This is a genomic window from Microbispora sp. NBC_01389 (genome assembly GCF_045040095.1).
GTDB lineage: Bacteria > Actinomycetota > Actinomycetes > Streptosporangiales > Streptosporangiaceae > Microbispora.
The window spans coordinates 2,127,660-2,183,928 of the sequence record NZ_CP109552.1 but is presented as its reverse complement, the minus strand read 5'-3'; the positions used below and the strand labels follow the sequence as shown (position 1 = coordinate 2,183,928).

Annotated in this window: 53 protein-coding genes, 2 tRNA genes and 1 riboswitch (2 of these 56 only partly in view); of the genes, 32 read left to right on the top strand and 23 right to left on the bottom strand. The window is 72.3% G+C overall.

The genetic code is table 11. The features are described 5' to 3' along the window. Positions 1 to 43, top strand: the 3' end of a protein-coding gene (locus OG344_RS09775; RefSeq protein WP_327048909.1) for an HD domain-containing protein. It extends 596 nt beyond the left edge of the window; the window shows 43 of its 639 coding nt (coding positions 597–639); its start codon lies off the left edge, out of view; it ends in the stop codon at positions 41 to 43. Between the two features lie 369 nt (positions 44 to 412). Here the strand turns inward: OG344_RS09775 and OG344_RS09770 are convergent. Both OG344_RS09770 and OG344_RS09765 read right to left on the bottom strand, forming a co-directional pair. Next, a tRNA-Ser gene (locus OG344_RS09770) sits at positions 413 to 501 on the bottom strand. A gap of 93 nt (positions 502 to 594) precedes the next feature. Then, positions 595 to 3,111: an AAA family ATPase gene (locus OG344_RS09765; RefSeq protein ID WP_405087937.1), complete on the bottom strand. Its 2,517-nt coding sequence runs from the start codon at positions 3,109 to 3,111 to the stop codon at positions 595 to 597. 114 nt (positions 3,112 to 3,225) lie between these two features. Here OG344_RS09765 and OG344_RS09760 point away from each other — a divergent pair, with 114 nt between their 5' ends. After that, positions 3,226 to 4,188: an NAD(P)H-quinone oxidoreductase gene (locus tag OG344_RS09760; protein WP_405087936.1), complete on the top strand. Its 963-nt coding sequence runs from the start codon at positions 3,226 to 3,228 to the stop codon at positions 4,186 to 4,188. A 65-nt stretch (positions 4,189 to 4,253) separates the two neighbouring features. Further along, on the top strand, positions 4,254 to 4,778 hold the full coding sequence (locus OG344_RS09755) for a bacterial proteasome activator family protein (RefSeq protein ID WP_327048906.1): 525 nt from the start codon (positions 4,254 to 4,256) through the stop codon (positions 4,776 to 4,778). A gap of 21 nt (positions 4,779 to 4,799) precedes the next feature. On the opposite strand, the gene OG344_RS09750 is transcribed toward OG344_RS09755, so the two are convergent. Further along, a complete protein-coding gene (locus OG344_RS09750) occupies positions 4,800 to 5,597 on the bottom strand; it encodes a Cof-type HAD-IIB family hydrolase (RefSeq protein WP_327048905.1) in 798 nt (265 codons plus the stop codon). A gap of 239 nt (positions 5,598 to 5,836) precedes the next feature. On the opposite strand from OG344_RS09750, the gene OG344_RS09745 reads away from it, so the two are divergent. Further along, positions 5,837 to 6,040 (top strand): cold-shock protein, encoded by a 204-nt coding sequence (locus OG344_RS09745; protein ID WP_041952879.1) that lies wholly within the window; start codon positions 5,837 to 5,839, stop codon positions 6,038 to 6,040. A 259-nt stretch (positions 6,041 to 6,299) separates the two neighbouring features. On the opposite strand, the gene serS is transcribed toward OG344_RS09745, so the two are convergent. The 3 genes from serS to OG344_RS09730 all read right to left on the bottom strand — a co-directional run bounded on the left by serS (position 6,300) and on the right by OG344_RS09730 (position 9,906). Beyond that, a complete protein-coding gene (serS, locus tag OG344_RS09740) occupies positions 6,300 to 7,565 on the bottom strand; it encodes a serine--tRNA ligase (protein ID WP_405087935.1) in 1,266 nt (421 codons plus the stop codon). A 38-nt stretch (positions 7,566 to 7,603) separates the two neighbouring features. Continuing rightward, on the bottom strand, positions 7,604 to 8,524 hold the full coding sequence (pheA, locus tag OG344_RS09735) for a prephenate dehydratase (protein ID WP_405087934.1): 921 nt from the start codon (positions 8,522 to 8,524) through the stop codon (positions 7,604 to 7,606). An 80-nt stretch (positions 8,525 to 8,604) separates the two neighbouring features. Then, positions 8,605 to 9,906 (bottom strand): glycosyltransferase 87 family protein, encoded by a 1,302-nt coding sequence (locus tag OG344_RS09730; RefSeq protein WP_405087933.1) that lies wholly within the window; start codon positions 9,904 to 9,906, stop codon positions 8,605 to 8,607. A gap of 194 nt (positions 9,907 to 10,100) precedes the next feature. Here OG344_RS09730 and OG344_RS09725 point away from each other — a divergent pair, with 194 nt between their 5' ends. Then, positions 10,101 to 12,416: a hypothetical protein gene (locus tag OG344_RS09725; RefSeq protein WP_405087932.1), complete on the top strand. Its 2,316-nt coding sequence runs from the start codon at positions 10,101 to 10,103 to the stop codon at positions 12,414 to 12,416. Between the two features lie 1,449 nt (positions 12,417 to 13,865). On the opposite strand, the gene OG344_RS09720 is transcribed toward OG344_RS09725, so the two are convergent. After that, complete coding sequence (locus tag OG344_RS09720; RefSeq protein ID WP_327048900.1) at positions 13,866 to 14,603, bottom strand: glycosyltransferase; 738 nt, start codon at positions 14,601 to 14,603, stop codon at positions 13,866 to 13,868. Positions 14,604 to 14,616: 13 nt separating this feature from the next. Beyond that, complete coding sequence (locus OG344_RS09715) at positions 14,617 to 14,967, bottom strand: STAS domain-containing protein (RefSeq protein ID WP_117409882.1); 351 nt, start codon at positions 14,965 to 14,967, stop codon at positions 14,617 to 14,619. A gap of 277 nt (positions 14,968 to 15,244) precedes the next feature. On the opposite strand from OG344_RS09715, the gene OG344_RS09710 reads away from it, so the two are divergent. The 6 genes from OG344_RS09710 (at position 15,245) to OG344_RS09685 (ending at position 20,020) form a co-directional block, all read left to right on the top strand. Further along, on the top strand, positions 15,245 to 15,691 hold the full coding sequence (locus tag OG344_RS09710) for a hypothetical protein (protein WP_327048899.1): 447 nt from the start codon (positions 15,245 to 15,247) through the stop codon (positions 15,689 to 15,691). 438 nt (positions 15,692 to 16,129) lie between these two features. Further along, positions 16,130 to 16,327, top strand: a complete 198-nt coding sequence (locus OG344_RS09705) for a hypothetical protein (protein WP_327048898.1) — start codon at positions 16,130 to 16,132, stop codon at positions 16,325 to 16,327. A gap of 109 nt (positions 16,328 to 16,436) precedes the next feature. After that, positions 16,437 to 17,069: a MauE/DoxX family redox-associated membrane protein gene (locus tag OG344_RS09700; protein WP_405087931.1), complete on the top strand. Its 633-nt coding sequence runs from the start codon at positions 16,437 to 16,439 to the stop codon at positions 17,067 to 17,069. A gap of 28 nt (positions 17,070 to 17,097) precedes the next feature. Further along, entirely contained in the window at positions 17,098 to 17,640 is a 543-nt protein-coding gene (locus OG344_RS09695; RefSeq protein WP_405087930.1) for a S26 family signal peptidase, read from the top strand. A gap of 77 nt (positions 17,641 to 17,717) precedes the next feature. Then, on the top strand, positions 17,718 to 18,242 hold the full coding sequence (locus OG344_RS09690) for a hypothetical protein (RefSeq protein WP_327048895.1): 525 nt from the start codon (positions 17,718 to 17,720) through the stop codon (positions 18,240 to 18,242). Next, the gene (locus tag OG344_RS09685) at positions 18,239 to 20,020 is read left to right on the top strand and encodes an ABC transporter ATP-binding protein (protein WP_405087929.1); all 1,782 of its coding nucleotides are present in this window, start codon (positions 18,239 to 18,241) and stop codon (positions 20,018 to 20,020) included. Before OG344_RS09690 ends, OG344_RS09685 begins: the two co-directional genes overlap by 4 nt. An 87-nt stretch (positions 20,021 to 20,107) precedes the next feature. Here OG344_RS09685 and OG344_RS09680 read toward each other — a convergent pair whose 3' ends face one another. After that, positions 20,108 to 21,253, bottom strand: a complete 1,146-nt coding sequence (locus OG344_RS09680) for a sensor histidine kinase (RefSeq protein WP_405087928.1) — start codon at positions 21,251 to 21,253, stop codon at positions 20,108 to 20,110. Further along, a complete protein-coding gene (locus OG344_RS09675; RefSeq protein WP_327048892.1) occupies positions 21,250 to 21,951 on the bottom strand; it encodes a response regulator transcription factor in 702 nt (233 codons plus the stop codon). The genes OG344_RS09680 and OG344_RS09675 overlap by 4 nt, the downstream gene beginning before the upstream one ends. Before the next feature lie 248 nt (positions 21,952 to 22,199). Between OG344_RS09675 and OG344_RS09670 the strand changes: the two genes are divergently transcribed. The 3 genes from OG344_RS09670 (at position 22,200) to OG344_RS09660 (ending at position 23,406) form a co-directional block, all read left to right on the top strand. After that, a complete protein-coding gene (locus tag OG344_RS09670; RefSeq protein WP_327048891.1) occupies positions 22,200 to 22,367 on the top strand; it encodes a hypothetical protein in 168 nt (55 codons plus the stop codon). Between the two features lies 1 nt (position 22,368). Further along, on the top strand, positions 22,369 to 22,650 hold the full coding sequence (locus tag OG344_RS09665) for a DUF6412 domain-containing protein (protein ID WP_327048890.1): 282 nt from the start codon (positions 22,369 to 22,371) through the stop codon (positions 22,648 to 22,650). A 93-nt stretch (positions 22,651 to 22,743) separates the two neighbouring features. After that, entirely contained in the window at positions 22,744 to 23,406 is a 663-nt protein-coding gene (locus OG344_RS09660; protein ID WP_405087927.1) for a YidC/Oxa1 family membrane protein insertase, read from the top strand. A gap of 91 nt (positions 23,407 to 23,497) precedes the next feature. Here OG344_RS09660 and OG344_RS09655 read toward each other — a convergent pair whose 3' ends face one another. Together OG344_RS09655 and OG344_RS09650 are read right to left on the bottom strand one after the other, a co-directional pair. After that, complete coding sequence (locus tag OG344_RS09655) at positions 23,498 to 23,950, bottom strand: ATP-binding protein (RefSeq protein ID WP_327048888.1); 453 nt, start codon at positions 23,948 to 23,950, stop codon at positions 23,498 to 23,500. 189 nt (positions 23,951 to 24,139) lie between these two features. Continuing rightward, positions 24,140 to 24,655, bottom strand: coding sequence for an RNA-guided endonuclease InsQ/TnpB family protein (locus tag OG344_RS09650; protein WP_405087926.1), 516 nt, complete (start codon positions 24,653 to 24,655; stop codon positions 24,140 to 24,142). Between the two features lie 136 nt (positions 24,656 to 24,791). Here OG344_RS09650 and OG344_RS09645 point away from each other — a divergent pair, with 136 nt between their 5' ends. From OG344_RS09645 to OG344_RS09620, 6 genes are all read left to right on the top strand, one after another. Next, complete coding sequence (locus OG344_RS09645) at positions 24,792 to 25,352, top strand: methylated-DNA--[protein]-cysteine S-methyltransferase (RefSeq protein WP_327048887.1); 561 nt, start codon at positions 24,792 to 24,794, stop codon at positions 25,350 to 25,352. A gap of 174 nt (positions 25,353 to 25,526) precedes the next feature. Continuing rightward, a complete protein-coding gene (locus OG344_RS09640) occupies positions 25,527 to 25,688 on the top strand; it encodes a hypothetical protein (protein WP_327048886.1) in 162 nt (53 codons plus the stop codon). 67 nt (positions 25,689 to 25,755) lie between these two features. Beyond that, positions 25,756 to 26,757, top strand: coding sequence for an MvdC/MvdD family ATP grasp protein (locus OG344_RS09635; RefSeq protein WP_405087925.1), 1,002 nt, complete (start codon positions 25,756 to 25,758; stop codon positions 26,755 to 26,757). Beyond that, positions 26,754 to 27,767, top strand: coding sequence for a TIGR04500 family putative peptide maturation system protein (locus tag OG344_RS09630; RefSeq protein WP_405087924.1), 1,014 nt, complete (start codon positions 26,754 to 26,756; stop codon positions 27,765 to 27,767). Before OG344_RS09635 ends, OG344_RS09630 begins: the two co-directional genes overlap by 4 nt. 19 nt (positions 27,768 to 27,786) lie before the next feature. Next, on the top strand, positions 27,787 to 28,107 hold the full coding sequence (locus OG344_RS09625; protein ID WP_405087923.1) for a hypothetical protein: 321 nt from the start codon (positions 27,787 to 27,789) through the stop codon (positions 28,105 to 28,107). After that, positions 28,104 to 30,239: a peptidase domain-containing ABC transporter gene (locus OG344_RS09620; protein WP_327048882.1), complete on the top strand. Its 2,136-nt coding sequence runs from the start codon at positions 28,104 to 28,106 to the stop codon at positions 30,237 to 30,239. The genes OG344_RS09625 and OG344_RS09620 overlap by 4 nt, the downstream gene beginning before the upstream one ends. Before the next feature lie 3 nt (positions 30,240 to 30,242). Here OG344_RS09620 and OG344_RS09615 read toward each other — a convergent pair whose 3' ends face one another. From OG344_RS09615 to OG344_RS09595, 5 genes are all read right to left on the bottom strand, one after another. Next, complete coding sequence (locus tag OG344_RS09615) at positions 30,243 to 33,605, bottom strand: BTAD domain-containing putative transcriptional regulator (RefSeq protein WP_405087922.1); 3,363 nt, start codon at positions 33,603 to 33,605, stop codon at positions 30,243 to 30,245. A gap of 101 nt (positions 33,606 to 33,706) precedes the next feature. Next, positions 33,707 to 35,047 carry a purine-cytosine permease family protein gene (locus OG344_RS09610; protein WP_405087921.1) on the bottom strand — a complete coding sequence of 447 codons (1,341 nt, stop codon included), beginning with the start codon at positions 35,045 to 35,047 and terminating at the stop codon, positions 33,707 to 33,709. Next, positions 35,038 to 35,154, bottom strand: a riboswitch (TPP riboswitch). (Overlaps the previous gene by 10 nt.) 38 nt (positions 35,155 to 35,192) lie before the next feature. Continuing rightward, a complete protein-coding gene (locus OG344_RS09605; RefSeq protein ID WP_405087920.1) occupies positions 35,193 to 35,516 on the bottom strand; it encodes a rhodanese-like domain-containing protein in 324 nt (107 codons plus the stop codon). Positions 35,517 to 35,635: 119 nt separating this feature from the next. Continuing rightward, positions 35,636 to 36,514 carry an Fpg/Nei family DNA glycosylase gene (locus OG344_RS09600; protein WP_405087919.1) on the bottom strand — a complete coding sequence of 293 codons (879 nt, stop codon included), beginning with the start codon at positions 36,512 to 36,514 and terminating at the stop codon, positions 35,636 to 35,638. A gap of 22 nt (positions 36,515 to 36,536) precedes the next feature. Next, on the bottom strand, positions 36,537 to 37,142 hold the full coding sequence (locus tag OG344_RS09595; RefSeq protein ID WP_405087918.1) for a TenA family protein: 606 nt from the start codon (positions 37,140 to 37,142) through the stop codon (positions 36,537 to 36,539). A 43-nt stretch (positions 37,143 to 37,185) separates the two neighbouring features. Between OG344_RS09595 and OG344_RS09590 the strand changes: the two genes are divergently transcribed. Next, positions 37,186 to 37,833: a GPP34 family phosphoprotein gene (locus OG344_RS09590; protein ID WP_405087917.1), complete on the top strand. Its 648-nt coding sequence runs from the start codon at positions 37,186 to 37,188 to the stop codon at positions 37,831 to 37,833. Positions 37,834 to 37,900: 67 nt separating this feature from the next. Here the strand turns inward: OG344_RS09590 and OG344_RS09585 are convergent, their stop codons facing one another. Next, the gene (locus OG344_RS09585) at positions 37,901 to 39,226 is read right to left on the bottom strand and encodes an LCP family protein (protein WP_405087916.1); all 1,326 of its coding nucleotides are present in this window, start codon (positions 39,224 to 39,226) and stop codon (positions 37,901 to 37,903) included. Positions 39,227 to 39,482: 256 nt separating this feature from the next. Between OG344_RS09585 and OG344_RS09580 the strand changes: the two genes are divergently transcribed. Together OG344_RS09580 and OG344_RS09575 are read left to right on the top strand one after the other, a co-directional pair. Next, entirely contained in the window at positions 39,483 to 40,928 is a 1,446-nt protein-coding gene (locus tag OG344_RS09580; RefSeq protein WP_405087915.1) for a hemolysin family protein, read from the top strand. Next, positions 40,925 to 41,929: a hemolysin family protein gene (locus OG344_RS09575; RefSeq protein ID WP_327048873.1), complete on the top strand. Its 1,005-nt coding sequence runs from the start codon at positions 40,925 to 40,927 to the stop codon at positions 41,927 to 41,929. Before OG344_RS09580 ends, OG344_RS09575 begins: the two co-directional genes overlap by 4 nt. A 361-nt stretch (positions 41,930 to 42,290) precedes the next feature. On the opposite strand, the gene OG344_RS09570 is transcribed toward OG344_RS09575, so the two are convergent. Continuing rightward, positions 42,291 to 42,373, bottom strand: a tRNA-Leu gene (locus OG344_RS09570). A gap of 158 nt (positions 42,374 to 42,531) precedes the next feature. Between OG344_RS09570 and OG344_RS09565 the strand changes: the two genes are divergently transcribed. The 7 genes from OG344_RS09565 (at position 42,532) to pknB (ending at position 51,249) form a co-directional block, all read left to right on the top strand. Then, positions 42,532 to 43,272, top strand: coding sequence for an FhaA domain-containing protein (locus OG344_RS09565; RefSeq protein ID WP_405087914.1), 741 nt, complete (start codon positions 42,532 to 42,534; stop codon positions 43,270 to 43,272). 16 nt (positions 43,273 to 43,288) lie between these two features. Further along, entirely contained in the window at positions 43,289 to 43,753 is a 465-nt protein-coding gene (locus tag OG344_RS09560) for an FHA domain-containing protein (RefSeq protein ID WP_327048871.1), read from the top strand. Beyond that, positions 43,750 to 45,030, top strand: coding sequence for a Stp1/IreP family PP2C-type Ser/Thr phosphatase (locus OG344_RS09555; protein ID WP_327048870.1), 1,281 nt, complete (start codon positions 43,750 to 43,752; stop codon positions 45,028 to 45,030). The genes OG344_RS09560 and OG344_RS09555 overlap by 4 nt, the downstream gene beginning before the upstream one ends. Positions 45,031 to 45,056: 26 nt before the next feature. Further along, the gene (locus OG344_RS09550; protein WP_405089064.1) at positions 45,057 to 46,406 is read left to right on the top strand and encodes an FtsW/RodA/SpoVE family cell cycle protein; all 1,350 of its coding nucleotides are present in this window, start codon (positions 45,057 to 45,059) and stop codon (positions 46,404 to 46,406) included. Further along, a complete protein-coding gene (locus OG344_RS09545; protein ID WP_405087913.1) occupies positions 46,403 to 47,860 on the top strand; it encodes a peptidoglycan D,D-transpeptidase FtsI family protein in 1,458 nt (485 codons plus the stop codon). The genes OG344_RS09550 and OG344_RS09545 overlap by 4 nt, the downstream gene beginning before the upstream one ends. Beyond that, positions 47,857 to 49,338 (top strand): protein kinase domain-containing protein, encoded by a 1,482-nt coding sequence (locus OG344_RS09540; protein WP_405087912.1) that lies wholly within the window; start codon positions 47,857 to 47,859, stop codon positions 49,336 to 49,338. The genes OG344_RS09545 and OG344_RS09540 overlap by 4 nt, the downstream gene beginning before the upstream one ends. A gap of 66 nt (positions 49,339 to 49,404) precedes the next feature. Next, on the top strand, positions 49,405 to 51,249 hold the full coding sequence (pknB, locus tag OG344_RS09535; RefSeq protein ID WP_405087911.1) for a Stk1 family PASTA domain-containing Ser/Thr kinase: 1,845 nt from the start codon (positions 49,405 to 49,407) through the stop codon (positions 51,247 to 51,249). 85 nt (positions 51,250 to 51,334) lie between these two features. On the opposite strand, the gene OG344_RS09530 is transcribed toward pknB, so the two are convergent. Next, positions 51,335 to 51,934, bottom strand: coding sequence for an anthranilate synthase component II (locus tag OG344_RS09530; RefSeq protein ID WP_405087910.1), 600 nt, complete (start codon positions 51,932 to 51,934; stop codon positions 51,335 to 51,337). Positions 51,935 to 52,177: 243 nt separating this feature from the next. Here OG344_RS09530 and OG344_RS09525 point away from each other — a divergent pair, with 243 nt between their 5' ends. Further along, complete coding sequence (locus OG344_RS09525; protein ID WP_405087909.1) at positions 52,178 to 52,423, top strand: cell division protein CrgA; 246 nt, start codon at positions 52,178 to 52,180, stop codon at positions 52,421 to 52,423. 172 nt (positions 52,424 to 52,595) lie between these two features. Here OG344_RS09525 and OG344_RS09520 read toward each other — a convergent pair whose 3' ends face one another. Beyond that, entirely contained in the window at positions 52,596 to 53,462 is an 867-nt protein-coding gene (locus tag OG344_RS09520; RefSeq protein WP_405087908.1) for a rhomboid family intramembrane serine protease, read from the bottom strand. 162 nt (positions 53,463 to 53,624) lie between these two features. Beyond that, positions 53,625 to 54,155: a peptidylprolyl isomerase gene (locus OG344_RS09515; protein WP_327048864.1), complete on the bottom strand. Its 531-nt coding sequence runs from the start codon at positions 54,153 to 54,155 to the stop codon at positions 53,625 to 53,627. Between the two features lie 153 nt (positions 54,156 to 54,308). On the opposite strand from OG344_RS09515, the gene OG344_RS09510 reads away from it, so the two are divergent. After that, positions 54,309 to 54,797 (top strand): hypothetical protein, encoded by a 489-nt coding sequence (locus OG344_RS09510; RefSeq protein WP_405087907.1) that lies wholly within the window; start codon positions 54,309 to 54,311, stop codon positions 54,795 to 54,797. A gap of 196 nt (positions 54,798 to 54,993) precedes the next feature. Here OG344_RS09510 and OG344_RS09505 read toward each other — a convergent pair whose 3' ends face one another. Next, positions 54,994 to 56,269, bottom strand: the 3' portion of a protein-coding gene (locus OG344_RS09505; RefSeq protein WP_405087906.1) for a HelD family protein. It continues 1,034 nt past the right edge of the window; only the last 1,276 of its 2,310 coding nucleotides appear in the window; its start codon lies off the right edge, out of view; its stop codon occupies positions 54,994 to 54,996.

The window sequence follows — 56,269 nt, the reverse complement described above, 5'->3', positions numbered from 1 at the left end:
CGACTTCGTCGAGGTGATCGAGAGCTCCGCCTGGCCCGAGTAACCGCCTGCCATCGATCTTTCGCGCCTACGGCATAGGTTGTCTGGTGTCGTCCCCCGGTGCGAAGGCAGGTCCTTGTGACTCACGAACTCAGCCACGAGCGGTTCGAGACCCGGTGATCATAAGGAGCTGGTTCAGACTCCGATGACTTGAACGGGAGGCAAGCGAACACGAGGTCTGCGAAGAGCTTCGAGAGGCCCTACCGTCAGCAGCGTCCGGAGCTGCGAGAACAGGTCGAGATCATTCCGCGTATATTCCGCGAGCAGCGGCCGAGGGCTGCTCAGGGTGGCGTACGGCTGCACACGGCCGGAACGATCAACGGCGTCTGAACCGAGCGAATCCGCTGGTCAGACGCCGTTTTGGCTGGCTGAGCGGAGAGCGTGGGATTCGAACCCACGAGACCGGTCACCCGGCCTAGCGGTTTTCAAGACCGCCGCCATCGTCCACTAGGCGAGCTCTCCCTGGCGGCGCCTCATTCGAGGCGCCACGCCGCAGACTAGTCTCTCACCGCCCCGGACGTGACCGCGACCGGTGAAAAAGATCAGCCGGTGCTCCTACAGATGGTCCGGGATCTCGGAGAACTTGCGCTCCGCGAGTGCCTGCGGGCCGGCGAAGCCGTCGCCGACGGAGGCGGCCAGGCGGAGGTAGGCGTCCTGGGTGGCCTGCTGCAGCCGGTCCAGGTCGATCTCCGCACCCTCCTCCAGGTGCGGGTCGTACGGCACGCGGACGACCGTACGGCAGCGGGCGGCGAAGTGGGCCTCCAGCTTGTCGAGGTCGACCGTCGACTTCGACCGCGGCCGTACGCTGCAGAGCACCACGGTGGCGGACCGGACGAGGTCGCCGTAGTGATGTGCCTCCAGCCAGTCCAATGTGGCCGAGGCCGCGCGGGCGCCGTCCACCGAGGGCGAGCTGACCAGAACGATCTGGTCGGCCATGCCCAGCACGCCCGACATGGCCGAGTGCAGGAGCCCCGTGCCGCAGTCGGTGATGCAGATGGAGTAGAAGTTCTCCAGCACCTGCGCCACCGAGTGGTAGTCCTTGGCGCTGAAGGCCTCCGACACCGACGGGTCGCGGTCGGACGCCAGGATCTCCAGCCGCGAGGTGGTCTGCGAGGTGAAGGCCCGGATGTCCACGTACCGCTTGATCTGGGCCCGCTCGTTCAGCAGGTCGCGTACGGTCGCCGACGTTTCCAGCTCCACCTTGTCGGAGAGCGTTCCACGGTCCGGGTTGGCGTCGACGGCGATGACGCGGTCACCGCGCACCTGCGCGAGCGTGGCGCCCAGGCCGACGGTCGTCGTGGTCTTGCCCACCCCGCCCTTGAGGCTGAGCACCGCGACCCGGTGATGCCCCGTGGCGACGGGCGTGCGGGCGCGCTGGACGAGCTCGCGGCGGCGCCGCACCTCCGGGGCCTCGCCCGGCTTGATCAGTCCGGCGGAAGCCTTGTAGACCAGCCGCCGCCAGCCCGCCGCGGGAGCGTTCCTACGTCCGCGCAGAAGGACGACCGGGTCGAGGCTGTCGGCGTTCGGCTTGGATCCCGCCGTCCTGGGCCCCGTGGCGCGCGCCGGCGAGCTGAACGCGGAGACGGGCGGAGCGGGCCGCCGCGGCGACTGGTACGCCTCCCGCTCCGCGAAGGCGTCCCTCTCCGGAACAGCCGGAGCAACCGGGCCATCCGGGATTACCGGAGCGGACTCGGCCGTAGAGCGAGGCGGAGCGGCGGGACGAGCGGAGGCGGGGGGATAGGAGGAGGCGGCGGGACGCTCCGGTGCCGGGTCGGGGGCCACAACGGGCTCCGGCGCCGCGGCCTGCTCGGGCGCGGGGGCCGCCACCGGGCCCGGCTCGTACGGCTTGCGCTCCTCGGCCGCCAGGTCGTCCCGCAGCGAGCCGGTGAAGCGGTCATCCGTACGCTCGGACCGCAGCGAGCCGGTGAAACGATCATCCGTACGCTCAGACCGCAGCGAGCCGGTGAAACGATCATCCGTACGCTCAGACCGTAACGAGCCGGTGAGACGTTCGTCCACACGCTCGGACCGTGCGAACGACGACGAGGCCTCCGGCGGCGCGGGAGACTCCTTCGGCGACTCCTCCGGCTCGGCGACGGCGACGTCCTCCTGCCTGACAACCTCCACCGGCACCGCCGGCTCCAGCCAGCCCCGCAGCGGCTCCTCCGACGCGGACGGCAGGTCCGGCGTGTGACGCTCGCGGGTCTCGGTGTCGGAGAACGCCCCGATGTTGTAGGAATCAGTGTCCACGGGCGACGAGAACGCGCCACGCCCTAAGGCGCCTTCAGAGTGGTCGTCGTCCTCGTCGTCCCGGCTCGCGGCGGGAGACTCCGGCGTCGGCGCGTCGGCCGCGGAGCCCGCCGCGCTGCCGAACGACGGAGCGCTGACGGGCCCGGTCGACGTTCCCGGAGGCGTGCCGAACGCGGCCGTCGGCGCCCCGAAGGAACCGTACGACTCCCCGCTCTCCGTCTCGGACGTCGTGCTCCCGAACGAGGAGAACCGAACCGGCCCGGCGGAGGACTCCACCGACCGGCTTTCCTCCCGCTCCTCACTTACGGCCGGGGATTCGTCGGAGCGTTCCGGCCTGACGGGTTCCGGCGGCGTGACGAAGGCCGTCTCGCCATATCCCGAGTCGGTGCTGTATCCCGAGCCGGTTCCATATCCCGAATCGGTGCCGTAGCCGTAGTCGTACGCGGAGGTCGCGGCGCTGTCGCCCTGGTCACCGGCGCCGTACGCGGCGGAGCCGGCGAAGCCGGACCCGCGGACCGGGCCGGTGGACGACGCCTCCCGGGCCTCGGCGTCCTCCTGGACCGGGGCGCCGTACGCCGACTCGGTCGTGGCGCGGAACAGCCCGCCGGACGCGGGCTCGGCCGGGACGAGGCTCCAGGGGTCGGCGGGGTACGGCGAGGCGGGCTCGGGCTCGGCGGCGGGCGAGGCCGGTGGAGAGGCGAGGGTCGCGGACGTGACCGCGCTCACCGCTATCTCGACCTCGTCGGGCATCTCCTTGATCGCGTCCAGCCACGCGAGCTGGTCCTCCAGAGAATGGGGATCCTCACGATCATGTCTCGCCACCGAGTACCCCCTCGGGATGGGCTTATGGGGTAGCAATCACATTGAAGATTAGCGCCACGTAATCCGGTGAATGCGGGCAACCGTCTGGTTCTCCGTCACGCTACTTTAGGTCACATGCGCGCGATGGTGATTTCGGAACCCGGCGGACCCGAGGTTCTGGACTGGCGGGAAGTGCCCGATCCGCGTCCCGGCCCAGGTGAGGTGGTCATCGAGGTCGCCGCCTCGGCCGTCAACCGGGCCGACCTCCTCCAGCGCCGCGGCCTCTACCCGCCGCCGCCCGGCGCCTCGGAGATCCCCGGCCTGGAGTGCTCGGGGGTGATCGCCGAGGTCGGCGGGAACGTTCCCCATCTCGCGCCCGGCGACCGGGTCTGCGCCCTGCTCGCGGGCGGCGGGTACGCGGAGCGGGTGGCCGTCCCGTGGCAGCAGGTCATGCCGGTGCCCGAAGGGCTCCCGCTCGACGAGGCGGCCGCGCTGCCCGAGGTCGCCTGCACGGTGTGGTCGAACGTCTTCATGACCGCCCGCCTGCGGAAGGGCGAGACCCTGCTCGTCCACGGCGGCGCGAGCGGCATCGGCACGATGGCGATCCAGCTCGCCAAGGCGTACGGCTCCCGGGTGCTGGTGACGGCGGGCTCCGCCGAGAAGATCGAACGGTGCTGGGCCCTCGGCGCGGACGAGGCGGTGAACTACCACGAGGAGGACTTCGCCGAGCGCTTCGAGGGCCGTGCCGACGTCATCCTCGACATCATCGGCGCGAAATACCTGGCCGGCAACCTCCGGGCCCTCGCCACTGGCGGCAGGCTGGCGGTCATCGGCATGCAGGGCGGCGCCAGGGGCGAGCTCGACCTCGGGGCGCTGCTCGCCAAGCGGGCGGCGATCCACGCGACCGGGCTGCGCCACCGCCCGGTGGACGACAAGGGCGTGATCTGCCGGGGGGTCACGGAGAGCGTCTGGCCGCTGGTCACCGCCGGGGCCGTACGGCCCGTGGTGCACGAGCGGATTCCGCTCGACCAGGCCGCGCGGGCGCACCGGGTGCTCGAAGAGGGGGCCCACGTCGGAAAGCTGCTGCTGGTCAGGTGAGCTAGGTTGGATCGGGTGAGCACCGGTGTGCCCCAGCGGAGTGAGTCAGGAGTTGTAAGCGATCGATGAACGCAGACGAGAGCACGCCGCAGATCGTGGTCGTGGGCCCGCAGGGCCTGTCGGTCTCCGGCGGCGACGGTGAGGGCGAGCACGAGGAGCGATCCGTCGCCGACCTGGTGGAGCAGCCCGCCAAGGTGATGCGGATCGGCAGCATGATCCGCCAGCTTCTGGAGGAGGTGCGCGCCGCTCCCCTCGACGACGCCAGCCGCAAGCGGCTCAAGGACATCCACCAGAGCTCGATCAAGGAGCTGGAGGAGGGTCTGGCCCCCGAGCTCGTGGAGGAGCTGGAACGGCTGTCGCTGCCGTTCAGCGACGACAGCCCCACCCCGCCCAGCGACGCCGAGCTGAGGGTCGCGCACGCCCAGCTCGTCGGCTGGCTGGAGGGCCTGTTCCACGGCATCCAGACCACCTTGTTCGCCCAGCAGATGGCCGCGCGGGCCCAGCTCGAACAGATGCGCCGCGCCCTCCCCGGCGGCCTGACCCAGGCCGCCGACGAGCAGGGTCACCGCGCCGGCGGCCCGTACCTGTAAGACCTGTAAGGGTCGCCGAGGTCAGAAGAAGGCCTCCAGCACCACCGCGACGCCGTCGTCGTTGTTGGCCGCCGTCACGTGATCGACGGCGGCCAGCACGTCCGGGTGGGCGTTCGCCACCGCGTACGACGTGCCGGCCCAGGTCAGCATCGGCAGGTCGTTCGGCATGTCGCCGAAGGCGACCACCTCCGCCGGCTTGATCCCCCGCTCCTCCGCCAGCGTGGCCAGCGCCGTCGCCTTCGTCACGCCGTACGCGCTGATCTCCAGCAGCGCCCGGCCGCTGGAGTGCGTCGGGGTCACGATGTCGCCCACGACCTCCAGGGCCACGCGGACCAGCTCGTCGGGGTCCATCGCGGGATGATGGGCGAGCAGCTTGGCGCACGGCAGGGAGGTCAGCGCGGCGGTCCCCACCTCACGTCCGCACGACACCTCCCGGGAGTCCCAGCCGCCGAGCGCGTACGCCTCCTCGTGCGCGAAGTCGCCCTCGTACTCGACCGAGAACGTCAGGCCCGGCACGTCCCGCCGGAGGCGGGCGACGCACTCCTCCAGGATGTCCGGGGCGATCAGGTGCGACTCGACGATCCTCTCGGTGTGCAGGTCGTACACGAGTGCGCCGTTCGCGCAGATCGCAAGCCCGCAGTGCCCGACGGTTCCCGCGACGCCGTGCATCCACCGGGGTGGCCGCCCGGTGACGAAGACGAGGGTGCCGCCGGACTTCTCCACCCGGGCGAAGGCGGCGGCCGTACGCGATGAGATCGTTCCGTCGGTACGCAGCGCGGTGCCGTCGAGATCCGTGGCGATGAGGCGGGGGCAGGTCATAGCAGGTTCCAGTGTGCACTGTGACGCGCCACGACCTGCCCCCGGCCACCCCTGGGGCGAGAAATCTGCTCCAGACATGGAACACCAAGGGGCTGCATAGTGTTAGATGTGAAGGCGTTGTATTAGCTGTTCCCGTAGCGAAAACCAGTTTGACTGTATGAGCCACCCGGGGAGCTGTGCGACACACCGGGGGCCACGAGGTGTGGTCCCCAAGATTCACTTCCTTAGGGAGAGCAGTAATGGCTCAGGGAACCGTCAAGTGGTTCAACGCTGAGAAGGGCTTCGGCTTCATCGCACCGGACGGCGGCGAGCCCGACGTGTTCGTGCACTTCTCCGCGATCACTGGCAGCGGCTACCGCAACCTCGAGGACGGCCAGCGGGTCGAGTTCGAGGTCATCGCCGGTCCGAAGGGTCCGCAGGCGTCGAACGTCCGTGGTCTCTGACCTGACGTGACGAAGGCGGGGCTCGCGCAAGCGAGCCCCGCCTTTCGTATATCCGGCCGATGACAGGGGCCAATCGCCGGCTCGGTCGCCGGGTGTGATATCGCTCACATGAGGAGGCCTCCGTGCGTGAAAGTTTCACGTACGGAGGCCTCTTTCGGGTCTGATCGCCGATCCGGCGAAGAGATTTACATCACTCCTGACGCCCGCCCTCACTCGCCCAATGACCCGGCATCGAGAAGGGCCGCCCGGCGGCGCGCCGTTAACGCGACGCCGGCTCCAGGACGTCGAGTCCGACGTACGGCCGCAGCGCCTTCGGCACCACGACCGATCCGTCCGCCTGCTGGTGGTTCTCCAGGATCGCCACGATCCACCGGGTGGTGGCGAGCGTGCCGTTGAGCGTGGCGACGTGCTGCGGCCGGCCGTCCTCGTCGCGGTAGCGCACCTTCAGGCGGCGGGCCTGGAAGTCGGTGCAGTTCGAGGTCGAGGTCAGCTCGCGGTAGCGGCCCTGGGTGGGCACCCAGCCCTCGCAGTCGTACTTGCGGGCCGCCGACGAGCCGAGGTCGCCGCCCGCCACGTCGATCACCCGGTAGGGGATCTCGACCTTCTCCAGCATCTCCTTCTCCCACGCGAGGAGCCGCAGGTGCTCCTCGTGCGCGTCCTCCGGACGGCAGTAGGAGAACATCTCCACCTTGTCGAACTGGTGGACGCGGATGATCCCCCGGGTGTCCTTGCCGTACGACCCCGCCTCGCGGCGGAAGCAGGACGACCACCCGGCGTAGCGCATCGGCAGCGCCGCCCGGTCGAGGATCTCGTCGGAGTGGTAGGCCGCCAGCGGCACCTCGCTGGTGCCGACCAGGTAGAGGTCGTCGGCCTCCAGCCGGTAGACCTCGCTCGCGTGGGCGCCGAGGAAGCCGGTGCCCTGCATCGACTCCGGCTTCACGAGCACAGGGGTGATCATCGGCGTGAAGCCGGCCTCGACCGCCTGCTGGATCGCCATGTTCAGCAGCCCGAGCTGGAGCCGCGCGCCGGCGCCCTTCAGGAAGAAGAACCGGGCGCCGGACACCTTGGCCCCGCGCTCGGTGTCGATCGCGCCGAGCAGCTCGCCCAGCTCGACGTGGTCGCGCGGCTCGAAGTCGAAGACCGGCTTCTCGCCGGCCTCCTCGATGACCACGAAGTCGTCCTCACCGCCGGGGGGCGCGCCCTCCTCGACGATGTTCGGCACGGTCATGAGCAGTTCGTCGAGCTCGCCCGCCAGCGCGGCGGCCTCGGCCTCGGCCGTCTTCACCTGCACGGACAGCTCCTTCGCGCGGTCGAGCAGCGCCTGGCGCTCGTCTCCGGACGCGCGGGACACCGACTTGCCGATGCTCTTCTGCTCGGCGCGCAGCGACTCGAAGTTGTTGAGCGCGGCACGGCGGCGCTCGTCGAGCGACAGCAGGGTCTCCACAACCGAGTCGTCCTCGCCGCGGACGCGCTGCGACGCCCGGAGCCGGTCCGGGTCCTCACGAAGGGTTCGCAGGTCAATCACGGCTCACAGGCTACCGGAGCCGGTGCGGCTCCCGCCCGTCAAGCGAGCCCGGCGCGGATCTTTCCGAGCCACTGCGCGGCCTCGTCGAAGTCGCCTTCCGCCGTGCCCGGCCTGACCTGCGTGGCGACCCGGTCGGCGCGGGGATAGCTGCCGAGGAAGCGCAGGTCGCCGCAGAGCCGGTGGAGCCCGGAGACGGCCTCGCCGACCCTGGCGTCCGCGATGTGACCCTCAAGGTCGAAGTGGAAGAAGTAGCGCCCGATGCCGTCGCCGGTGGGGCGCGACTCGATCCGGGTCAGGTTCACGCCGCGCACGGCGAACTCGCTCAGCATCTCCAGCAGGGCGCCCGGGTGGTCGTCGCGCAGGAAGGCGACGAGCGAGGTGCGGTCGGCCCCGGTCGGCTCGGGCAGCGGCCCCGGCCGGCTCACCTGAATGAAGCGCGTCACGGTGTCGGAGCGGTCGCCGATGTCCGAGGCGACGGCGTCGAGCCCGTAGTACTCCCCGGCGATGGCCGGGCTGATGGCCGCGTCGTACGGCGAGCCGGGAACGGAGACCTCCTGCGCGGCGGCGGCCGTGGAGGATCCGGCGATCACCACGGCGCCGGGCAGCTCACGCTCGATGAACCCGCGGCACTGCGTGTGCGCGGCGGGGTGCGTGATGATCCGCTTGATCTGCCTCAGCTCGGTGCCGGGCCGGACCAGCAGGGAGAACTCGACCGGCAGCAGCACCTCGCCGGTGATGTGCAGCGACCTGCCCTTGGCCAGCTCGTCGAGGGTCTGGGTGATCGCCCCCTCCACCGAGTTCTCCAGCGGGACGACCGCGCCGTCGGCGCTGCCGTCGCGGGCGGCGTCGAGCGCGGCTCCGACGTTGGCGCAGGGCAGGCGCTCGGCGTCGGGCGCCAGGAGTCGCAGTGCCGCTTCACAGAAGGTGCCCTGCGGTCCCAGGTACGCGAGCTTCGACATGTCGTCCAGAGTATCCGCAGGTATCGGCGGTGAGGATGCCGAATCTCGTTCTGTGGAAAACCATGAGCCGATCACACCGCTCACCCGGCGGCGGCCCGCCGTCGCGGCAGCCAGGACCCGAGCAGCCAGACCAGGCCGATCGCCCCGAGCCCGAAGGCGTTCTGCACGATCTTCCCGGCGACGGGGCTGAGTATCGGGATCTCCAGCGCCTTGATCGACACTCCCCACCAGGGGATGGGCAGCACGTAGTACAGCCACACGCCGGCCGCGACCAGCAGCCGGACCGGGTCGCGTCCCGACCCGGCGACGGCCGCGACCACCACCACGATCCAGGCGATGTGGTGGATCCACGCCACCGGCGACAACAGCACCGCCATCAGCCCGGTGAGCGCCACCGCCGTCATCGTGTCGCCGTCCAGGTGGGCCCGCCGGGCCTGGCGGAAGCCGTACCAGCCGATGGCCGCGACGGCGGCGAGCCAGACGGCCGAGGTCAGCGCGTCGGGCAGGTAGAGCCTCAGCAGCATGCCCCGCAGCGACTGGTTGGTGGTGGCGGCGTTCGCGCCCAGCCGCTCCGAGTCGAGCAGCGCCCCGAACCAGAAGTCCCGCGCGTCGTCGGTGATCACCAGGAACGGCAGCAGCGTGAGCAGGGCCGCCGTGAACACCGCCACGAACAGGGCCCGCCGCTGCGCCGTGCCCCCGTGGCTCTGCGCTGTGCTTCCGTGGCCGGCGCCGCTGTGGCTTGGGGCGGTGTCGCGAGGGACGGTGTCGCGAGCGGCGAACGCGGTGACGGCCAGGTAGACGAGGAACACGCCGGGGGTCAGCTTCACCGCCGTCGCCAGCCCGATGAGCATCCCGCGCGGCCACCACGGGCGCCGCACCACGCAGTCGAGCAGGCACAGCGCGAGGAGGAACAGGTCCACCTGGCCGAACCTGACCTGGTCCCTGATCGGCATGAGGTACACGCACGCGGCGCACAGCACGGCGAACAGCGCGGGCGCGGCCAGTGCGCCGCGTACGCCGTCCAGGAAGGCCCGGAACGCGTGCCGGACCGTCACCGCGAGGACGGCGACGATCGCGATCGTCCACACCCACTGCGCGACCGGCCAGGACATCGCGGCGAGCGGCACCGCCAGCATCGCCGCGACCGGCGGGTAGGTGAACGGCAGCAACTGCGGTGCCGGTGTGATCACGTCATAGACGGGCAGGCCCCGCAGGAGTGCCCAGCCGCCCGTACGGTAGACGTCGAGGTCGACGAGGCGCTGGTCTTCGGGATTGGTGAGCCAGTAGGCGATCAGCGGGGACGCGGCGGCGGCCACCGCCACCAGGGCCAGCGCCCATGCCCACACGGGCCGGCGGGCCCCGGCGATGCGGCCAGTCGTCACAACCAGGCAGGTTACCGTGGACCCTGACCACACCATTGTCGATCATGAGGGAGCCTGGAACAGTGCCATCCGCACCAGCACCGGCGCCGGGCCGGGGAGGTTCCGCCGCCCCGCCGGGCCGCGGCGGCGTGCCGGTGACCCCAGGCCCGCGCCGGGTGCCGGTGGCCGCCCATCGTGGTCCGGGTGCTCGCGGGGTGCGGGTGCTCCTGGCGGCTGTGCTGACGCTTCTCGTCGCGGCCCTCGTCCTGCCCTTCTCTTCCGGCCCGGCCTCCGCCGAGAGCGTGCCGGCGGGGGGGACTGTGCCAGCGGGGGGGACCGTGCCGGCGGGCGCGACCACGCCGGTGGGGCGGGTGGTGGTGATCGGGGTGCCCGGGCTGCGCTGGGCGGATCTCGATCCGGAGCGGACGCCCACGTTGTGGGCCCTCGCGGACCGCGGCTCCACCGCGTCGCTGTCCACCCGGGCGGTGCCCCCGGAAGGCCTGCCCGTCACCTGTCCGGCCGCCGGATGGCTGACGGTCTCGGCGGGCCAGCGGGCGGCCTCCCCCGGCTCGGGTTGCGGCGCGATCCCCGCGCCGGTCGCCGCCGGCGACGGAACGGCGTCGGTGCCCGGCTGGCCCGCGCTGGTCGCCGCACAGCGGTCCAGTCCGTTCAGGGCACGGCTCGGGCTCCTCGCCGACGCCGTCAGCGCCGCCGGGGGGAAGGTCGCGGCGATCGGCCCGGGAGCCGCCCTCGCCGCCGCCGACGGATCCGGCCGGGTCGCGGCGTACGCCGCCACGCCCGCCGCGCTGCCCGACCTCGCGCCGTACGCACTGGTCGTCGCCGAAGCCGGCGAGATCACCCGGGCCTGGACCGGCGACCGGGAGGCGAGCCCTCAGCCCGCGAAATCCACACCGTCCACAGCGCTGCCGTCCACAGCGCCGACCCTGCCATCCACAACGTCCGCACCACCGGCCGCGCCGTCCACACTCCCGGCCGGGTCCGAGCGGGAACCGGCCGACCTGGACGGGGAGGCGCGGCGGGGGGCGGTGAGCGCGGCCGACCGGACGGTGGGCGAGGTGCTGGCCAGGGTCCCCCAGGGCGCGACCGTCCTGGTCGCCGGGATCTCCGACTCCGGCTCCGTCGCTCACCTCCATGTGGCGATCGCCTCGGGCGGGCCGTACGGGCGCGGATGGCTGACCGCCGCCTCGACCCGGCAGCGGGCGCTGGTCACGATCACCGACATCACGGCCACGGTCACCCACCTGCTCGGCATCCCTGCGCCCGAGGGCGTGGTCGGCAGGGCGTGGTCGGGGGGCGGCGCGGCTCCGGGCGCGGCCGGGGCGGTCCGCGGGCTGGCCGACGCCGACCTGGCGAGCCAGGTGCTGAGAGAGGTCCGGGAGCCGTTCTTCATCGCGCTGGTCAGCGCGCAACTGCTGTTCTACGGCCTCGCCGCGATCGTGGTCAGGCGTCACCGTCGCATGCTCACGGCCACCCGCGTGGTCGCCACGGTCAGCGCCGCGCTCCCGGTGTCGATCTTCCTGGCCCAGCTCGTGCCGTGGTGGAGCCTCCGGCACCCGATGCCCGCCCTGCTCGGCACGATCGTGGCCTTCGCCGCCTTCGTGGCGGGGCTCGCGTACGCGGGGCCGTGGCGCGGCCGGGTGCTCGGGCCGCCCGCCGTGGTCGCCGGGGTCAGCTCGCTCGCGCTCCTCGCCGACGTGGTCACCGGCTCGCGGCTGCAGGTGAACGCCGTGGCCGGGTACGAGCCCGTGACCGGCGGCCGGTTCTACGGCTTCGGCAACATGGCCTTCGCCGTCTACTCGACCGGCACCATCCTGCTGCTGGCCGCCGTCGCCCACGCGCTGCGCCGCCGGCCGAGGCTCGCCGTGACCGTCTGCGTCGCGTACGGCCTGCTCGCGATCGCCGGGGACGGCTGGCCGACCTGGGGGGCGGACTTCGGCGGCGTGCCGTCGTTCGTCATGGGTGTGGCGGTGTGCGTGCTCTTGGCCGCGGGCAGGCGGGTGTCGGTGCTCCGGCTCATAGTGATCGGGCTGGCGGGCGCGGCGCTCATCTCGCTGATCGCGGTGGCCGACTGGCTGCGCCCCGCCGATCAGCGCACCCATCTCGGGGCGTTCGTCCAGCAGATCATCGGGGGCGACGGCGGCTCGGTCGTCGGCCGCAAGCTCGGGGCGATGCTCCACACCCTGGGCAACCTGCCGCTGACGCTGCTGTCGGTGGTCGCGCTGGCGTTCCTGTTCCTCGTGCTGGCCCGGCCGTCGCGGTGGGGCGCGGCGGCGCTCAGCCTGGCCTACGCCAGGGCCCCCGAGCTGCGGGCGGGGCTGATCGGCGCGCTGACCGCGGCCTTCGCCGGGTTCCTGCTCAACGACTCGGGGATCGCGATTCCGGCGATGGCCCTGACGGTCGCGGTGCCGCTGACGCTGGCGGCCTCCGTACACGCCCTGCAGCTCGCGCCGCCCACCACAGCAGCACGATCGTCAGCGCCAGCAGAAGCGACGGCGCCGCCCACTGCCTGACCACGTCGACGAGCCACGTCAGGTCGCGGGGCTGGTGCGCCTGGCGCGCGGGCAGATAGGCCAGCGAGAGCACGGTGAGCCGGGCGACCAGGAACGCCTCCATGCCCGGCCAGGCGACCAGCGCCAGCAGCGCGAAGCCCAGCCCGTCATACCACGGCAGCGCGTACGGCGTGGCGAACAGCCAGGCCACCGCGACGGCGAGGGCGACGACCGGTCCCTCGCGCTCCGCCCCCTCACGCTCCGCCGCCGGACGGCCGCGCAGCAGCAGGACGGCGAGCGCGGCCAGCAGGAGCAGCGACCCCGCCTGGATCCAGGCGTGGTAGGCCCCGGACCCGAACACCGCCTGCAGGGCCTTCTTCCCGAGCGCCCACGGGGTGGCGAGCGAGACCGATTTGCTGGCGTTCAGCAGCTGGTCGAGCGAGTGGTGCCCGGCCAGCAGGTACGCCGCGACGACGGTGACCGTGGCGAGCCCGGCGACCAGGGCGAGCCGCCGCGGGTTGCCGCGCAGCTCCCACGCCGTGCCCAGCGCCACCACGCCGACGGTGGCCTTGACCGCGACGCCGAGGCCGAGCGGCACGCCCCGGCGGGCGACGAGCCCGGCCACGACGAGCGCGACCGCGAGGGTGTCGAGGTGCATGCCGGCCACGAGCTGATAGACGACCAGCGGGTTCGCCGTCCAGAGCAGGGCCGCCCGGCGCTGCCGCACGGAGTCGCCGGCCGTGCCCCGAGCAGCGGCGTGAGCAGCGGCGTGAGCAGCGGCGTGAGCAGTGGCGTGAGCAGTGGCGTGAGCAGTGGCACGGTGCAGCAGCAGGCCGGTGGCGGCGAAGGCGGCGGCGTTGACCAGGGCCATCACGAAGACCGTCAGGCGGACCGAGTCGCCGCCCACGTGGCTCGCCAGGGCCTGTACGGCCGTCGCGACCGGGCCGTACACGCTGGGGGTCCTCGCCCACTCCTCCACGTGGCCGATCACCGGATCCCCGGGCAGGTCGGCGGGCACGGTCAGGTAGGGGTCGTACCCGAGGGCCGCCATCCGGCCGTACGCCGCGTAGTTGAGGTGGTCGGCCGACCCGGAGGGCGGCAGGAACGCGAGCACCCCGGCGGCGGCGCATCCCACGAGAACGAGCGTGCGCGCCTTCGGCAGCCGGTCGGCGCACATCAGCCCGGCGGCCAGGCCGATCGCCCCGAGCACGACGGCCGCGGCGGCCATGGCGATGACGAGACGCCCGTCGGGGGCGAGGTTCGAAGACCAGGGGGGCTGCCACGACGCGGCCTGCCCGGGCGGCCCGGGCAGCTCCGGCACCATCGCGGACGGCCCGAGGACCCCGATCGCGATCGTGAGAAGGATCGACAGGCCGCCCGCCGCCACGGCCACGGCCGGCCCGGCGACGGTCCGCGCTTCCACCCGAGAATTCCACCACACGGCCGGGCCGGTCACGCCCGTACGGGCGGCTAACCGCGCGAGGGCCGGACCGTGGAGATGGTCTGCCGCACCACGGGTTCGCGGGCGGCGAGGGCCAGGCCGACGTCGCGAAGCTGCCGCGCCCGGTGCATCTGGGCACGCCAGTCGGTGCCGGTGGCCCGGTGCGACATCTCGACCTCGACCTCGGCCACCCGGAAGCCCTTCCTGAGGAGGTCGACGGTCATCCCGGTCTCGACGCCGAAGCCGTGCGCGAGCGGGCGGGCCGCCTCGAAGGCGTCCCGGGTGAGGCACCGCTGCCCGTTGAGCGGCTGGGTCGCCTCCCAGCCGGTCAGCCGTTTGATCCCGTCGCGCGCCAGCCGTACGACCATGCCGTGGCCGCCGAGCTTGACCCTGGTCGCGAACGTCGCGATGGTCATATCGGCCTCTCCCGCCCGCACGGGCGCGATCAGCGGGAGAGCCGCCGCCGCCGTCTCGCCGAGGTCGGCGTCGAGGAACAGCAGGTGACGCGCGTGGTCCGCGTCCAGGAGGCCCGCGGCCTCGGCCCCGCTCTCCATCGCCGCGGCCTTGCCCCGGTTGCGGCTGTGCCGTACGACCCGGGCGCCGGCCGCCCTGGCCACCCGGCCGGTCTCGTCGGACGAGCCGTCGTCGACCACGACCACGAGATCCACGCCGGGTAGCTTCAGGGCGGCGCTCACGGTGGCGCCGATCCGTTCGGCCTCGTCCTTCGCCGGGATCACCACCGCGGTGTCCGGCTCGGGCACTGCCATGTCCCTCATACGCCTAGCCCTGGTGTTCGGCGGTGAGCAGGTCGGCGGGCACCGCGTCGTACACGGTGAACACCGAGTCCAGGCCGGTGACCTGGAGGATCTTCCGTACCGCCGGTCTCGGCGCGGCCACCTCCAGCGTGCCGCCGCGTTCCCGCAGCCGCTTGAGCGCGGAGAGCAGCACGTTCATGCCCGTGGAGTCGCAGAACTCAACTCCGGACATGTCGATGACCACCCGGTCCGGCCCGGTGTCCAGCAGGCGGGTGAACTCCGTCTGCAACCGGGGCGCGGTATAAAGGTCGATTTCGCCGAATACGGCCATGACGGCCTGACCGGCGTGGGATTGCGTCGCGACTTTCAGCTCCACGACGCGCACACTAGCGTCGTCCCGGCCCCGGGTCACGTTCCACGGGTTTCGTCGAAGAGTCGTCCGCCCTTTGTCCCCGATTCCGGCCGCATGTAAACGCGGAGTGCGCGAAGCTTGACGCTGTGCGACACCGGCGTCGCCGGTTGGAGGGCCCCGGAACCTCCGCGTCCTGGTCGTCACTTCGCGAAAGGAGGACGGGCGCCTGGGAATGCCACGTGGATCCTCACCACTTGGGAGATCCACGGCCAGAACCCGGAACAGTGGGCCCGACAGCAATATGAACAGTGACATTCCCGAGGATTTCCAGCGGCGCGTGTTGCGGGAGCATCTGGAGACGGTCCAGGCGCGTACCGAGAAGGCCTCGTCGTGGCGTGCCTCCGCCGAGCCGCTGCGCGGCCTGCTGAACCGCGAGGGGTACGTCCGGATCAGCGCCCGCCTGGTCGGCGAGGACCTCGACTTCCTCGCCGAGGCCCGCGACGAGCTGCTGTGCTTCTCCGAACTCGGCATCCGGCTGCTCGACCTGCACCAGCCCAGGGACGCGGGCGGCATTTCCAGCGACCCGGCGAACCCGATCCTGCGGTGCAGGAGCTGCATGTGGCGCTGGCCCTGCCCCACGTTCCGCGCGATGGCGGAGGCGTTCAGGCCGCGCCACCGGGAGGCCGCGCCGGGCCTGCCCTCCTGGCGGGGACAGCTCGAACCTCAGCGAGCCCCCGACCTCGGTTAGCGATCCCCACGCCCGTACGCGGCCCGGTAACCGATCTCGGTTAGCGATCCCCGCGCCAGTACGCGGCCCGGTAACCGCTCGCACGCTGTCTCCACGTCACCTCCCGCACCGATCACTTTTCTGGCCGGCCCGCCGTCGAGAGCCCACCGCCCCGTGCCGGAATCACTCCGCCCAGTGGTGCTCGCGCGCGCCCAGGCGTACGGGCTGGACGGGGTCCGCCGGTGCCGAGCGGACCGGGGCGTGAACTTTTCACGGCTGCGGATGTCACGTATGCCGATTCTCCGGTCACGGCCGGCGATGGTCCGCATGTCACCGCCGGGCGCCCCCGCGCGCCGCGGCGGCCGGACCCCGCCGCGAAATCCTGCCCGTTGATCTTTGCCACAGCGATGAGAACGTGAAGGCGACCGCTCCCGCGATCAACTGAGGGAAGGAGTCCCGATGTTTCACACGATCCAGTCCTGGGGCGACCGCCTGCTCGCCCGCCTCGTGCCGAGGACCGAGGCGTCCGCCGCGGTGCCGTGCTGGTGCCCCGGCTACAGCCAGCCCGGCCCGGACTGCCCCTGCAACAACGGCGTGCGCCAGGTGTGCTGTTACGGCGGCGGCTACGGCTACTCGTGCGGCTCTTTCGCCTGCTGACGTCTCCCTGCCGAGGATCTCGGGCCGCGTGCGGGCGACGCCCGGCGCGGCCCGCGCCGGGCGGACGGCATCCGCTTCCCGGCGGTGGATGGGGCACAAGGGGGGATTCGTGAACTACGTCCTGCTCGCCTGCCGGATGGTCGTCGGGCTGACGTTCCTGGTCTCGCTCGCGTCGAAACTGCGCGGGCGGGAGTCGTGGTCGCGGTTCGCCGAGTCCACGGTGCGGCTGCTGCCCGGCCGTACGGAAGCCCGGCCCGGGCAGCGGCTCGGGGAGCAGCTCGGGGAGCGGCTCGGGGAGCAGCTCGGGGAGCAGCTCGGGGAGCGGCTCGGGGAGCGGCGCCACGTGCTCGCGGCCGCGGTGACCGTCATGGAGGGAGCCGTCGTCGGGCTGACGGCGGTCCCGGACGCGGCGGCCGCCGCCTTCACGGTCGCGCTGGCCGCGCTGGTGGCCTTCTCCTTCGTCATCCACGCCGCGATCCGCGACGGACGCGCCATTCCCTGTCACTGTTTCGGCGGCAGGACGTCGCCGGTCGGGCCCGCCGACCTCGCCCGTAACGCCCTTCTCGGGTTGATCGCCCTCACCGGTCTGGCGCTGACCGTCGCCGGCCCCGTACGCGGTCCGGACGAGCCCGCGGGGGCGGCGGTCGCGTTCCTGGCCGCGCTGCTGGTCACCGTCCTGGTCGTGCTCACGGGGGAGATCGCCGAGCTGTTCGGGCTCACCCGGGAGAGCGGGTGGCGGTGACCGGCGGTTTCGCGAGGCGGCGCGGGCGGTGCTGACGAGCCTCCTCCTGGTCACTGCCGTGGCACTCTTCTGCGCGGCCGTGGTCGCCGTGCTGCGGCGGCGGTACGTCGTCGTCGAGGTGTACGGCACCAGCATGCGGCCGACCTTCCAGGCCGGAGACCGTGTCCTGGTGCGGCGCGTCCCGCCACGGCGTCTGCGGGCCGGAGAGGTCGTGGTGGTCGAGGCACCGGGCCCGCGCGCCCGTCAGCCAGGGCCGGCACAGGTGATACCCGGGCCGGCGCGAGACATGAGCGGGCCGGCGCGAGAGACGGCCGGGCCGACGCGAGAGACGGCCGGGCCGGACCGGAAATGGCACATCAAGCGGGTGGCGGCGATCGGGGGCGATCCGGTGCCCGCGTGGGTCGCCGGCACGCCGGGGCTCCGGAACGCGGACCGGGTGCCGGCCGGCCACCTCGTCGTCCTGGGAGACAACCCCGATTCCAGCCTGGACTCGCGCCAGCGCGGCTTCGTGCCCGCCGACCGGGTCCTCGGCGTGGTCCTGCGCCGGCTGCGGCCCGAGCGCCGCCGGTGAAACCCGCCGCCCTCGCCCTTCCGGCCGCCTTCCCCCGGCCGCCTTCCCCACCCGACTCCGAGCAGGGAGACAGCAGCATGCAGTTCCTCATCGCGTTCGTCGCGATCGTCGGCGTTCTGTGCGCCGTGGACCTCGTCCTGTCCGTCGGCATCATCCGGAGGCTCCGCGAGCATTCGGAGGCACTGGCGGCGCTGCGCCGCGGGCCCTCGGTCATGGCCCCGGCGGGGTCGGCCGTCGGCTCGTTCATCGCTGTGACCACGGACGGGGAGACGGTGTCCGACGAGACCCTCCCCGAGACACCGACGCTCGTGGGCGTCTTCTCGCCGGGCTGCCCCGCCTGCGCCGAGCGCCTGCCGTCGTTCGTCGACGCGGCGAAGAACCACGGCGGCGGCAGGCCGGCGGTCCTCGCCGTACTGGCGGGCCGGGAGGAGGACGTCGCGGCGGAGCGCGCCGCGCTCGAACCCGTCGCCCGCGTGGTGATCGAGGGCGGTGGCGGCGGCCTCACGAAGGCGCTGTCGGTCTCCGGATTCCCCGCGTTCGCGCTGGTCGCGTCTCGCACGATCCTCGCGAGCGGCACCGCCATGGAGGGCCTACGGGCGTGAACGCCGTCTGGGTGGCCGTACGGCTCGCCTGGGAGGCGGGCCGGACGCGGCTGGCGGTCCACGGGGCGATCACCGCGGCCGGCGCGGTGGTCCCGCCGGCCATCGCCTGGCTGACGAAGGCCGTGCTCGACCGGGTCTCCGGCGGAACGGCGACTCCGGCGTCGATCGCCTGGCCGGGCGCGGCACTGACCGTCTGCGGGATCGCGGCGGCCCTCGTCCCGCAGGCATCCCTGTACCTGAGAGCGGAGATCGGCAGGAGGGTCGGCGTCGTCGCGCAGGACCGCCTGTTCCACGCCACCGAGCGGTTCGTCGGGCTGGCCAGGTTCGAGGACCCCGCCTTCCTGGACACGCTCAGGCTCGCGCTGCAGTACGGCGGCGCCACGCCCGGCATGGTGGTCATGGCCGCCTTCGGGATCGTCAGGTCGGTCCTGGCCGGCGTGGGCTTCATCGGCGCACTGGCCCTGATCAGCCCGTGGATGGCCGTCCTGGTGGCGGCCACCGCCGTTCCGAGCCTGGCGGCCGAGGTCTGGCTGTCGCGGCGCCGCGCCGCGATGCTGGTGGGAATAGGCCCGAACGAGCGCCGGGAGTTCTTCTTCCAGGACCTGCTGCTCAGTGTCCAGGCCGCCAAGGAGATCAGGCTGTTCGGCCTCGCGGGCCACCTACGCGGCCTGATGCGCGAGCAGCGCATGACCGCCGACGCGGAGCGCCGACGCTCGGACCGCCGGGAGCTCGTCGTCCAGAGCGTCCTCGGAGGCACGGGCGCGCTGCTGGCGGGAGCGGGTCTGCTCTGGACCCTGCTGGACACGCTCGGCGGGGGCCGGACGGTGGGGGACATCGCGCTGTTCGTCGCCGCCGTCGCCGGAGTCCAGGGGGCGATCACCGGCCTGGTCGGCGAGATAGCGACCATACACCGGCAGACGCTGCTCTTCGGGCACTACCTGTCGGTGCTGACGGCCGCACCCGACCTCCCGGTGCGGCCCGAGCCGGCCTCCGTACCCGAGTTGCGGCGCGGGATCGAGTTCCGCGACGTCTGGTTCCGGTACTCCCCCGGCCACGAGTGGGCGCTGCGGGGCGTGTCGTTCACCATCCCGTACGGACACTCCGTCGGTCTCGTCGGCCGCAACGGCGCGGGAAAGAGCACCGTGGTCAAGCTGCTGTGCCGGATGTACGACCCGGAGCGGGGCGTGATCCTGTGGGACGGCGCCGACCTCCGCACGCTCGATCCCGAGGAGCTGCGGCGGCGCATCGGCTCGGTCTTCCAGGACTACATGACGTACGACATGAGCGCGGCGGACAACATCGGCCTCGGCGACCTCGGCGCCATGGGAGACCGGGAGCGGATAGCCGAGGCGGCCGGCAGGGCGGGAGCCGACGCCTTCGTCGGCGCGCTGCCCCGCGGCTACGACACGCTGCTGTCGCGGATCTTCCTCGACGGCGGCGAGGCCGGCGTCCACCTCTCGGGCGGCCAGTGGCAGCGTCTCGCCCTGGCGCGCGCCTACCTCAGGGGCGGACGGGACCTGCTGATCCTGGACGAGCCGAACTCGGGCCTGGACGCCGAGGCCGAACACGAGATCCACAGCGGGTTGCGGCGGCACCGGGCGGGCCGGACGAACCTGCTGATCTCCCATCGTCTCGGCTCGATCCGGGAAGCCGAGCTGATCGTGGTCCTCGACGAGGGACGGGTGGCCGAGCGCGGCTCACACGCCGAACTGCTGCGCCTCGGCGGCCTGTACGCGGACCTGTTCACCATGCAGGCGGAGGGCTACCAGGTCGGGTGAGGCGGGCGCCACCCGGAAGGCCGCCCTCCGGGCCGACGCTCGTCCAGGGCAGCGCTCACCCGGGCCGGCGCTCGTCCAGGGCAGCGCTCACCCGGGCCGGCGCTCGTCCGGGGCAGCGGGCGCCAGCGGAAGCGTGATCGTGAATCGGCAGCCGGGGCCCTCGTTGACCACGCCGATCCCTCCGTCGTGGGCCTCCACGATGCCGCGGGCGATCGCGAGGCCGAGCCCGGCGCCGCCGTCGGGGCCGGGCGTACGCGCGGCCTCGCCGCGGAACGCCACGTCGAAGACCCGGGGGAGATCCTCCTCCGGGATGCCGCCGCAGCCGTCGAGCACCGACAGCCGGGCCGCCGTCCCGTCCGCCGCCGCGCGCACGAGGACCGTCCCCCCGGCGGGCGTGTGCCGGATCGCGTTCACGACCAGGTTGCGTACGGCCCGGCCGAGGTGCCCGGCGTCGGCGTACACGGGGACGTGCGGGTCGGCCTCGCCGGACAGGCGCACCCCTTCGGCGCGGGCCAGCGGCTCGACGGCGGCCAGCGTGTCCGCCACGAGGTCGCCGAGCCCGGTGCGGGCGAGCGACAGCCGCAGCGAACCGGCGTGGATCCGCGACAGCTCGAAGAGGTCCTCCACCATCCCGGTGAGCCGGTCGACCTCCACCCTGATCTGGACGTGGTAGCGCTTGACCGTCTCGGGGTCGTCGGCCACCCCGTCCTCCAGCGCCTCGACCATCGCCCGCATCCCGGCGAGGGGCGTGCGCAGGTCGTGGCTGACCCAGGCGACGAGCTCGCGCCGCGCGCTCTCCAGCGCCCGCTCCCGCTCGCGGCCCAGCCGCAGCCGCTCGTACGCCTGCTCCAGAGCGGCGCCGATGGTCCGCAGCTCGGCCGGGAGCGGGGTGGGCGGCGGGGTGAAGCGGCCCGACGGCGGCACGTTCTCCACCGCGGTCACCAGGCTCCTGCTGGCGCGCACCACCGTGCGCGCGTTCACCAGCGCCACGCCGAGCCCGACGAGGCCGCCGATGGCCACGACGGTGAGCACGATGTTCTTCGGCCGCCCTTCGATGACCATGGCGAGCGTGATGGCGACCACCCCGGCCAGCGTCGCCGCGACCGTGACGGCCGCCACCACCGCGAGCATCACGCCGATCGACCGCCGGCGCAGCACCCGCAGCAGCGCCAGGCCCAGGGCCGCGATGACCAGGCCGAGGCCGGCGGCGACCGCGACGATCTGGACGATCACGGCAGCGGCTCGTAGCGGTAACCGACGCCCCAGACGGTGACGATCCGCCGTGGGTCGGTCGGGTCCGGCTCGATCTTCTCCCGCAGCCGCCGCACGTGGACCGTCACGGTCGAGGAGTCGCCGAAGGACCAGCCCCACACCTGGTCGAGCAGCGCCGCCCGGCTGAACGCCTGGCGCGGGTTGCGCAGCAGGTAGACGAGCAGGTCGAACTCGCGGGCGGTCAGGGTGATCTCCTGCCCGCCGAGGCGCACCTCGTGGGCGCCGACGTCCACCACCAGGTCGCCGTCCCGCAGGACGCCGGTTCCCGTCGGCACCAGGGCGCCCCGGGCCCGCCGCAGCACGGACTGGACGCGCAGGGCGAGCTCGCGCGGGCTGAACGGCTTGGTCACGTAGTCGTCCGCGCCGGTCTCCAGGCCGACCACCCGGTCCATCTCCTCGCCCAGGGCGGTCAGCATGATCACCGGAACCGGCCAGCGCTCCCGTAGCTTCCGGCAGACCTGGAGACCGTCGATCTTGGGCAGCATCAGGTCGAGCACGAGCAGGTCGGGCGGGTCGGCCAGGGCCCGCCGCAACGCCTCGGCGCCGTCGCCCACGCACTCGACCTCGTGACCGTCCCGCTCCAGGTAGCGGGCGACCACCTCGGCGACGGTCGGGTCGTCATCGACCACCAGGACGCGGGCGGCGGGGTTCGCGGACATCGGACTCCTCGGGGAGGGCACGCATCCACGGTAGAGCCGCGGGACGTCCGCGCCGAGTCCTGTCACCGCCCCGTAAGAACAACCCGCCGGGGTCCGCGGGCGCCGAGGGCTTCCAGGGCGAGTTCGCGCAGGCCGGTGGAAAACGGCGCCGATCACGATGATTCACGTGAAACCTCGGCGGCAGCGGGTAGTGCGACCCAGTTTGGATCAAGCTCGCGCTTGTCGGTCCCACCGCGTAGCGTGTGGCTATGGCCCGTACCGTACTGACCGTTCTGGGGATCCTGCTGGCCCTGTGGCTGGTGTTCGCCTTCATCATCCCCGCGCTGTTCGCGACGCTGAAGTTCCTGCTCATCATCGGGATCATCGCCGTCGTCGCCGTGCTCGCGGTCACCGTCGTGGGGAAGCTGTCCCGCTGACGTGAACGCTCTCCAGGCCGCCGTCACCTCACTCGTCTGGCTGCTCGCCGAACTGGCCGGCGGCTCCGGGGTGCCCTCGGTGACGGCCTTCGCCGGTGTGGCCGGGGTGGCCGTGCTGGTGTTCGCCTGGATGCTCTCCCGGCTGACCGGGGCCCCCGCCGTCGTGCGGGGCCCGGGCAGACGCTCGTACGACGGTGAGACGGCGATGGTCAGGCTGCGCGATCCCGGCGCGCCCGGCCGCCCCCGCCCCCGCGCACCATCAGGAAGCCCCGCGCTCGTCTGACCACCGATCCGGTCGCGAGCGCTTTTCGTCATGCCCCGGACACGGTCATGCCCGCACCCGGTCATGCCCCGAACCCAGACGAAAGGCTTCCCCATGTTCGACTTCGTGCTCGACCCCGCCTACCGGCTCATCGACGCCCTCAGCCACGTCACCGGCGCAGGGCTCGCGATCGTCCTCGTCACCCTCGCCGTACGGCTGTCGCTCCTGCCGCTGAGCATCCGCGTCGCCCGCGCCCAGCGGGTCCGCCTCCGGCTCGCTCCCCAGGTGGAGAAGCTCCGCAAGCGGTGGCAGAAGGACCCGGAGCGGCTCATGCGGGAGGTGAACGCGCTGTACGCGGCCGAGGGCACCAGCCAGTTCGCCGGATTCCTCCCGGGTTTCGCGCAGACGCCGTTCTTCATGGTCACCTACCGGCTGTTCACCACCGCGACGATCGCGGGCCACCCGAACCTGCTGCTCGCGCAGGGCCTGCTGGGGGTGCCGCTGGGGGAGCACCTCGGGGCGGTGGTCGCCGGCGCGGGCCTGTTCAGCCCGCCCGTCGTGGTCTTCGCCGTGCTGCTCGCGCTGCTCACGGCCGTGGCCGTGATCGCCGCCCGCCGGGTCGAGCCCACGGCTCCGATGCGGCGACTGCAGGTCCTGCTGCCGTTCTGGACCGTCCTCGCGGCGGCCTTCCTGCCCCTCGCGGCGGGCGTCTACCTTCTCGTGAGCACCGCCTGGGCGACCACCGAGCGCGCGGTGCTCCACCCCCGGCCCGCCTGACCCTCCGGGGGGCTCTGGGTGGACCCGGGCGAGCCGAAGAGCACAGCGCGAAGAAGACGGCGGTGGCAGGCGGCGAACCGGTGGAGGGCGCTCAGCCGACCTCGCGCAGAATGCGGGTTTCGGACAGACCCTGATGTCCGTTACGGTCCGGGGTCGCGACCAGGACGACGGCCCACACGGTGGTGATCTCCGCCTCGTGCCGGACCCCCCAGCGCTCGGCGAGATACTCCACGATGCCCAGCCCCCGGCCGCCCAGCGACGACAGCGTGGGACGGCCCGCCCGCGGCTCGGTGTAGGCGCCGCCGTCGCTCACCGCCACCTCGACCTGCCTGTCGGAGCAGTACCAGGCCACCCTGAGCTGTCCGGACGGGAGAGGGTGGGCGTGCCGCAGGGCGTTGCTGAGCAGTTCGCTCAAGATGAGCACCACGTCGTCGACGGCGGTCGCGAGCAGCCCCGCCCCCTGTAGTTCGGCGCTGAGGCGCTGACGTGCGACGGCGACGCTCGACGGTGCGTACGGCAGCATCACGACGCTCGACGCACTCACCTCCCCGATTCCCCGTTTCCCCTTGTACAGCGTTTCCCCTTGTACAGCGTTTCCCCTTGCACAGCCCAGTACGACCGAAATGCCCCGTCACATCAGCCGGGAAACCGTGCCCCGGATCACAGCTTGTGCACATTGGACATTGAACTCCTCCCCGGCCTGAAGGCCGGAGATTCTCCCGTCGTGTCGCGGTCAGGCGGCGTGCGGGGGTTGACGCTTCGCGGACCGGGCAGTCCCGAGGTCTCCACGTCCTGACACCGCAGTTCCTGCGGCGTTGCGTATGTTGATCGCGGCGTTGGTGTCGGCATGCCCGGCCCACCCGCACGCGGGATTGACACAGTCGTACCTGATCTTGTCCCGGGCCGCCGGGTCACGGTGGCCGCACCGGTGGCAGGTCTGCGACGTGCCCGCGGCGGGAACCTTCACCACCAGCCCGCCGCGATCACGGGTTTTGTACTCCAGCAGGGTGACCGTGCGGCCCCACGCCTGCCCGGTGATGGCGCGGTTCAGCCCGGCCTTCTGCCGCACGTTCCGGCCGGGGCGCTCGATCGTGCCCGTGGCGGAGCGGACCATGTTCGTGATCGTCAGGTCTTCCACCACGACCACGCCGAAGGTGCGCGCGAGTTCGGTGGTGGAGCGGGCACTTCTGGGTGCGGCTGCCCCCTTGCCGCAAGCATGGGCAACACACCGCTCACGGTCCTCAAGCACACCATCTCCCTGGACGTGAACCCGCTCTCCTCGCCCTGGTCAGCCGGGTGCGCCCGGCCGGCCCAGCGCGTTTTCGAGCGGCTCACGAGCGCTCCGATACGCTGCCTCCACGCGATGAACAGAAAGTTGGGCGCCCATGTCCACCGAGGACCTCGAAGCCCTGCTCCGCGTGACCACGCCGGGCTACGTCGGCCTGGCCCCGCCCGAGGTGGCGTTCGGCACCATGGACACGCAGGTCGGCCGCCTGGTCCTCGCGGTGACCGCGCGCGGCGTGCTGGCCTGCGCCTACGAGGACGAGCACGCGGTCTTCGCCCGGGTGACCCGCGCCGTCGGCTCGTTCATCGGGCCCGACCCGCGCCGCCTCGATCCGCTGCGCCGCGAGCTCGACGCGTACTTCGCCGGCAGGCTGCGCACCTTCTCGCTCTCCGTGGACCCGCGCCTGGTCACCGGCTTCTCCCGCACCGTGATCCAGCTGATGCCCGGCGTGCCGTACGGAGGCGTGACCACCTACCAGGAGATGGCCGAGCGGATCGGGCGGCCACAGGCGCCGCGCGCGGTGGCGAACGCGCTGGCCGGCAACCCGCTCTGCCTGCTCCTGCCCTGCCATCGGGCCGTGGAGGGCCCGGACTCGCTCGGCGGGTACGCCGGCGGCAAGGCGGCGAAGGAACACCTGCTCCGCCTGGAAGGCGCCCTCTGACCACCCGGACTCCGACCGGTGCCATCAGGGCTTTTAGAAGATCACAAGTAAATCTTTAGGCGCGCTCGGCAGGCTGCTTCCGCGTCGGCACACCGGACTTGTCCCGCCGCGGCTCTCCGGCCGTGGGCGGGTTCTCCGGCATGCCGCCGTTCCGAATGAAAGGTGGTGAAAAGCATGTCTGTTCGCATCGACGACCTCAACGGGGACGCCGAGCTGCCGGAGGACTTCCTGGACGACATCGTCGGCGGGTTGCCGCCGCTGCAGGGCCCCGAATGCGCCTGGGTGTCCTCCTCCCTCGGAGGCGGGCGCGGCGACCCGATGGACGTCCGCATCTGACGGTCGAACCAGCACGGAGGCGTGACCGGGCGCCCGGTCACGCCGCCCCCTCGACGGGAAAAGTACGTTGATCTTGATTCTCAGCGCCGCGGACGACGCGTCGGTCGAGATGGTCGTCCCGCATCTGCGTGAACGCGGGGCGGACTTCCTGTGGTGGGATCCGGGCGACTACCCGGCCGAGAGCCGGATCACCTCCCGGCTCACGGGCGAGGGCTGGCGCCACAGCCTGCGGACCGGCGGCATGACGTACGACACGTCCCAGTTCAGTGCCGTCTGGAACCGCCGTCCCTCTCCGTCCCGGGCGCCGGACTCGGTGTCCGACGACGACCACCGGCGATACGTCGAGAAAATCGCGCAGATCCTGCTGTACGGCTGGGAGGACACCCTCGACGCCCGGTGGTTCCCCGGCCGGACCATCGACGTCATCCGGCTGCAGAACAAGCTGCTCAACCTCGCCGCCGCGACCCGGCTCGGCTTCGCCACGCCGGAGACGCTCGTCACCAACGACGCCGAGGAGCTGATTCCGTTCTGGGAGGAGGCGGGCGGCGAGCTGATCGCCAAGCAGGTGGAGTACGTCCCGTTCCACATCGGCGGCGAGGAGCACGTCTTCTACACCACGCCGGTCACCCGGCGGCACCTCACCCATCGGGACCGGCTCGGCGCCTCCCCGGTGATCCTCCAGCCGTACGTGGACAAGGCGGTTGAGCTGCGGATCACGGTCGTGGGAGACCGGGTGTTCGCCGCCGAGATCCACTCTCAGGGGTCGCGGACGACCCGGTACGACTACCGCCACTACGAGCGCAGCTTCTCGACGTACGGAATCCATCGGCTGCCCGAGGACGTGGAGCGCCGTTGCCTGGCGCTGACCGCCTCACTCGGCCTGCCGTACGGCTGCATCGACGTGATCCTCACCCCCGACGGTCGATACGTGTACCTGGAGATCAACCCCACCGGACAGTGGGGCTGGATCGAGTCGGCCACCGGCCTGCCCATCTCCGCGGCGATCGCCGACTGGCTCGTCGCCGCCGAACCCGGCCCCCGCCCCACGACCACGATGGAAAGCGAATGACCGTTCCTACCGAGGAGACCTCCTTCTCCGGCGTCCTGGCCGGGGCCGTGGAGCTGCTGCGGAGCCTGCCGCGTACGCGTGACGGCGTGGCGGCGGCCCGGCGCGCGGCCGAGCGCTGGCGGGCGGACCACCCGGACGTGCGGGCCCAGCTCGTGACCGACGTACGGCCCGGCAGCCCCGTGGTGGACTACGACCTGGTGCTCGGCCATCCGGGCGGCGGAACCGTGGCGCTGACCGCCCCGGCCGACGACGGCGTCCCCTGGACGGTGGACCACTCCACCCACTGGGCCTCGGGCAGGGTGCTTACCGTCGACGGCCGGGAGCTGCTGGTCCAGAACGTGCTGCTGACGCTGCGCGCCCGGGCCGAGCGGGATCCGTCCGTGCAGGAGGAGCTGGTCGACCACTGCGTCCTGGAGGAGCTGATCGCGCGTGAGCCCGGGCCGACCCGGGAGGAGCTGCAGGAGGCGTCGGACGCCTACCGGCTGCGGCGCGGGCTGCGCACCCGCGAGCGGATGCTGCGCTGGCTCGGCGAGGTCGGGCTCACCCGGGAGGCCTACGACAACCACATCCACGGGCTCGCCCTGAAGCGGCGGGTGCGGGCGCGGCTGGAACGGGAGACCGCGCGGGAGTACCTGGAGCGCCACCCCGAGGAGTTCGACCAAGTCTGGGCGGTATGGGCTACGGGGAGCGCGGAACGGCTGGCGGGCCTCGCCGCGTCGCGGGAACCGTTGGCGGCTCTCGGCGTGGCCGTGCTGTCGCGGGGCGACCTCGGTGTGACGGCCTCGGTCCGGGTCGCCCGCGAACTGCCGGAACCGCTCCGGGACGCCGCGGCCGGCGAGGTCGTGGGACCGGCGTCGTACGGCGCCGGGCACCTGTTCGGGGTCGTACGCGAACGGCGGCCGGCGGACGTCGACGACCCGGCGACGCTGGCCGCGGCGGGACGGGCGGGCTTCGCCGCGTTCATGGCGGCGCGCCGCGCGGCGGCCGAGATCACCTGGCACTGGCTCTGAGCGGCTCAAGGCAACGCCGATGACCGAGTCGTGCCCGGCGCCCGGGCCGGATCCCGACCGCACCCGGCCCAGGTCCCCGCGGCCCTCCGCCGGGACCTGGGAGAATCCCGGGGCGGACCGGCCGCCGAGCCCTCCGCACGAGCCGGGCCTCCCCGCCCCCGGACAGGAGCGCGGCGTCTTCCGGGAGGAGGCGCTGCGGCGGCACGCCCTACGCGGCCGGGAGCCGAGCGTGCCGATCGCGCTCCGGGGGCCGTCCTTCTTGCTGTTGTGGATCACGGTGGCCGTGCTGGCGGTCGCGGGAACGGTCGTGTCGGTGCTGGTGTCGGAGGCGGCCCGGTGAGGCGTGTCCCGGTGGTGCTGCAGAACACGCCCACCGAGTGCGGCACCGCGTGCCTGGCCATGGTGTTGTCGCATCACGGCCACCGCGTCACGCTGACCGAGCTGTCGGAACACCTCGGTGTCGGCCGTGACGGGCTGAGCGCCCGCGCGCTCCTGCAGGGCGCCCGTGAGCATGGTCTGAAGGCGCGAGGGTTCTCGCTCGATCCCGATGACCTGGCCCGGGTGCCGCTTCCGGCCGTCGCGCACTGGGAGTTCAACCACTTCGTGGTGGTCGAGCGGTGGTCGGTCGACCGGGTGGACATCGTCGATCCCGGGCAGGGGCGGCGACGGCTGACCCAGGTGGAGTTCTCCGCCGCCTTCACCGGGGTGCTGCTGGCCTTCGAGCCGGGGGAGGGGTTCCGGCGCGGGTCGTCGTCGCTGGCGAGCGCGTGGCGGCGGGAGTTCGTGCGCACGTTGCTGCGGCGGCGGCGCGGCCTGCTCGTGCAGGTCATCGCGGCCTCGCTGCTGCTGCAGCTGCTCGGGCTGGCCATGCCGCTGCTGACCGAGCTGCTGCTCGACACGGTCATCCCGCGCGGCGCCTCCGGCCTGCTGCCCCTGCTCGGCGTGGGCGTGCTGCTCGCGGGGGCCGCCCAGCTCGTCCTGGCCTACCTGCGCGCGGCTCTGCTGGTGGCGGTTCGCGCCCGCGCCGACCGGGAGCTCACCGAGGGGGTGGTCGCCCACCTCGTGGCCCTGCCGTACCGCTACTTCACCCGGCGCGGCACCGGCGACCTGGTGACCCGGGCGACCAGCGTCACGACGCTGCGCGAACTGCTCACCGGCCAGATCGTCACCGCGCTCCTGGACGGGCCGCTCGCCGTCGGCTACCTGGCGCTGGTCTACCTGCGCGATCCCGTCTTCGGCGTGGCGCTGACCGGCGTGGTCGCGCTGCAGTCGGCGCTGCTCGCGGCCACGTCCCGCCGCGTGCACCGGCTGGCACAGCAGGAGCTCGCGGCGCTGTCAGCCTCGCAGAGCAGCCTCATCCAGACGATCAGCGGGATCGAGACGCTCAAGGCGTCGGGCGCGGAACACAGGGCGATGGAGCAGTGGTCGTCCCACTTCTCCCGCCAACTCGACGCGGACGTGCGCAGCGGGCTCACCCACGGCCTGCTGGAGGCCGCGCTGTCCGCGATCCGCGTGATCACACCGCTCGGGCTGCTGTGGCTCGGCGCCTGGCGGGTGCTGGACGGGCGGCTCAGCACGGGCGCCCTGATCGCGCTCAACGCCGTCGCGCTGGCCGCGCTCACCCCGCTCGCCTCGCTGATGACCAGCCTGCAGAGCCTCCAGCAGGCGGGCGCGCACTTCGACCGGCTGACCGACATCCTCGCCTCCGCACCCGAGCCGAGCCAGGGCATCGAGGTGCTGCGCCTGCGCGGCGAGATCGAGCTACGGAACGTCGGCTTCCGGCACGACCCGCGCGGCCCGTGGACCGTGCGGGGCGTGTCGGTGGCGATCCGCCCGGGGCAGAAGGTCGCCCTGGTGGGAGCATCCGGCTCGGGCAAGAGCACGCTGGCCCGGCTCCTGCTGGCGCTGCACATCCCGGTCGAGGGCGAGATCCGCTACGACGGCGTCCCCGCCGCCGAGCTGAACCTGAGCACGCTGCGCCGCCAGTTCGGGGTGGTCACCCAGGATGTGGCCCTGTTCAACGGCTCCATCCGGGACAACATCGCGCTCAACCACCCCGACGCGCCGCTGGAGCGGATCACGCAGGCCGCCGCGCTGGCGGCTCTGCACGACGAGATCACGGCCATGCGCATGGGATACGAGACCATGCTGACCGACGGCGGCGGGCTGTCCGGCGGCCAGCGGCAGCGCCTGGCCCTGGCCCGCGCCGTGCTGGCCCGGCCCAAGGTGCTGCTGCTGGACGAGGCCACCAGCAACCTCGACAGCGCCACCGAGGCCGCCGTCGAGGCCAACCTGGCCTGGCTCCCCCAGACCCGGATCGTCATCGCCCACCGGCTGAGCACGGTCAGGGACGCCGACCTCATCCTCGTCCTCGACTCCGGACGTATCGTGCAACGCGGCACCCACGACCAGCTGATGGCCCAGGGCGGCGCGTACGCCGCGCTCGTCGCGGCCGACCTGCGCCGGCGATAGCCCTCAGCGGGCCCGGTGTGATCGACCGGCCGCGGTGACGGCGCGGTCCCTCCACAGAGTGAGACCCGCCCCGCCGGCCAGCCGCGCGAGCCTGGCGTGGTGCCGCGCCGCGGCGGCGTCGTCCCCCATGGCCGAGGCGAGCATCGCCAGGAACCAGTCCACCGGCCCCAGGAAGGCGATGGCGGCTCCGACGGAGATCCGTCCCTTGTAGGGCAGCAGGGCGGAGTACGTGGCCGCACAGGCATGCGCGTCGCCGACCGCCGCCTGCGCGGCGCCCTGGAGACAGGTGAAGGTCAGCCACGACCAGTCGCGCGGCGCCTGCCGCCAGCCGTCGGCGGCCAGGTCGCACGCCTCTTTCCGCTCGCCCTGTGCTTCAGTTCCACTCTGTGCTTCCGTTCCACCCTGGCCGCACCGCAGGAGCACGCGAAGCGCCTGGTCCCCGCAGGGGTTGGCGCCGGCGACCGCGTCGATCAGGGGCTCCGCCTCGCCAACCGTCCCCCTGCCGTAGGCGAGGAGGATGCGGCCCAGGGACACGACGGATCCCGCGTACCACATGCCGATGCGTTCGGCCTGCCGGTCGAGGTCGGCGTAGAGGGCCTCCGCGTCGTCGTACCGTCCGCAGAGCGTGAGCCGCCCCGCCCGCCACATCGTGTGCTGGAAGCGCGGCCAGGGCAGCGGCATGCGGGCCAGCATGGCGTCGCACCGGGCGGCCGCCTCGTCCGCTCCCGCGACGTCGAACACCTCCATGCGACGGTAGGTCCACATCATCTGCGCGAGCAGCTCGAACTCCGGCGTCCTGGTCTTCCGGCTCAGGTCTTCCAGTTCCCCGGCGATCTCCCGTGCCTCCTCGCTGTAGATCACGCTGGGGATCGACAGGTATCGGGCGTTCAACGCACGCATCAGCAGATGCGGGTCGCCGAGACCACGGGCCATCTCGACCGCCTGCGCGGAGTGGACGTGGCAGCGCGCGTCGTCCGACCCGTCGTACAACTCCTGGGCCATTCCGCCGAGCAGCCGCGCCCGCTCGGGGGCGGCGGCCTCGGGCATGGCGTCCAACGCGCGCTCGAACCGGCGCACGAGCTGAAGTTCGACCTCCTCGTACGGATTGCGCAGGTTCCAGATCGAGGGCGCGTCCAGCACGGTGAGCGCCCGGGCGAGCAGGACGGGCCCGTCGGGACCCGCCCCCCGGTCGGCCACCCGTATCGCCCGCGCCCGCACGCTTCTGGCAGCCAGGGCGTCGCCGGCGTCGAGCAGGGCGCGGGCCTGCCGCAGCAGCAGCTCGACGTGGTCGGCCGGATCGCCGGCCGCGGCCCCGTGCGCCTCGACCGCACGGCCCCACCAGGTGGCCGCCTCCTCGTAGGCCAGGCGGAGACCCGACTGCTCCGCCATCGCGGCGGCCCAGCGCGCCGCCTCCGCGTACGCCGCGGGCCCGGCCTGGACCGCGTGATGGGCGATGACGGCCACGTCGGCACCGGGCCGGTCGACGAGAGCGTCCATCACCTGCCGGTGGATGACGGCCCTGCGCAGCGGCGGGATCTCCCGCAGGAGGGTCTCCCGCACCAGGTCGTGGGCGAAGCCCATCCGGTGCCCGACGGCGACGACCAGACCGGCCCGCACGGCCTGGTCCAGCAGGTCGTACACGGGCGCCGCCCGCGCCTCGCCCACGATGCCGGGATCGAACTCCCCGCCGATCACCGCGGCGATCCCGAGCACCTCGGCGACCCGCGGGTCCAGCGCCGCCAGCCGCTGGTGGATCAGGCCGGCGACCGCGTCGGGAACCGTCTCCAGCGGGCGGCCCTGCGCCAGCAGCCGGGCCGTCTCACGTACGAAGAACGGGTTGCCGCCGGTGCGCCGGGCCAGCAGGTGAGCGGTCCGCTCGTCGACCTCCGCGCCCACGGTCACGGCGATGGCCCGGATGGCCGGGGTTTCGAGGCCCGCGAGCCGGATGCGGAGCAGGTTGTATCGGGCGAATCCGCCGAGCACGTCGTCGAGCGGATCGGCCTGGGCGGTGTCCCGGAACGCGGTCACCAGCGTGAGCGGGACCTGCTCCGCCGACTCGCCGGCGAGCGCCGTCACATCGCGCAGCAGTCCCAGGGTCGCCGGGTCGGCCCACTGGAGGTCGTCCAGAATGATCATAACCGGCCGGTCCCGCGCGGCGGCGCAGAGCCAGTCGGCGACGGCCTGATGACGCCGCTGACGCGCCCGCTGTGCCGATTCCTGTGCCGATCCCTGCGCCGGCCTCTGCGGGACCTCCTCGTCGAGGAGCCCGGCCAGCGCCTCGGGGTCGGGAGCCGGATGGACGCGCTCCAGCGACCTCAGGACCCGGATCCACGGCCGCAGCGGCAGTGCGCTTCCGAGATCGTGACAGCTCCCCCAGAGGGTCAGGTGTCCCCTCTCCGCGCACCGGTCCCTGAACTCCTTCAGCAGCCAGGTCTTGCCGATGCCCGGTTCCCCGGTCACCGTGATCGTGCTCATCCCGCCGCCGAGCGTCGACTCCATCTCCGCGAGCTGCCGGTCGCGCCCGTGCGGCGAGTGCGCCTTCCCGGAGTCCGGCCGAGCGGGCGTGAGCACGGCGGGCTCACCGGGAACGGTGCCCGACCGTACGGTGAGAGCGGTGAGAGACGGAGCCTGCCGCAGGATGTCCTGCTCCAGCGCCCGCAACCGCGGGCCCGGATCGAGCCCGAGCTGATCGGCGATGAGGGTCCTGGCGCGCCGCAGCGTCGCCAGCGCGTCCGCCTGGCGGCCGGCCCTGTAGTGCGCGAGGGCCAGCAGCCACCACAGCCGCTCTCGTAGCGGATGCTCCGCGGTCTCGGCCTCCACGTCCTGGATCACCGCCTCGGGCCGGCCCAGGTCGAGCTGTGTCTGTGCGCGGCGCTCGACGGCGACCAGGCGCAGCTCCTGGAGGCGGTTCACCTCCGTGACTGCCCACAGCTCGCCCGCGAAATCGGCGTACGGCAGGCCGCGCCAGAGCCCCAGCGCCTCGTCGAGCAGCGCGAGCGCCCGTGCGGGCGGCCTGCCTTCCGCGTCGGCGACGAGCCCGCCGAACCGCAGGGCGTCGACGTCCGAGGTGGCGAGCAGATAGCCGGGGCGTTTCGCGACGAGGAGCCGGGGAGGGGTGCGCGGCGCCCGCTGCGGTTCGAGGACACGACGCAGGTTCGACACGTAGACGTGGATCGACTCGAGTGCGGTCGCCGGCGGCGTGCCGTTATAGAGATCCTCGATCAACGTGTCCGTGGAGACGACCGCGCCCGCGGCGAGCACCAGCCGGGCCAGGACAGCCCGCGGCCGCGGGCCTCCGACGCCGACCGGCACCTCGCCGTCCCGGACTTCGAAAGGACCCAGAACCCCGAATTCCACTGCCCCCACGGCCTCTCTGATGGTGGAGGCCGGCGCGGGCCTTCCGTGGGCGGCAGTTTAGAGGCGTCGTCCTGCACCTCACTTGCACGTAAGTGCGAAGCCGACCGGGTCTACCGGGGCGACGACCGCAGGCGGCGGGCCGGGAGGGACAGCGCCGCCGTCGCCAGCGCGGCGACGAGGAACGCGGCGAGCGCGGCGTTCATCCACGGCTGGTGGACGAACCCGACAGCGCCGCGGACGTCGGCCCAGAGGCCGTCCCACCAGGCCACGGTCGGGGTGACCGCCACGATCCAGTACGCCGCGAACCCGAGGACCCACGGCGCGACCATGAGCCACCGCGAGGGGGCGTCCTCGGCCGTGTTCCACCGGGAGGCTCCGCCGAGCAGGAAGTAGTCGACCACGAGGACCGCGAACATCGGCACGAAGACCGCCCCGATCACGGTGAGGAACGCGCCGTAGGAGTTCACGTCGGCCAGCAGCGCGATCAGCGTGGTGAGGACGCCGATCACGATCGAGATCACCCGGCGGTCCCAGCGCGGCGCGAGGTTCTGGATGGACACGGTCGTCGAGTAGACGTTCGCGAACGACTGGTCGGCCTCGCGCAGCACCAGGACGCCGAAGAACAGGACCCCGAGCGGGGCGGCCACGAACGGGTCCCACACCTTGTCGGGGTCGTTGCCGACCAGCGCGAGCGCGGCGATGCCGAGGGCCAGGCAGGCGACCTGGGCGATCGTGTAACCGGCCACCACCCCGGTGAACGCCGCGCCGCTCGACCGCGAGTGCCGGGCGTAGTCGGCGGCCATCGGCACCCACGACACCGACAGCGCGATCACGTAGTCGACGGCCGGGGCGAAGGCGTCCCAGGAGCCGCCGCCCACGGAGGGCCCGCGCGCGAAGAGGGCGACCGACAGCCAGATCATCGCGACCACGACGCCCGCGGTGACGTAGCGGCGCAGCAGGCGCAGCGCGCCGAGCGGCCGGATCGTCAGCGCGATCGTCAGCGCCCCGGCCGCGACCGCCCACACCGCGTACGGCACCGCCGTCCCCGTGAGCGCCTGCGCGCCCTGCGCGATCACCCACAGCTCGAACGCGCCCCAGCCGAGCATCTGCACGATGTTCAGCACGGTCGGGACGTACGACAGGCGGGCCCCGAACAGGCCGCGCAGCAGCACCATCGCGGGCCGCCCGGTCCGCGCGCCGGGGATCGCCGCGAGGCCGACCATCGTGGTGCCGACGAGGCTGCCGATCACGGCGGCCAGCACCGCGGCGGTGAACGTCAGGGGCCTGCCGCCCAGGGGGTCGAGCAGGAACAGCGCCCCCGAGAAGCCGAGGAGGCTGACGCCGAGATTGGCCCAGAACGCCCCCTGGTCGAGCAGTCCGAGGGTCTTCGGGACATCCTCGTCCAGGGTGAGCGGAACCTCCGCATGCACGTCGTCGACGACGGCGGCCATCACACGCTCCCTACGCCGGCATTATCCGGACAGGTTCATGCGGTCGGCGGAACGAGTTCGATCCGCCCTCTCAGCCCGGTCACGCCCGAGCTCCCGCGGGTATTGTTGATGTCTTTGGGATTATGACACTACTTTGACCGTTTTCCTACGCGACGTAGGGGTCTCCTCCGAGCTCGCTCACCATCGGACGCCCGGCGGCGGCCCAGGACCGCATGCCGCCGTCCACGTTGACGGCCTCCCGGCCGATGTGGTTGAGCCACATGGCGGCGTGCGCCGACCTCCCGCCGACTCGGCAGACGACGTAGACCGGCCGGTCCGGCGGCAGCTCGTCCACCCGCGCCTGCAGCTCGCCGAGCGGGATGTGCACGGCGCCCGGGGCGTGTCCCGCCCGCCACTCCTCGTTCTCGCGGACGTCCAGCAGGTACGCGCCCTCGGGCAGGGCGTCGGGGGCGATTTCCGGCAATGTCATGCGCCCATTCTGGCGGCACACCACCGATGCGCGGGCCCGTGCCGGGAGCTGTGACCCACGGTGATCCACGGACGCTCACAGGCGGAGCGGCGCCACGAGGGCCGGAGCTCCTCGCGGACCTACTTCAGCAGACGCGACAGCCGCCGGTCGGCCAGCTGTTTGCCGCCCGTCTGGCAGGCCGGGCAGTACTGCAGCGACGAGTCGGCGAACGCCACCTCCCGGATCGTGTCGCCGCACACCTCGCAGGGCTCACCGGTGCGGCCGTGCACGCGCAGGCCCGACTTCTTCTCCGACTTGAGGTCCTTGGCCGCCAGGCCGCGCGCCCGCTCGGCCGCGTCCCGGAGGGTGCTCACGATCGCGTCGTGCAGGTCGGCGATCTGGCCGTCGGTCAGCGTCCCGGCGACCTTGAACGGGGACATCCGCGCGACGTGCAGCACCTCGTCGGAGTAGGCGTTGCCGATCCCGGCGATCACCTTCTGGTCGCGCAGCAGGCCCTTGATCTGGGCCCGGCTCCCGCCCACGATCGTCTTGAGCAGGTCGGGCGTGAAGTCCTCGGCGAGCGGGTCGGGCCCGAGCGCGGCCACCCCGGGGACGTCTCGGGGATCCCGCACCACATAGACGGCGAGGCGCTTCTGCGTGCCCGCCTCGGTCAGCTCGAACCCGGGGGCGCGGCCGTCCTCGCCGGGCGACAGCCGTACGCGGACCGCGAGCGGGCCCTTCCCGGGCCGCACCGGCCGCGCGCCCGTGAGGTCGTCGCGCCAGCGCAGCCAGCCGCCGCGCGCCAGGTGCGTGACGAGGTGCAGGCCGTCGCAGTCGAGGTCGAGGAACTTGCCGTGCCTGGCCACGGCGGTGATCGGCAGTCCGCCGAGCGAGGTGACGGGCGGGTCGACGGTCTTGAGCGCCTGGAAGGCGGTCACGTCGACCCCGATGATCGCGTGGCCGAGGGCGTGCTCGCGGAGGAACCCGGCGAGCGCCTCGACCTCGGGCAGCTCCGGCATGTCCCCACAGTAACCGCAGCCGTCAGGGCACGTCCCAGAACGCGAGCTCGTGCTCCATGCCGCGGACGAACAGCTCCCGGGCGCGCGCCGGGTCCGGGGCCGCCTCGTCGATCATCTCGCCGATCCGGGCGGCGAGCGCGGCGAAGCCGGGGTCGGCATAGGTGTCCACCCACGCCCGGTAGCGCGGCTCGGCGGGCGGGTCCGCCGCGAGCAGCCGCCCGAGCGTCGAGTAGCCCCACATGCAGGGGTAGAGCGCCGCCAGCCCCTCGCCGTAGCAGGCCGCCGTCTCCAGCAGGAAGGACGTGTACGCCGCGCAGGCCGGGCCCTTCACCGCGCCGTCGAGGTCGGCGCCGAAGCCCGCGGCGAGCGACCGGTGCAGGTCGAGCTCCTCGTGCCAGGTCGCGTGCGCCAGGTCGACCAGGTCGCCGAGATGGCCGTCCGGCGCCTGCCAGGCCAGCCGGGAGAACACCCTGACGTAGTCGAGCAGGAACAGGTGGTCCTGCTCCAGCCACGACCGGAAGACCGGCTCGGGCAGGTCTCCCGCCGCGATGCCGCGTACGGTCGGGTGAGCGAGCTGGGCGTCGAGCATCGGCCGTCCGATGGCATGCAGGTCCGCTGATATCCCCATAAGTTCTCATTCTCGCGGTAAGGGACGAGTTAGGCTCGATGCCGTGACACTGACGATCGCCGAGGAAGTGCTGCTGCTGGCTTACCGGGAGGACACCGGAAAGCCGGTCATCGGATCCGTGGAGCTCGACGCCGCCCTGGCGGGAGCCGTGGTCGCCGAACTCGCCGTGAGCCGGCGCGTCGATTTCGACGACAAGAAGCTCGTGGTCACGGACGACGCGCCGCTGGGGGACGAGGAGCTGGACCAGGCGCTGGCCCGGATCTCCGGCGAGTCCCGGCGGCACAAGGCCGACTGGTGGGTGGGCAGGCTCCGCATGGGCGGGCTGCGCAAGCGGCTGCTGACCCGTCTCGCCGTACGCGGCGTGCTGAGCGAGCAGACCGGAAAGATCCTCGGGATCTTCCCCACCACCCGCTATCCGGAGCTCGACCCGAGCCATGAGCGGGCGGTGCGGGACCGCGTCCGGAACGTGCTGGCCGGGGCCCGGCCAGACGAACGGACGGCGGCGCTGATCGCGGTCGTCCACGCGGCGAAACTCGACCGCGAGGCGTTCCCGGACGCGCCCAAGGGCCGCGTCAAGGAGATCGCCCAGGGCGAGTGGGCCGGCGAGGCCGTACAGAAGACGATCGCGTCCGTGCACGCGGCCGTCATCGCGGCCACGACCGCGGCGACCACCGCCGCGACCATCACCTGACCCTCCGCTCGTCCCCCGCGCCGGGAACGGCACGGGGACGGCGAGGGACGGCACGGGGACGCGGGGGTCACTTCGTGATGACGTCCTTGGGGACCTGCTTGTCGGCGGCGAGCGCCTCGAACAGGCGCAGCGCCTTCTGCGTGTCCCACTTCACGACGGCCTGACCGCCGATGGTCGGCAGCGAGCCGATCGGCACGGCCGTCGTGACGGGCCCGCCGCGCATGGCGAGGCCCACCGACAGCAGGTCGAACAGGCCGGTGCCGGGGTCGACGGCGACCGAGTCGGCCGCGCTCAGCGCCAGCGGCACCGAGGTGAAGGGGTTGAGCAGCGTGCCGGGGCTCGCCGCCTTCTGGACCACGGCGGAGAAGAACTCCCGCTGCCGCTGGGTGCGGTCGAAGTCGGGGATCGCGCCGGTCTTCCTGGTGCGCACGTAGCCGAGAGCGGTGCCGCCGTCCATGTCCTGGCAGCCCTTCTTGAGGTTGATCCCGGCCTTGTGGTCGTCGATGTTCTGCTTGACGCAGATGTTGACCCCGCCGATCGCGTCGACGATGCCGACGAACCCGCCGAAGCCGATCTCCATGTAGTGGTCGATCCGGATGCCGGTCACCCGCTCGACCGTCTTGGTCAGCAGCTTCGGCCCGCCGTAGGCGTAGGCCGCGTTCAGCTTGCCACTGCCGTGCCCCTCGATGGGGACGTACGAGTCGCGGGGCAGGCTGACCAGCGTCGGCCGGCCGTCGGAGGGGATGTGGAGCAGCATCATCGTGTCGGTGCGCTTGCCGACCGCCTTGCCGGTGGCCAGCTTCCTGCGCTGCGCGGCCGTGAGGCCCGCCCGGCTGTCGGAGCCGACCAGCAGCCAGTCCTCACCCGGCGTCTCGGCGGCCCGCTTGTCGTAGTCGGTCATCGCCTCGACCGAGTGCAGCCGGGCGCTGATCATGAAATATCCGGCGACGGCGGCGACGAGCAGGAGCACGACCAGCACCACGACGATCCGGACGACGGTCCTGCCGGTCACCCGGGGACCGCGCCTGCCGCCGGACCCGCCGGGCCCGCCGCCACGCCCGCCGCCGAACCCGCCGAAGCCGCTTCCGGACCCGCCGCCGCGCGCGGTGGCCTCCCGGCTGTCCGGCCCGCCGCCGTCCCGGTGCGGGGCGTCCTCCGGGCCCCCGGGCGTCCGCCCGCTCCCCTCGATCGGGCGGACCGGCGCGCTGCCCGAGCGCGGCTTGCCGTACACCTTGGAGCGGACGCGGGGGACCGTGTCGTCCCTGCCGGATCCCTTCCCGGGCGCTCCGCCCGGCCCCTCGGCCCTGTCCTCTGACCTGGGCGCCCCGAGGGGGGCAGCCTGGGGCTCCGCCGGGCGGCGGATCGCCCGGGTCGCCTCGTTCTCGTCGGCCACGTGAAATCCCCAGCCCCTCAGCGTCCTGACCACCGCTTTGACCTCACCGGCGGAAGTCTTTGCCGATGGGCCCCCTCCTTCACGGTACTCAGGCGGCTTCTAAGCAGCCAGTAAACGCCGCCGGGAAACACAGGAGAGATTCCAGCCGTTACGGTGGTAGACGACCACGCGAAAGGATCGACGTGTCCGTTCCGGACCCCTGGAGTACCGGCCCGTGCCTCGGCACGGGCTCCCATGATCATACGATGGGCGCCCGATGAGCGCCGCCCTCGGTCTACTTGCCGTTCTCGTCCTGACCCTCGCCACCGGCTTCTTCGTCGCGCAGGAGTTCGCCTACGTCGCCGCCGACCGCGGCGCGCTGCGTGAGCAGGCGGCGGCGGGCGACGACGCCGCCCGCCGTGCCCTCGACGTCACCGGACGGCTGTCGTTCATGCTCTCCGGCGCGCAGCTGGGGATCACTGTCACCACCCTGCTGGTGGGCTTCATCGCCCAGCCCGCGATAGCGGGCGTGCTGCGCGGCCCCCTGGAGGCGGCCGGACTGCCCGGCGCGGCCGTGCCCGGCGTCTCCGTGGCGCTCGGCATCGTGATCGCCACCGTCGTCCAGATGATCATCGGCGAGCTCGCCCCCAAGAACCTCGGCATCGCGCGGCCCGAGGAGGTCGCCAAGGCCCTCGTCCGCCCGACGGAGATCTACCTGGCGGTCGCCGGGCCGGTCATCCGCCTGTTCGACACGGCGGCGGCCAGGCTGGTCCGCCTGTTCGGCATCGAGCCGGTGGAGGAGCTCGAACACGGCGCGACCCCCGAGGAGCTGTCGCGCATCGTGTCGGAGTCCGCCGCCGCCGGAGAGCTGCCACCCCGGCTGGCCGAGACGCTGGAGCGGGCGCTGGAGTTCGGCGACCGCACCGCGGAGGACGTCATGGTCCCCCGCCCGCGCGTCGTCTCGCTGCGCGCCGAGTGGCCGGTGTCCGACCTGCTCGACGCCCTGCGCGCCCAGGGTCACTCCCGTTACCCCGTGCTCGGCACCGACGCCGACGACGTCGTCGGCGTGACCGGGCTGACCGAGTATCTGAAGGCCGGCTCCCCGGCCGACGGGCTCGTCGGCGGCATCACCCGCGCGCCGGTCCTCGTCCCCGCGACGCTGCCGCTGCCCGAGCTGCTGCGCCGGCTGACCTCCGCCGGCGAGACGTTCGCCTGTGTGATCGACGAGTACGGCGGGCTCGCCGGCGTGGTCACCCTGGAGGACCTCGCCGAGGAGCTGGTCGGCGAACTGGTGGACGAGAACGACCCCGAGCCCCTCGGCGTCGTACGGCGCGGCGATCACGTCTGGGACGTGCCGGGCACGCTCCGCCTCGACGAGGTCGAGCGCGCCACCCACGTCCGGCTGCCCGAGAGCGAGGACTACGAGACCGTCGGCGGGCTCGTCCTCGCCGCCCTCGGCCGCATGGCGGAACCGGGCGACGAGGTCGTCTCCCCTCTCGTGCCCGAGCCGCACCTCTTCGAGGACGACGAGGAGGACAGGCGGCACGCCGTACTCACGGTCCAGAGCGTGCGCCGGCGGATCCCCGAGTGGATCCGGCTGTCGGCGGAGATGGGGGAGCGGCGGGAGGCCGAGGACGCCCACGCGGCGGCCCGTGAGCCCTCCGGCGGCGTCTACTACGCCCCCGAGCTGTTCTCCGCGTTGTTCCAGGGCAGGCCCGCATGAGCGCGCTGACCGGAGTCCTGCTCGGAATCTTCCTGCTCGCCGCCAACGGCGTCTTCGTGGCGGCCGAGTTCGCCCTGGTGTCCGCCCGCAGGCACCGCCTGGAGGAGATCGCCGCGGGCGGCGGCCGGCTGGCCAAGATCACGGCTCGGGCGGCGGTGCGCGGCGGGCGCGAGCTGTCGCTCATGCTCGCCGGGGCGCAGCTCGGCATCACGCTGAGCTCCCTGGGCCTCGGCATGGTCGCGGAGCCCTCCATCGAGCATCTGCTGGAGCCGGTCCTCGCGCTGCTGCCGGAGTCGCTGCGCACCCCGGCAGCGTACGTCGTGGCGCTCGCCCTGGTGACGTTCCTGCACATGGTCGTGGGCGAGATGGCGCCCAAGTCGCTCGCGCTCACCCACCCCGAGCGCGCCGCGATGGGGCTGGCGCTGCCGTTCCGCGGCTTCGCCTGGATCGTCCGCCCGGTCCTGGCCACCCTGAACGGGCTGACCAACGGCATCCTGCGGCTGCTCGGCGTGCACGCGCGCGACGAGCTCGCCACCACCCGCACGCCCGGCCAGCTCGCCATGCTGGTCGCCGAGTCGGGCCGGATGGGCATGCTCGACCGCGACGAACACGACCTGCTCACCCGCGCGCTGCGGGTCCACTCCCAGCCGGTGGAGCGCCTCATGGTGCCCGTGGGCGAGGCGCCGTCGGTGCCCGCCGGTGCGGACGCCCTGCTCGTACGGCGGACGGCGGCGCGCGTCGAAAGCCTGCGCATGCTGGTGGTCACCCCCGACGACGTGGTCGGGGTGTGCCACGTGCGCGACGCGATCGTGCGGCCCGACCACCGGGCCGGCGAACTGGCGACGCCGGTCCCCCGCATGGCGAAGGGCACCACGATCTCCGACGCCGTGACCCTGCTCCAGGAGGCCCACGCCCAGCTCGGGCTGGTCACGGACGCGGGCGGCACGCCCGTCGGTGTGATCGATCTCACCACCCTGCTGGGCGAACTGCTGGTGGCCTGATCCGGCCGGAGCCCGCAAGCGCGCGGAAAGTGGTTTGAAAGCCGGTCTCCGGAGAATGTGCAGTGCGCGATCGCGGGTCCCGATCATCGGGGCCCCCGGCGCGTCACCGACCTGTGGACCGGGGCCCGACACCGTACGGGCCGGAAGGAGATGCCCGACGTGCGCTCACTCCCGACCACGTGGGGCCGCGGCTCGCGCGACACAAAGAGAAAGCCTCGCGGGGAGGAAGCTCTGCTTCCGACCATGCGAGGCTGCCGCTTGTCCGGCCGGGGGTTCCAGGGGGTTGCCCCCCTGGGTGGCACAAAGAGAAAGCCTCGCGGGGAGGAAGCTCTGCTTCCGACCATGCGAGGCTGCTTTCTCGTGGGCAAGGGGGGAGTTGAACCCCCACGTCCTTTCGGACACACGGACCTGAACCGTGCGCGTCTGCCATTCCGCCACTTGCCCTTGCGGTTGGTCCCCATCTCTGGGTGCCTGGAAAGGTTAGCACGTATCCGCCCGTGCTACCGAACCCGGATACGATCCTTCTCAACGACGATGCGACGGAGCTCAGCGAAGCACCGGAGCGGTCGCGACCATAGACGTAAGTGGAAGGGAGGTATCCGATGGGAGTCCTTCAGCGCTTCGAGCGCAGGCTCGAAGGGATGGTTGAAGGGGCCTTCGCGAGGGCGTTCAAGTCCGACCTCCAGCCGGTCGAGGTTGCCAGCGCCGTGCAGAGGGAGATGGACGAGCGCGCCGCGATCGTCGCTCAGGGTCGCACGCTCGTGCCGAACGACTTCGTGGTGGAACTGTCGACGACCGACAGCGAGCGCCTGGAGGTGTACGCCGACAGCATCAGCCACGAGCTCGCCACGCTGGCCCGGGAGTACGCCAAGGAGCAGGGCTACTCGTTCGTCGGGCCGGTGCGGGTGCGCTTCGAGACCGCCGACGACCTCGCGGTCGGGCTGTTCCGCATCCGGTCGGGCGTGATCCGTGGCGCCACGGTCGAGCAGGACGAGATCCGGCAGCCCCCGAGTGACGTGCCCGCCAGCCGGCCCAGCGCGTTCCAGGGCCGGCCCCGGCTGCTGGTCTCGACCCAGGACGACCCTCAGGGGCAGCGCTCGTACGAGCTGACCACCCCGGTGACGTTGCTGGGGCGCGGAACCGATTGTGATCTACGACTGGTGGATCCCGGCGTATCGCGGCATCATGCCGAGCTACGGGTGGAAGGCCCACAGGTCGCGCTCGTGGACCTGGGGTCGACCAACGGCACCTTCGTCAACGGCCAGCCGGTCCGCAGGGTCGAGATGCAGGATGGGACGAGGGTGACCCTCGGCCGCACGACACTGGTGTTCCGGCGCGATTAGAGGTAACAGACGGTCCATGTCCGAGCTAACGCTGCTGCTGATCCGGCTCGCCTTCCTGGCGGTGCTGTGGTTCTTCGTGATCGCCGCGGTCGGCGTCATGCGGACAGACCTGTTCGGTTCGCGCGCGGCTCCCGCACCGCAACGGAAACCGGCCAAGCAACCACGACCGGTGTCCAAGCCCAAGAAGGGCGAACCACGTCAGCTCATCGTCACCGGTGGCCCCCTGCAAGGGACCATCATCAACCTCACGGAGACGCCAATCACCATCGGCCGGGCGAACGACGCCACGCTGGTACTCAGCGACGACTACGCTTCGAGTCGGCACGCCCGGCTCTTTCCGCAGGACGGCCAGTGGATCGTGGAAGACCTCGGTTCCACCAACGGCACGTACCTCGAACGTTCGAAAGTCACCCGCCCGACGCCGGTGCCCCTCGGAGTTCCGATCCGCATCGGCAAGACCGTCATCGAATTGCGCAAATGACCATCGCACTCCGCTACGCCGCTCGCTCGGACGTCGGACTCCTCCGTGAAGGCAACGAGGACTCGGCGTACGCCAGCGGCCGCCTGCTGGCCGTCGCCGACGGCATGGGCGGGCATGCCCACGGCGAGGTGGCCAGCTCGGTCGCCATCGCCGCAATGTCGTCCCTCGACCGGGACGCCGCCATCGGCGGTGATCTGCTCGGCGCCATCGAGGCCGCGGTCCGGGACGCCAACCACCAGCTGCACGCGATGGTGGCCCGGGACCCGAGCCTCAAGGGCATGGGCACCACCCTCACCGCGATGCTCTGGAACGGCCCGCACTTCGCCCTGGTCCATGTGGGCGACTCCCGGGCCTACCTGCTCAGAAACGGCGAGCTGTACCAGATCACGCATGACCACACGCTGGTGCAGTCGCTGGTGGACGACGGGCGGATCACCCAGGAGGAGGCCGCCAACCATCCCCAGCGCTCGATCCTGCTGCGGGCGCTCGACGGCAGCGGCGAGGTCGATCCCGACCTGCAGGACCGGGAGGCCCAGGTGGGCGACCGGTACCTGCTGTGCTCGGACGGCCTGTCCACCGTCGTCAGCGCCGAGACCCTGCATCTCACCCTGACCACCGTCGACGATCCCGAGGACGTCGTCCGGCAGCTCATCGACCTCGCCAACCGGGGCGGCGGCCCGGACAACATCACCTGCGTGGTCGCCGACGTGATCGAGGTGGACGACGTGCAGCCGCCGGCCCTGGCCGCGGCGGTCGTCGGCGCGGCCGGCTCCGGCCGGGGGCGTTCCCCCGCGCCGCCCGACACGCCGGCCGGCCGGGCCGCCACGGTCACCGCGCCGCAGCCCGTGATCACCGACGACGACCTCGGCGACGAGCCCGTACGGGAGATCCAGTCGTCGGGGCGGCGGGCCCGCAAACGCCGCTCGGGCCCGAAGGTCGCCGCCGGCGTGCTGGTCGTCGCCGTCGCGCTCGGGCTCGGCGGCTACTTCGGCTACGAGTGGACCCAGAGCCAGTTCTACATAGGCGCCAGCGGGGACAGGCTCGTCGTCTTCCAGGGCGTCGACGCGGAGGTCGGGCCGGTGTCCCTCAAAAAGGTCGCCTACACCGACGACATCCACGTCTCGGCGCTGCCCGCGGTCCAGCAGGACCAGGTCCGCACCGGCATCCCGGTCGACGACCTTCAGGCCGGGATAACCAGGATCAAGAACTTCGGCGCCTCGGCGACGTCCACGACGGACACCGGGGCGACACCGACCCCCACGAGGTCCGCTAAGTGACTGCTGTCGAAGCCACGCCCGTACCGATGACCGCGAAGCGGCGCGGCGCCCAGTTGGGCATGCTCGCCTTCGCCGTACTGATTGTGATGGGCGCGTACGCCGGCGTCGGGCTCGGGATCAACGGCAAGGTCCCGTCCGGCATGCTCGGCTACGGCCTCGGCCTCGGCGGTCTGATGCTCGCGGCCTACCTCGTGCTGGCGAAGTTCGCGCCGTGGGCCGATCCCCTGCTGCTTCCCCTCGTGACGCTGGTCAACGGCATCGGCCTGGTGATGATCTACCGGATCGAGCAGACCGGTATCGACGGCGCCTCGGCCACCAACCAGCTCATGTGGACGGCGCTCGGTGTGGTGATGTTCTCCGCGACGCTGATCGTGTTGAGGGACCACCGCGCCTTGCAGCGCTTCACCTACACCGCCGGCTTCGCCGGCATCGTGCTGCTCATCCTGCCCGTGCTCCCGGTGATCGGCACCGAGCACTACGGGGCCCGGATCTGGATGAACCTCGGGCCGTTCTCCCTGCAGCCGGGCGAGTTCGCCAAGCTGGCCCTGGTCGTCTTCTTCGCCGGCTATCTCGTCGCCAAGCGCGACGTGCTGGCCCTGGCCGGCCGCCGGCTGCTGTTCATCGACCTGCCCCGCGCCCGCGACCTCGGCCCGGTGCTGATCACCTGGGGCGTCAGCATCGCGGTCCTGGTCGCCGAGAAGGACCTCGGCACCTCGCTGCTGCTGTTCGGCACGTTCATCGCGATGCTCTACATCGCCACCCAGCGCACCTCATGGGTGCTCATCGGCCTGCTGCTGTTCGTGGGCGGCGCCATTCTGGCCGGGCAGGTCTTCAGCCATGTCGAGGCCCGTTTCGAGGGCTGGCTGGACGCCGAGTCCAACGACCTCTACTACCGCTCGCCGGGCGGCAGCTACCAGCTCATGCAGGGGCTGTTCGCGATCGGGTCCGGCGGCGTCCTCGGCACCGGCCTAGGCCAGGGCTACCCGAGGGAGATCCCCTTCTCCTTCTCGGACTTCATCTTCGACGCCGTGGGCGAGGAGCTGGGCCTCACCGGCCTGATGGCCGTCCTCATGGTGTACGCGCTGATCGTCCAGCGTGGGCTGCGCACCTCGCTCGCGGCCCGCGACCCGTTCACCAAGCTGCTCGCGGGCGGGCTGTCGTTCCTCCTCGCCTGGCAGGTGTTCATCATCGTCGGCGGGGTGACCCGGCTGATCCCGCTGACCGGTCTCGTGACGCCGTTCATGTCCGCGGGAGGCTCGGCCCTGCTCGCCAACTGGATTCTTATCGCCCTGCTCGTACGCATGTCAGACGCGGCCCGCCGGCCGCCGCCACAGGCGATCCAGGACGAGGGGATGACCCAGGTGATGCAGCGATGAACAGCACGCTCAAGCGCGTCGCCGTGGCCTGCCTGATCATGTTCGGCCTGCTCATGGCCAACGTGACCTATCTGGGCACGGTGAAGGCGGAAGGCCTGCGGAACGACTCGCGCAACGTCCGGATGCTGTACTCCAGATACAAGATCGACCGGGGCTGGATCACCGCCGACAACACGAAGACCACCCTGGCCAAGACCGTCGACACCGGTGACCCGAAGTTCCGGTTCGAGCGGGAGTATCCGCTGGGCAAGCCGTTCACCCACGTGGTCGGCTGGTTCGCGCCGGAGAGCGCCGCGGGCATCGAGAGCGCCATGAACCGCTACCTCGACGGCTCGCACCCCGACCTGGTGGTCCGCCGGGCCATCGACATGGTCAGCGGCAAGCCCCCCAAGGGCGCGAGCGTCGATCTCACGCTGGACACCAAGGCCCAGGAGATCGCGTACAAGGACCTGGCGAGCACCGGCAAGCGCGGCGCGGTCGTGGCGATCGAGCCCAAGACCGGCAAGATCCTGACGATGGTGTCGGTGCCGTCGTACGACCCGAACCCGCTGGCGAGGGCGAACAAGTCAGACGTCAACAAGGCGTACAACAAGCTCGACAAGGACGGCGACAAGCCGCTGCTGAACCGGGCGATCGACCTGACGTACGCCCCGGGGTCCACGTTCAAGACGGTGACCTCGGCGGCCTACCTCAGCGACGACTCCTCCCGCGACGAGAACACGCAGGTCGACGCGCCCGACTCGCTGCCGCTGCCGGGCACGAGCATCTCGCTGCCGAACTACCACGGGGAGTCCTGCGGCGGCCGGGCGACGCTGGTCCAGGCGCTGACCATCTCCTGCAACACGCCGTTCGCGAAGATGGGCATGGATCTCGGCTGGGACAAGCTCAAGGAGCAGGCCGGGAAGTTCGGCGTCGGGCAGCCGCTGGCGATCCCGCTGTCGGTCGCGGGCAGCAGCATCGGCAAGGAGGAGGGCAAGGCCGAGCTCGCCAAGACCGCCATCGGCCAGCAGAGCAACCAGATGACCCCGCTGCAGATGGCGATGGTCGCCGCCGGCATCGCCAACCAGGGCACGGTGATGAAGCCGTACCTGGTCAACAAGGTCCTCGGGCCCGACGGCGCGGAGATCGACGGAACCGACCCGGAGCCGCTGAGCGAGGCCGTCACCCCCGAGGTCGCCGGCGAGCTGACCAAGATGATGATCAGCGTGGTCGAGCACGGCACGGGTGGCGCGGCCAGGCTCCCCGGCATGACGGTGGCGGGCAAGACGGGCACGGCGGAGACCTCGCCGGGCAAGCCGTCACACGCGTGGTTCATCGCCTTCGCCCCGGTCGACGACCCGCAGGTCGCCGTGGCGGTCTTCGTGGAGTCGGGCAGCGCGGGCAACGACGCCACCGGCGGCGCGGTGGCCGCGCCGATCGCGCACGACGTCATGCAGGCGGTGCTCGGACGGTGACCGAGACGGTGCTCGGCGGCCGGTACCGGCTGACCTCCCCCATCGCCGCGGGCGGGATGGGCGAGGTCTGGCGGGCCGACGACGAGTTGCTGGGCCGGGAGGTGGCGATCAAGCTGCTCGGCCGCCACGTGGCGGGCGACGCGACCTTCCGCGAACGGTTCCGCTCCGAGGCCCGGATCACCGCCGCCCTGACCGATCACGGCATCGCCCAGGTCTTCGACTACGGCGAGACCGACGACGTGGCCTACCTGGTGATGGAGCTGGTGAAGGGCGAGCCGCTGTCGGCGGTCCTCGCCCGCAGCGGCGCGCTCGGGACGGAGGTCATGCTCGACGTCGTGGAGCAGACGGCCGGGGGCCTGCACGCGGCCCACCGGGCCGGGGTGATCCACCGCGACGTCAAGCCCGGGAACCTGCTCGTCACCGAGACCGGCCAAATCAAGATCACCGACTTCGGCATCGCCCGCGCGCTGGAGGCCGCGCCGCTGACCGCGACCGGCCTCGTGCTCGGCACCGCCCAGTACGTGAGCCCCGAGCAGGCGTCCGGCGACACCCTCACCCCCGCGAGCGACGTCTACTCCCTCGGCGTGGTGGCGTACGAGTGCCTGGCGGGCCGTCCGCCGTTCACGGCGGAGACCCCGGTGGCGCTCGCGCTGCGCCACCTCAACGACACACCCCCGCCGCTGCCCGGCAACGTGCCCGCGCCGGTGGCGGCCCTGGTGATGTCCATGCTGGCCAAGGATCCGGCCGCGCGCCCGGAGACCGGCCGGCCGCTGATCGACCGGGTGCGCGGCCTGCGTGGAGCCGTCGCGGGCACGGCCGCCTCGACGGCGGTGCTCGGCTCGCTCACCGCTCCCCAGGGGTTCCCCGCCGCCGGAGGCCCCACCATCGGAGGCGGCACCGCCGGAGACGCCGGCGTCACCTCCCCGCTCGGCCCGGCGGGCCCGGTGTCCGCGAGTCCGGGCGGGGCGCCCGCGGGCGTCCCCGGAGCCGGGGTCCTGCGGCCGACCGGCCCAAGCGGCCCGCCCGGCCCTGGCGGGACCGCGGGGGGCGGGCGCAGGCGACGGCCGGCGGCCCTGATCCTCGCCACGGCCGGCTGCGCCGCCGCGGTCGGCATCGGGGTGCTGGCGTTCACTGCCGCGCACATCGGCGACACACCGCCCGGCACGGGGGAGACCACCGCGCCCGCGACCTCGCCGTCCGCCTCGCCGACGCCGTCCGAGGCGCCGGCACGGGAGTCCAGGACGGCGGCGCCGCCGTCGCACCGGCCCACGGCCCGCAGGACGTCGGCGGAGCCGACCGCCGTTCCGTCGGCTACCGTAAGCAGGTCGGCACCATCCACCCGGACGCCCAAACCGGACCCGTCCCCGACCTCTTCCTCGACCTCGGAACCGACGTCCACCCCGGCCAAGGACGCCACCGAGACTCCGCGCCCCACGGAACCCCCGCCCGACACGAACCCTCCGGCTGAGGGGGAGTGATGAGGAAAAGGTCGATGATGGACACCGGCGGCACCCCACGATGAACGGCAAGGGACTGTGCAGGAAATGACTCAGCCACGACTACTCGGCGGACGCTACGAGCTCGACGGCGTCGTGGGGCGTGGCGGCATGGCCGAGGTCTACCGCGCCCGGGACATCCGGCTGGACCGTGTCGTCGCCATCAAGACGCTCCGCTCCGACCTCGCCAGAGACCACACGTTCCAGGCGCGCTTCCGGCGCGAGGCGCAGTCGGCCGCCTCGCTCAACCATCCGTCGATCATCGCCGTGTACGACACCGGCGAGGACATGATGGACAACACGCCCGTGCCGTACATCGTCATGGAGTTCGTCGACGGACGGACGCTGCGCGACCTGCTGCGCGCCGACCGGCGGCTGATGCCCGAGCGGGCCTCGGAGCTCGTCGACGGCATCCTGCGGGCACTCGACTACAGCCACCGGGGCGGCATCGTCCACCGGGACATCAAACCGGCCAACATCATGTTGACGGTCAGCGGCGAGGTCAAGGTCATGGACTTCGGCATCGCCCGGGCCATGGCCGACTCCGCGGCCACGATGACCCAGACCGCGCAGGTGATCGGCACCGCGCAGTACCTCTCCCCCGAGCAGGCCCGCGGCGAGCGCGTCGACGCCCGCAGCGACATCTACTCGACCGGCTGCGTGCTGTACGAACTGCTCACCGGCCAGCCGCCCTTCACGGGCGACTCCCCCGTCGCCATCGCCTACCAGCACGTGCGGGAGGACCCCATCCCGCCGTCGCGGATCGACCCCGAGATCCCCCAGTGGGCCGACGCGATCGTGCTGAAGGCCATGGCCAAGGACCCGGTCCACCGCTACCAGAGCGCCACCGAGATGCGCGGCGACCTCCAGCGGGCGATGTCCGGCATGCCCGTCGACCCGCAGACGATGGCGGCGGCCACCCAGCAGTACAACTCGTACGGCGCGCCGGACCGCACCCGGACGATGACCACGGCGGGCGCCGCCGCCCAGGGCACCCGCGCGATCCCCCAGTACGACTACGGCCCCGAGGAACGCGGCGGCCGGTACGACGGGCGGCGGCGCGGCGGCGGCGGCAACACCGCGCTGAAGACGGCCGCCTGGATCCTGATCCCCCTCCTGGTGATCGGCGCGATGATCGGGGTCGGCTACGCCTTCCTGGGCGGCGGCGGCTCGTCCACGGCCGACAAGGTCGCCATCCCGCAGGTGACCAACCAGACGAAGGCCGCGGCCAAGCAGGCGCTGGAGGGGAAGGGCTTCAAGGTCCAGTTCGGGCCCGACGAGTTCAGCGCCGACGTGCCCAAGGGCTCCGTCATCAGCACCGAGCCCGCCGAGGGCGAGGAGGCCGACCTCGGCTCCACGGTCACCGTCGTCGTGTCGAAGGGCGAGGAGAAGATCTCCATCCCCGACGTGACCGGCCTGGCGCCGGACGAGGCCCGGGCGAAGCTCGTGGAGATGGGCCTCAAGGCCAGCGTCGTGGCGAAGGTCTCCAGGCAGCCACAGGGCAAGGTGTTCGAGACCGACCCGAAGGCGGGCGAGGAGGTCGAGAAGGGCTCCCTCGTCAAGCTGTACGTGCCCAAGGAGATGATGGAGGTGCCGAGCGTCGTCGGCCTCACGCTGGCGGACGCCACGAAGGCGATCAAGGACGCCGGCTTCAGGGTCAAGACTACCCAGCGGCCGAGCGACGTGGTGCCGCAGGGCAACGTGATCGACCAGTCACCGCAGCCGGGGGCCAAGCTCAACCCCGACACCACGATCACGCTGACGGTCTCCAGCGGGCCGCAGCAGACGCAGCAGCCGACCCAGCCGCCGGTCGACAACACTCCGACGGACGAGCCGACCGACGACGGCGGCGTCGACCTCGGGGACGGCGGCGACCCCTTCGGCAACGGCTGAGCCCGGAGACGCGACAAGGGCTTCCGCCACTCGGGGGCAATGGCGGAAGCCCTCACTCTGGTAGTCGTGACAGGAGCGGATAGCGTTACACGATCCGGGCCAGCCAGTTTCCGAGCAGCCGGTGGCCGTGTTCGGACACGACCGACTCGGGATGGAACTGCACGCCCTCGACGGGGGCGGCACGGTGGCGCAGGCCCATGATGACGCCGTCGGGGGTGGTGGCGGTGACCTCCAGCGCGTCCGGCACGGTCCGCGGGACCACGGCGAGCGAGTGATAGCGCGTCATCGTCACCGGCGAGGGGATCTCCGCGAAGACCCCCCGCCCGTCGTGCCGGACCGGGCTGGTCCTGCCGTGCATCAGCTCGGGGGCGCGGCTCACCACCGCGCCGTACGCGACGGCGATGGCCTGGTGGCCGAGGCAGACGCCCAGCAGCGGCAGGCCGCGCCCGGCGCAGTGCCGTACGAGGGGGACGGACACGCCGGCCTCCTCCGGCGTGCCGGGGCCAGGCGACACGAGCACGCCGTCGAAACCGTCGGCGTCGCCCACCACGACCCGGTCACGCGGCCGCACGTCGCACTCCGCGCCGAGACCACGCAGATACTGCACGATCGTGTGGACGAAGCTGTCGTGGTTGTCGACGACCAGCACCCTCGGCGTCCTGGGCTGTGTTTCCCGCTGCACCATGTTTCCTTGCTGCGCCGTGTTTCCCGCTGCATTCCCGCCGCGCCGTGTTTCCCGCTGCGCCATCGGCTCGTTCGGCGTTCCCGGGTGTGGAGAAATCGGACTTTCAGCCTAAGGCAATACCGTACGGGGATCGCCCCGGCGGGTCCGCGCCGACTATCCTTGCTCGGGACTTCGCCGCCACGGCGGCTACGCTATTGACACCAGCCCGCACGACCGCGCGGGTACCCACCAGGAGACGCTCCCGTGCCCAAGTCGAAGATTCGCAAGAAGCCCGTCTACACGCCGCCGCAGAAGACGCAGACGGTGAAGGTCAGCCCCCGCTGGCTCGCCCCCGTGATGGTGGCCTGCTGGATCATCGGCATCGCCTGGATCGCGGTCTACTACATCGCGCCGACCGTTCCCGGCATCTCCGCGCTGGCCAACTGGAACCTGCTGATCGGGTTCGGGCTCATCATCCTGGGTGTGGTGCTGTCCACCAAGTGGCGTTAGCCGTTTGAGATTTTTTCCACAGTCTTTGTCCACAGGCTGTGGGTAAAGTGCGACGCGCGGTCGCCCCGCCGGGCCCGCTTCCGTACGGCGAGGCCCGGCCGGCCGCTCTCCGCTGGGGGGCGGCCGGCCGGCCGGGCCGCAACAGGCCAGGTCAAGCGGGTGCGCGGCGGGCTCAGGTGCGGATACCCTCGGGCGGATATCCGTACGGCGGAAGCGCGAGGACGAGCAGGACCAGCGCCACCAGCACGATCGCGGCGACGCCGACCTGGACGAGGACGCGGTTGCCGCGGGGCGCGTAGGCGAAGCCCCCCGCGACCAGGGCGCCGGTCACCAGCCCGCCGAGGTGCCCCTGCCAGCTGATGCCGGGCACGACGAACGTGAGCACCACGTTGATCCCGATCAGCCACAGGACGCCCCGGGCGTCGTACCCGAGTTTGCGGGAGACCACGAACAACGCGGCGAACATGCCGTAGATGGCGCCGGACGCGCCGACCGCCATGGTGCCGAACAGGTAGATGGCGACCGAGCCGCCGAGCGCCGACAGCAGGTAGAGCGCCGCGAACCGGGCCGAGCCGAGCCTGCGCTCCAGTTCGGGGCCGATGACGTAGAGCGCCCACATGTTGAACAGGATGTGCCAGAACGACGGCGGCGGCGAGTGCAGGAAGGCGCCGGTGATCAGGCGCCACCACTCGCCCAGGTGGACGCCCAGCGACCACATGGCGAACCGCTGGATGACCTCGTCCTGGTTCACGACCTCGGCCGCGTACGCGAGCACGTTGAGGGCGAGCAGCGCCCAGGTGACGCGGGGCGCGGCCACGACGGCCCCGCCGAAGGTCGTGCGCGCCTGCCGCACCTCCCGGTTGCCCCCCTGGACGCATTCGGGGCACTGGTGGCCGACCGCCGCCTCACGCATGCAGTCGGGGCAGATCGGGCGGGCGCAGCGCTGGCAGCGGACGTAGGTCTCACGCTCGGGGTGCCGGTAGCAGGTGGGTACGGCGTGCGCCCCCGGCTGCGGGGGCGGCGGAGGCTGGGAGGTCATGGAATCCTTCCTGGGGCGGGTCCCGGTGCGGGCACATCCACGACCGCCAGCCTATAAGCCGGAAACGCCCCGGCCGCGCGCGTTCGCGCGGCCGGGGCGCTGTGATCGCCGGGGACCGTGATCGCCAGGCGCTGTGATCGCCGGGCGCGGTGCCCGGAGGCGTCAGGACCGCTCGATGGTGACCTCTTCGAGGACCACGTCGTCGACGGGCCGGTCGCCCCGGGCCGTGGGGGCCTTGGCGATCGCGTCGACCACCTCGGTGCCCTCGATCACCTCGCCGAAGATCGTGTGACCCTGGTTGAGGTGCGGCGTCGGCGAGACGGTGATGAAGAACTGGGACCCGTTGGTGCCCTTGCCGAAGCGCTTTCCGGCGTTCGCCATGGCGAGCAGGTAGGGCCGGTTGAACTGGTTCTCCGGGTGGATCTCGTCGTCGAAGCTGTATCCCGGGCCGCCGACGCCCTGCCCGAGCGGGTCGCCGCCCTGGATCATGAAGCCGTTGATCACCCGGTGGAAGACGGTGCCGTCGTACAGCTTGGCGGTCGTCTTCTCGCCGGTCTCGGGGTGGGTCCACTCACGGGTGCCCTCGGCGAGTTCGACGAAGTTGCGCACCGTCTTCGGCGCCTTGTTGGGGAAGAGCCGGACCCGGATCGTGCCGTGGTTCGTGCGCAGGTTCGCGATGAGGTTGTCAGCCACGAGGGCCGCCCCCTTAGGTTGCTCGTGTTAGTTGTCCGGATCACAGGGTATCGAGCATGCCTTCAAGCACCGTTCGTGATTGAGCCCCGACCATCCGGGAAGGGGACGGTCCGGGGCCCCTGTCGATTGGGGAGGTTGATCGTGTCCCTGTCAATGAGAAAGCGCCGTGCCGAAGTGATCATCCCGCAGACGTGGCTGAACAGGGTGAGAGACCAGGCGATGAAGGCCGGCGGCCGGGTGAGTCCGATGGCGGAGAACGCCAGGGATCTCGCCACGCACCGGATCGAGGACGCCAGAGTCTGGGCGGCGCCGAAGCTCGACCAGGCGGCGCAGTCGGTCGAGGAGCAGATCGCTCCGATCGTCAGCGCGTTCCTGAGCGAGTTGGCCCGCCGGATCGACGTGTCGACCGCCACCCGGCGGACCCGGCGGCGCTGGCCCGTCGTCGCACTGCTCAGCGGTGTCGCGATCGGCGCGGCCGGGGTGGCGATGTACCGCAACAACGCCCAGAAGTGGGCCGAGACGATGCGGGACAGCGTGCGGCACACCGGTGCCGACGCCGGCCGGTGGGTCGGGGACAAGGCCGAGGAGGTCGGGGAGAAGGCCGACAAGGCCGCCGACGAGATCTCGGGAAAGATGTCCTGACACCGGTAGCCGCTCACGGCCCGCCCGGGTACGCGTCGAGCGTCGCGTAACGGGCCGGGCTGGGCCACTCGATACGGCCGGCGTCCTCCACGCCGGCCGTTCGCGTGTCCGGGGCCCGGTCCGAAGCCCCGCGGGCCGCTTCCGTCGCCGGTGGCGGCCCGGCGGGCTTCGAGGGCGGCCGGGAGGCGGCCCGGTCTCAGGGCGGCCCGGCGTGCCCGAGCGGCGCGGGGTGCTCGAGGCGGCGCAGCATGGCGGGCAGCGTGCCCTCGTAGACCACGGTCAGCCGCCGCGTCGCCCGCGTGGTCGCGACGTACAGATCCTGACCCCCCTTCGGTGACTGCCGCAGGATGCCTTCGGGGTCGACCACGACCACGGCGTCGAACTCCAGGCCCTTGGAGCGGCGCACGGTCAGGACGGCCACCCGGCTGTCCAGCGGATCGACGGCCTCGGGAAACAGCGCGGCGACCTCGGCGTGCCGGGCGTCCGGCGTGACGACGCCCACCCGCCCCTCCCCGATCTCACCCCCCTCCCCGATCTGACGCAGCTCCGCGTCCACCAGCCGCCGCAGATCGGTCCCGGCGGCCGGCACGGCGCGGGGACGGGCGCCGCCGTGCCTGACCGACTCGGGCGGCTCCTGCCCGGGCTCCACCGCCCGCAGCACGTCCGCCGCCACGTCCATGATCTCCGCCGGGGTCCGGTAGTTGACCAGCAGGCGCTCCTCCCGCCAGCGCCCCTTCACGTACGGATCGAGCATCTCGCCCCAGGACCGGGCGCCGGCGGCCGCTCCGGTCTGCGCGATGTCGCCCACGACCGTCAGGGAGCGGGCCGGGACCCGCCGCATCACCGTCCGCCACGCCATCGCCGACAGCTCCTGCGCCTCGTCCACGATCGCGTGCCCGTACGCCCAGGTGCGGTCGCGCGCGGCCCGGTCGGCGGTCGTGACGTACGGCCCGTCGTCGCGGTTGCGACCGGCCAGCGATGCCGCGTCCAGCGCCGAGGCGGCGTCGGTGATGGTCAGGACCTCCCTGGCGTACAGCTCCTCCTCGCGCCGCTCCTCCTCCACCCGGCGGCGTCTCGCCCCCGCCCCGTGGTCGTGCTCGCCGAGCAGTTCGGCGGCCTCGTCGAGCAGCGGCACGTCGCCGATGGTCCACGGCGCCTCCCGTGGCCGCAGCAGCGTCGCGCGCTCGTCCTCCGTCAGGTGCGGCCCGGCGGCGGCGCGCAGCCGCCCCTCGTCGGACAGCAACTCGCGGACGAGCCGCTCCGGGGTGATCTCCGGCCACAGGGCGTCGAGCGCGTCGCGCACCGGCCGGTGCTCCCACAGGGCCGTGGCGGCGTACCGCAGGTCGCCGTCCTCCAGCGGCCGGTCGAGCCGCTCGGCCTCATCGCGCGCCAGCGCCGGCAGGATCCGGCGGACGAAGGCCCAGCGGGCGATGTTGTGCGGCCGCCGCAGGCCGCGGGCGTGGTCCCGGGCC

Coding starts and splice junctions, on each gene's coding strand:
- OG344_RS09625 (WP_405087923.1), top strand. CDS start 27,787: ATGACCGAGTCGTGCCCGGCGCCCGGGCCGGATCCCGACCGCACCCGG.
- OG344_RS09710 (WP_327048899.1), top strand. CDS start 15,245: ATGAACAGTGACATTCCCGAGGATTTCCAGCGGCGCGTGTTGCGGGAG.
- OG344_RS09580 (WP_405087915.1), top strand. CDS start 39,483: ATGAGCGCCGCCCTCGGTCTACTTGCCGTTCTCGTCCTGACCCTCGCC.
- OG344_RS09645 (WP_327048887.1), top strand. CDS start 24,792: ATGTCCACCGAGGACCTCGAAGCCCTGCTCCGCGTGACCACGCCGGGC.
- OG344_RS09755 (WP_327048906.1), top strand. CDS start 4,254: ATGAACGCAGACGAGAGCACGCCGCAGATCGTGGTCGTGGGCCCGCAG.
- OG344_RS09520 (WP_405087908.1), bottom strand. CDS start 53,462: ATGACCTCCCAGCCTCCGCCGCCCCCGCAGCCGGGGGCGCACGCCGTA.
- OG344_RS09705 (WP_327048898.1), top strand. CDS start 16,130: ATGTTTCACACGATCCAGTCCTGGGGCGACCGCCTGCTCGCCCGCCTC.
- OG344_RS09690 (WP_327048895.1), top strand. CDS start 17,718: ATGCAGTTCCTCATCGCGTTCGTCGCGATCGTCGGCGTTCTGTGCGCC.
- OG344_RS09675 (WP_327048892.1), bottom strand. CDS start 21,951: ATGTCCGCGAACCCCGCCGCCCGCGTCCTGGTGGTCGATGACGACCCG.
- OG344_RS09660 (WP_405087927.1), top strand. CDS start 22,744: ATGTTCGACTTCGTGCTCGACCCCGCCTACCGGCTCATCGACGCCCTC.
- OG344_RS09550 (WP_405089064.1), top strand. CDS start 45,057: ATGACCGCGAAGCGGCGCGGCGCCCAGTTGGGCATGCTCGCCTTCGCC.
- OG344_RS09610 (WP_405087921.1), bottom strand. CDS start 35,047: ATGGCCGCCGTCGTCGACGACGTGCATGCGGAGGTTCCGCTCACCCTG.
- OG344_RS09575 (WP_327048873.1), top strand. CDS start 40,925: ATGAGCGCGCTGACCGGAGTCCTGCTCGGAATCTTCCTGCTCGCCGCC.
- OG344_RS09640 (WP_327048886.1), top strand. CDS start 25,527: ATGTCTGTTCGCATCGACGACCTCAACGGGGACGCCGAGCTGCCGGAG.
- OG344_RS09760 (WP_405087936.1), top strand. CDS start 3,226: ATGCGCGCGATGGTGATTTCGGAACCCGGCGGACCCGAGGTTCTGGAC.
- pknB (WP_405087911.1), top strand. CDS start 49,405: ATGACTCAGCCACGACTACTCGGCGGACGCTACGAGCTCGACGGCGTC.
- OG344_RS09745 (WP_041952879.1), top strand. CDS start 5,837: ATGGCTCAGGGAACCGTCAAGTGGTTCAACGCTGAGAAGGGCTTCGGC.
- OG344_RS09555 (WP_327048870.1), top strand. CDS start 43,750: ATGACCATCGCACTCCGCTACGCCGCTCGCTCGGACGTCGGACTCCTC.
- OG344_RS09565 (WP_405087914.1), top strand. CDS start 42,532: ATGGGAGTCCTTCAGCGCTTCGAGCGCAGGCTCGAAGGGATGGTTGAA.
- OG344_RS09600 (WP_405087919.1), bottom strand. CDS start 36,514: ATGCCGGAGCTGCCCGAGGTCGAGGCGCTCGCCGGGTTCCTCCGCGAG.
- OG344_RS09630 (WP_405087924.1), top strand. CDS start 26,754: ATGACCGTTCCTACCGAGGAGACCTCCTTCTCCGGCGTCCTGGCCGGG.
- OG344_RS09595 (WP_405087918.1), bottom strand. CDS start 37,142: ATGGGGATATCAGCGGACCTGCATGCCATCGGACGGCCGATGCTCGAC.
- OG344_RS09530 (WP_405087910.1), bottom strand. CDS start 51,934: ATGGTGCAGCGGGAAACACAGCCCAGGACGCCGAGGGTGCTGGTCGTC.
- OG344_RS09545 (WP_405087913.1), top strand. CDS start 46,403: ATGAACAGCACGCTCAAGCGCGTCGCCGTGGCCTGCCTGATCATGTTC.
- pheA (WP_405087934.1), bottom strand. CDS start 8,524: ATGTCGAAGCTCGCGTACCTGGGACCGCAGGGCACCTTCTGTGAAGCG.
- OG344_RS09605 (WP_405087920.1), bottom strand. CDS start 35,516: ATGACATTGCCGGAAATCGCCCCCGACGCCCTGCCCGAGGGCGCGTAC.
- OG344_RS09720 (WP_327048900.1), bottom strand. CDS start 14,603: ATGGCAGTGCCCGAGCCGGACACCGCGGTGGTGATCCCGGCGAAGGAC.
- OG344_RS09750 (WP_327048905.1), bottom strand. CDS start 5,597: ATGACCTGCCCCCGCCTCATCGCCACGGATCTCGACGGCACCGCGCTG.
- OG344_RS09670 (WP_327048891.1), top strand. CDS start 22,200: ATGGCCCGTACCGTACTGACCGTTCTGGGGATCCTGCTGGCCCTGTGG.
- OG344_RS09560 (WP_327048871.1), top strand. CDS start 43,289: ATGTCCGAGCTAACGCTGCTGCTGATCCGGCTCGCCTTCCTGGCGGTG.
- OG344_RS09510 (WP_405087907.1), top strand. CDS start 54,309: ATGAGAAAGCGCCGTGCCGAAGTGATCATCCCGCAGACGTGGCTGAAC.